This is a genomic window from Sphingobium aquiterrae (assembly GCF_037154135.1).
In the GTDB taxonomy this organism is placed as follows: Bacteria; Pseudomonadota; Alphaproteobacteria; order Sphingomonadales; family Sphingomonadaceae; genus Sphingobium; species Sphingobium aquiterrae.
Genome location: NZ_JBANFL010000004.1, coordinates 168441 through 223628, shown reverse-complemented (window position 1 = coordinate 223628; position 55188 = coordinate 168441). Strand labels below are relative to the sequence as shown.

The 55188-nt window shown below is 66.2% G+C and carries 56 protein-coding genes and 2 tRNA genes (2 of these 58 running past the window's edge); 24 read left to right on the top strand and 34 right to left on the bottom strand.

Annotation, left to right across the window (positions count from 1 at the left end):
- The 4 genes from WFP78_RS06355 to groES form a co-directional block, all read right to left on the bottom strand.
- A protein-coding gene (locus WFP78_RS06355; RefSeq protein WP_336959848.1) for a M3 family oligoendopeptidase crosses the window boundary here: on the bottom strand, nt 1–655 show its 5' end (the start). It extends 1199 nt beyond the left edge of the window; only the first 655 of its 1854 coding nucleotides appear in the window; its start codon is at nt 653–655; the stop codon falls past the left edge of the window.
- A 107-nt stretch (nt 656–762) separates the two neighbouring features.
- Nucleotides 763–1902, bottom strand: a complete 1140-nt coding sequence (locus WFP78_RS06350; RefSeq protein WP_336959845.1) for an acyltransferase family protein — start codon at nt 1900–1902, stop codon at nt 763–765.
- Between the two features lie 239 nt (nt 1903–2141).
- A complete protein-coding gene (groL, locus tag WFP78_RS06345) occupies nt 2142–3785 on the bottom strand; it encodes a chaperonin GroEL (RefSeq protein ID WP_336959842.1) in 1644 nt (547 codons plus the stop codon).
- Between the two features lie 83 nt (nt 3786–3868).
- Nucleotides 3869–4156 (bottom strand): co-chaperone GroES, encoded by a 288-nt coding sequence (gene groES, locus WFP78_RS06340; protein ID WP_336959840.1) that lies wholly within the window; start codon nt 4154–4156, stop codon nt 3869–3871.
- A gap of 426 nt (nt 4157–4582) precedes the next feature.
- On the opposite strand from groES, the gene sppA reads away from it, so the two are divergent.
- Together sppA and WFP78_RS06330 are read left to right on the top strand one after the other, a co-directional pair.
- Nucleotides 4583–6478 carry a signal peptide peptidase SppA gene (sppA, locus tag WFP78_RS06335; RefSeq protein ID WP_336959838.1) on the top strand — a complete coding sequence of 632 codons (1896 nt, stop codon included), beginning with the start codon at nt 4583–4585 and terminating at the stop codon, nt 6476–6478.
- A gap of 14 nt (nt 6479–6492) precedes the next feature.
- Nucleotides 6493–6984, top strand: a complete 492-nt coding sequence (locus tag WFP78_RS06330) for a GNAT family N-acetyltransferase (RefSeq protein ID WP_336959835.1) — start codon at nt 6493–6495, stop codon at nt 6982–6984.
- Between the two features lie 13 nt (nt 6985–6997).
- Here WFP78_RS06330 and WFP78_RS06325 read toward each other — a convergent pair whose 3' ends face one another.
- The 12 genes from WFP78_RS06325 to WFP78_RS06270 form a co-directional block, all read right to left on the bottom strand.
- Nucleotides 6998–7129: a hypothetical protein gene (locus WFP78_RS06325; protein ID WP_336959834.1), complete on the bottom strand. Its 132-nt coding sequence runs from the start codon at nt 7127–7129 to the stop codon at nt 6998–7000.
- 71 nt (nt 7130–7200) lie between these two features.
- Entirely contained in the window at nt 7201–7881 is a 681-nt protein-coding gene (locus WFP78_RS06320; protein ID WP_336959831.1) for a trimeric intracellular cation channel family protein, read from the bottom strand.
- 305 nt (nt 7882–8186) lie between these two features.
- Complete coding sequence (locus WFP78_RS06315; protein ID WP_336959828.1) at nt 8187–8486, bottom strand: putative quinol monooxygenase; 300 nt, start codon at nt 8484–8486, stop codon at nt 8187–8189.
- A 382-nt stretch (nt 8487–8868) separates the two neighbouring features.
- Complete coding sequence (gene lpdA, locus WFP78_RS06310; protein ID WP_336959825.1) at nt 8869–10269, bottom strand: dihydrolipoyl dehydrogenase; 1401 nt, start codon at nt 10267–10269, stop codon at nt 8869–8871.
- 49 nt (nt 10270–10318) lie between these two features.
- The gene (locus WFP78_RS06305; RefSeq protein ID WP_336959822.1) at nt 10319–10585 is read right to left on the bottom strand and encodes a GIY-YIG nuclease family protein; all 267 of its coding nucleotides are present in this window, start codon (nt 10583–10585) and stop codon (nt 10319–10321) included.
- A 74-nt stretch (nt 10586–10659) separates the two neighbouring features.
- Nucleotides 10660–11910, bottom strand: coding sequence for a 2-oxoglutarate dehydrogenase complex dihydrolipoyllysine-residue succinyltransferase (gene odhB / locus WFP78_RS06300; protein WP_336959820.1), 1251 nt, complete (start codon nt 11908–11910; stop codon nt 10660–10662).
- A gap of 9 nt (nt 11911–11919) precedes the next feature.
- Entirely contained in the window at nt 11920–14721 is a 2802-nt protein-coding gene (locus tag WFP78_RS06295) for a 2-oxoglutarate dehydrogenase E1 component (RefSeq protein ID WP_336959817.1), read from the bottom strand.
- Nucleotides 14722–14802: 81 nt separating this feature from the next.
- Nucleotides 14803–15687: a succinate--CoA ligase subunit alpha gene (gene sucD, locus WFP78_RS06290; protein ID WP_336959815.1), complete on the bottom strand. Its 885-nt coding sequence runs from the start codon at nt 15685–15687 to the stop codon at nt 14803–14805.
- A gap of 92 nt (nt 15688–15779) precedes the next feature.
- Complete coding sequence (gene mdh, locus WFP78_RS06285) at nt 15780–16742, bottom strand: malate dehydrogenase (protein ID WP_336959814.1); 963 nt, start codon at nt 16740–16742, stop codon at nt 15780–15782.
- Nucleotides 16743–17058: 316 nt separating this feature from the next.
- The gene (gene zapE, locus WFP78_RS06280) at nt 17059–18171 is read right to left on the bottom strand and encodes a cell division protein ZapE (protein WP_336959812.1); all 1113 of its coding nucleotides are present in this window, start codon (nt 18169–18171) and stop codon (nt 17059–17061) included.
- Nucleotides 18168–18596, bottom strand: coding sequence for a PaaI family thioesterase (locus tag WFP78_RS06275; protein WP_336959810.1), 429 nt, complete (start codon nt 18594–18596; stop codon nt 18168–18170). Before WFP78_RS06275 ends, zapE begins: the two co-directional genes overlap by 4 nt.
- A gap of 47 nt (nt 18597–18643) precedes the next feature.
- Nucleotides 18644–19432, bottom strand: coding sequence for a succinate dehydrogenase iron-sulfur subunit (locus WFP78_RS06270; protein ID WP_336959808.1), 789 nt, complete (start codon nt 19430–19432; stop codon nt 18644–18646).
- A gap of 196 nt (nt 19433–19628) precedes the next feature.
- Between WFP78_RS06270 and WFP78_RS06265 the strand changes: the two genes are divergently transcribed.
- The 5 genes from WFP78_RS06265 (at nt 19629) to WFP78_RS06245 (ending at nt 24753) form a co-directional block, all read left to right on the top strand.
- Complete coding sequence (locus tag WFP78_RS06265) at nt 19629–20717, top strand: glycosyl transferase (protein ID WP_336959807.1); 1089 nt, start codon at nt 19629–19631, stop codon at nt 20715–20717.
- A complete protein-coding gene (locus tag WFP78_RS06260; RefSeq protein WP_419722924.1) occupies nt 20717–21829 on the top strand; it encodes a CDP-alcohol phosphatidyltransferase family protein in 1113 nt (370 codons plus the stop codon). Before WFP78_RS06265 ends, WFP78_RS06260 begins: the two co-directional genes overlap by 1 nt.
- Nucleotides 21826–22281: an HIT family protein gene (locus WFP78_RS06255; RefSeq protein WP_336959804.1), complete on the top strand. Its 456-nt coding sequence runs from the start codon at nt 21826–21828 to the stop codon at nt 22279–22281. The genes WFP78_RS06260 and WFP78_RS06255 overlap by 4 nt, the downstream gene beginning before the upstream one ends.
- A 359-nt stretch (nt 22282–22640) precedes the next feature.
- Nucleotides 22641–23303, top strand: a complete 663-nt coding sequence (locus WFP78_RS06250) for a hypothetical protein (RefSeq protein WP_336959802.1) — start codon at nt 22641–22643, stop codon at nt 23301–23303.
- A gap of 490 nt (nt 23304–23793) precedes the next feature.
- Nucleotides 23794–24753, top strand: a complete 960-nt coding sequence (locus WFP78_RS06245; RefSeq protein ID WP_336959800.1) for a transglutaminase-like cysteine peptidase — start codon at nt 23794–23796, stop codon at nt 24751–24753.
- A gap of 70 nt (nt 24754–24823) precedes the next feature.
- Here the strand turns inward: WFP78_RS06245 and WFP78_RS06240 are convergent, their stop codons facing one another.
- Nucleotides 24824–25588, bottom strand: coding sequence for a phosphocholine cytidylyltransferase family protein (locus WFP78_RS06240; RefSeq protein ID WP_336959798.1), 765 nt, complete (start codon nt 25586–25588; stop codon nt 24824–24826).
- A 91-nt stretch (nt 25589–25679) separates the two neighbouring features.
- Here WFP78_RS06240 and WFP78_RS06235 point away from each other — a divergent pair, with 91 nt between their 5' ends.
- The gene (locus WFP78_RS06235) at nt 25680–27068 is read left to right on the top strand and encodes a lipopolysaccharide biosynthesis protein (RefSeq protein ID WP_336959797.1); all 1389 of its coding nucleotides are present in this window, start codon (nt 25680–25682) and stop codon (nt 27066–27068) included.
- Here the strand turns inward: WFP78_RS06235 and WFP78_RS06230 are convergent.
- The gene (locus WFP78_RS06230) at nt 27057–27893 is read right to left on the bottom strand and encodes an NTP transferase domain-containing protein (RefSeq protein ID WP_336959795.1); all 837 of its coding nucleotides are present in this window, start codon (nt 27891–27893) and stop codon (nt 27057–27059) included. The two genes, WFP78_RS06235 and WFP78_RS06230, sit on opposite strands and share 12 nt — an antisense overlap.
- A gap of 140 nt (nt 27894–28033) precedes the next feature.
- Between WFP78_RS06230 and WFP78_RS06225 the strand changes: the two genes are divergently transcribed.
- The 3 genes from WFP78_RS06225 to WFP78_RS06215 are packed head-to-tail and all read left to right on the top strand — an operon-like array spanning nt 28034 to nt 30599.
- Complete coding sequence (locus WFP78_RS06225; protein ID WP_336959792.1) at nt 28034–28876, top strand: diacylglycerol/lipid kinase family protein; 843 nt, start codon at nt 28034–28036, stop codon at nt 28874–28876.
- Nucleotides 28873–29277, top strand: a complete 405-nt coding sequence (locus tag WFP78_RS06220; RefSeq protein WP_336959790.1) for a hypothetical protein — start codon at nt 28873–28875, stop codon at nt 29275–29277. The genes WFP78_RS06225 and WFP78_RS06220 overlap by 4 nt, the downstream gene beginning before the upstream one ends.
- A gap of 32 nt (nt 29278–29309) precedes the next feature.
- The gene (locus tag WFP78_RS06215) at nt 29310–30599 is read left to right on the top strand and encodes a dipeptidase (RefSeq protein WP_336959789.1); all 1290 of its coding nucleotides are present in this window, start codon (nt 29310–29312) and stop codon (nt 30597–30599) included.
- A 21-nt stretch (nt 30600–30620) separates the two neighbouring features.
- On the opposite strand, the gene WFP78_RS06210 is transcribed toward WFP78_RS06215, so the two are convergent.
- The 6 genes from WFP78_RS06210 to WFP78_RS06185 all read right to left on the bottom strand — a co-directional run bounded on the left by WFP78_RS06210 (nt 30621) and on the right by WFP78_RS06185 (nt 35173).
- Complete coding sequence (locus tag WFP78_RS06210) at nt 30621–31856, bottom strand: MFS transporter (protein WP_336959787.1); 1236 nt, start codon at nt 31854–31856, stop codon at nt 30621–30623.
- Between the two features lie 515 nt (nt 31857–32371).
- Nucleotides 32372–32551, bottom strand: a complete 180-nt coding sequence (locus tag WFP78_RS06205) for a hypothetical protein (RefSeq protein ID WP_336959785.1) — start codon at nt 32549–32551, stop codon at nt 32372–32374.
- Between the two features lie 85 nt (nt 32552–32636).
- Nucleotides 32637–33161, bottom strand: coding sequence for a 30S ribosomal protein S9 (rpsI, locus tag WFP78_RS06200; RefSeq protein ID WP_336959784.1), 525 nt, complete (start codon nt 33159–33161; stop codon nt 32637–32639).
- Entirely contained in the window at nt 33161–33640 is a 480-nt protein-coding gene (rplM, locus tag WFP78_RS06195) for a 50S ribosomal protein L13 (RefSeq protein WP_336959782.1), read from the bottom strand. The genes rpsI and rplM overlap by 1 nt, the downstream gene beginning before the upstream one ends.
- Before the next feature lie 133 nt (nt 33641–33773).
- Nucleotides 33774–34112, bottom strand: a complete 339-nt coding sequence (cutA, locus tag WFP78_RS06190) for a divalent-cation tolerance protein CutA (protein ID WP_336959780.1) — start codon at nt 34110–34112, stop codon at nt 33774–33776.
- The gene (locus tag WFP78_RS06185; RefSeq protein WP_336959778.1) at nt 34109–35173 is read right to left on the bottom strand and encodes a COX15/CtaA family protein; all 1065 of its coding nucleotides are present in this window, start codon (nt 35171–35173) and stop codon (nt 34109–34111) included. Before WFP78_RS06185 ends, cutA begins: the two co-directional genes overlap by 4 nt.
- A gap of 134 nt (nt 35174–35307) precedes the next feature.
- On the opposite strand from WFP78_RS06185, the gene WFP78_RS06180 reads away from it, so the two are divergent.
- Entirely contained in the window at nt 35308–35709 is a 402-nt protein-coding gene (locus WFP78_RS06180; protein ID WP_419722923.1) for a MerC domain-containing protein, read from the top strand.
- Nucleotides 35710–35876: 167 nt separating this feature from the next.
- On the opposite strand, the gene WFP78_RS06175 is transcribed toward WFP78_RS06180, so the two are convergent.
- The 3 genes from WFP78_RS06175 to WFP78_RS06165 form a co-directional block, all read right to left on the bottom strand.
- Nucleotides 35877–36263, bottom strand: a complete 387-nt coding sequence (locus WFP78_RS06175) for a DUF4168 domain-containing protein (protein ID WP_336959777.1) — start codon at nt 36261–36263, stop codon at nt 35877–35879.
- Nucleotides 36264–36522: 259 nt separating this feature from the next.
- Nucleotides 36523–36598, bottom strand: a tRNA-Ala gene (locus tag WFP78_RS06170).
- Between the two features lie 131 nt (nt 36599–36729).
- Complete coding sequence (locus WFP78_RS06165) at nt 36730–37068, bottom strand: TIGR02300 family protein (protein WP_336959775.1); 339 nt, start codon at nt 37066–37068, stop codon at nt 36730–36732.
- 147 nt (nt 37069–37215) lie between these two features.
- Here WFP78_RS06165 and aroA point away from each other — a divergent pair, with 147 nt between their 5' ends.
- From aroA to WFP78_RS06135, 6 genes are all read left to right on the top strand, one after another.
- Nucleotides 37216–38571: a 3-phosphoshikimate 1-carboxyvinyltransferase gene (gene aroA, locus WFP78_RS06160; RefSeq protein ID WP_336959773.1), complete on the top strand. Its 1356-nt coding sequence runs from the start codon at nt 37216–37218 to the stop codon at nt 38569–38571.
- Entirely contained in the window at nt 38568–39197 is a 630-nt protein-coding gene (gene cmk, locus WFP78_RS06155; protein WP_336959772.1) for a (d)CMP kinase, read from the top strand. The genes aroA and cmk overlap by 4 nt, the downstream gene beginning before the upstream one ends.
- 223 nt (nt 39198–39420) lie before the next feature.
- Nucleotides 39421–41130 carry a 30S ribosomal protein S1 gene (gene rpsA, locus WFP78_RS06150; RefSeq protein ID WP_336959770.1) on the top strand — a complete coding sequence of 570 codons (1710 nt, stop codon included), beginning with the start codon at nt 39421–39423 and terminating at the stop codon, nt 41128–41130.
- Nucleotides 41131–41357: 227 nt separating this feature from the next.
- Nucleotides 41358–41639: an integration host factor subunit beta gene (ihfB, locus tag WFP78_RS06145; RefSeq protein WP_336959768.1), complete on the top strand. Its 282-nt coding sequence runs from the start codon at nt 41358–41360 to the stop codon at nt 41637–41639.
- A gap of 239 nt (nt 41640–41878) precedes the next feature.
- Nucleotides 41879–41964 (top strand) — tRNA-Leu (locus WFP78_RS06140).
- 178 nt (nt 41965–42142) lie between these two features.
- Entirely contained in the window at nt 42143–42646 is a 504-nt protein-coding gene (locus WFP78_RS06135; RefSeq protein WP_336959767.1) for a hypothetical protein, read from the top strand.
- Between the two features lie 984 nt (nt 42647–43630).
- Here WFP78_RS06135 and WFP78_RS06130 read toward each other — a convergent pair.
- A complete protein-coding gene (locus WFP78_RS06130) occupies nt 43631–44059 on the bottom strand; it encodes a cupin domain-containing protein (RefSeq protein WP_336959765.1) in 429 nt (142 codons plus the stop codon).
- A 216-nt stretch (nt 44060–44275) separates the two neighbouring features.
- Between WFP78_RS06130 and WFP78_RS06125 the strand changes: the two genes are divergently transcribed.
- On the top strand, nt 44276–44578 hold the full coding sequence (locus tag WFP78_RS06125; RefSeq protein WP_336959764.1) for a glycine zipper 2TM domain-containing protein: 303 nt from the start codon (nt 44276–44278) through the stop codon (nt 44576–44578).
- A gap of 285 nt (nt 44579–44863) precedes the next feature.
- Here WFP78_RS06125 and WFP78_RS06120 read toward each other — a convergent pair whose 3' ends face one another.
- Nucleotides 44864–45163: a hypothetical protein gene (locus tag WFP78_RS06120; RefSeq protein ID WP_336959957.1), complete on the bottom strand. Its 300-nt coding sequence runs from the start codon at nt 45161–45163 to the stop codon at nt 44864–44866.
- A 167-nt stretch (nt 45164–45330) separates the two neighbouring features.
- Entirely contained in the window at nt 45331–45738 is a 408-nt protein-coding gene (locus WFP78_RS06115) for an EVE domain-containing protein (protein ID WP_336959762.1), read from the bottom strand.
- A gap of 202 nt (nt 45739–45940) precedes the next feature.
- On the opposite strand from WFP78_RS06115, the gene WFP78_RS06110 reads away from it, so the two are divergent.
- A complete protein-coding gene (locus tag WFP78_RS06110) occupies nt 45941–46888 on the top strand; it encodes an isopenicillin N synthase family dioxygenase (RefSeq protein WP_336959760.1) in 948 nt (315 codons plus the stop codon).
- A 55-nt stretch (nt 46889–46943) separates the two neighbouring features.
- Here the strand turns inward: WFP78_RS06110 and WFP78_RS06105 are convergent, their stop codons facing one another.
- The gene (locus tag WFP78_RS06105; RefSeq protein ID WP_336959758.1) at nt 46944–47327 is read right to left on the bottom strand and encodes a dihydroneopterin aldolase; all 384 of its coding nucleotides are present in this window, start codon (nt 47325–47327) and stop codon (nt 46944–46946) included.
- A gap of 159 nt (nt 47328–47486) precedes the next feature.
- On the opposite strand from WFP78_RS06105, the gene WFP78_RS06100 reads away from it, so the two are divergent.
- The 4 genes from WFP78_RS06100 to WFP78_RS06085 all read left to right on the top strand — a co-directional run bounded on the left by WFP78_RS06100 (nt 47487) and on the right by WFP78_RS06085 (nt 50544).
- A complete protein-coding gene (locus WFP78_RS06100; RefSeq protein ID WP_336959757.1) occupies nt 47487–48005 on the top strand; it encodes a GNAT family N-acetyltransferase in 519 nt (172 codons plus the stop codon).
- Between the two features lie 166 nt (nt 48006–48171).
- Nucleotides 48172–48762, top strand: coding sequence for a DUF1285 domain-containing protein (locus WFP78_RS06095; RefSeq protein ID WP_336959755.1), 591 nt, complete (start codon nt 48172–48174; stop codon nt 48760–48762).
- On the top strand, nt 48759–49355 hold the full coding sequence (locus WFP78_RS06090; protein WP_336959753.1) for a CoA pyrophosphatase: 597 nt from the start codon (nt 48759–48761) through the stop codon (nt 49353–49355). The genes WFP78_RS06095 and WFP78_RS06090 overlap by 4 nt, the downstream gene beginning before the upstream one ends.
- Complete coding sequence (locus WFP78_RS06085; protein WP_336959752.1) at nt 49342–50544, top strand: CCA tRNA nucleotidyltransferase; 1203 nt, start codon at nt 49342–49344, stop codon at nt 50542–50544. Before WFP78_RS06090 ends, WFP78_RS06085 begins: the two co-directional genes overlap by 14 nt.
- On the opposite strand, the gene WFP78_RS06080 is transcribed toward WFP78_RS06085, so the two are convergent.
- The 3 genes from WFP78_RS06080 to WFP78_RS06070 all read right to left on the bottom strand — a co-directional run.
- Complete coding sequence (locus tag WFP78_RS06080) at nt 50508–52214, bottom strand: putative bifunctional diguanylate cyclase/phosphodiesterase (RefSeq protein ID WP_336959750.1); 1707 nt, start codon at nt 52212–52214, stop codon at nt 50508–50510. The genes WFP78_RS06085 and WFP78_RS06080 overlap by 37 nt on opposite strands.
- A 115-nt stretch (nt 52215–52329) precedes the next feature.
- A complete protein-coding gene (parC, locus tag WFP78_RS06075) occupies nt 52330–54630 on the bottom strand; it encodes a DNA topoisomerase IV subunit A (protein ID WP_336959748.1) in 2301 nt (766 codons plus the stop codon).
- Between the two features lie 61 nt (nt 54631–54691).
- Nucleotides 54692–55188: the 3' portion of a LysR substrate-binding domain-containing protein gene (locus WFP78_RS06070; protein ID WP_336959747.1), read on the bottom strand. It continues 424 nt past the right edge of the window; the window shows 497 of its 921 coding nt (coding positions 425–921); its start codon lies off the right edge, out of view — the gene reads right to left on this strand; it ends in the stop codon at nt 54692–54694.

Genomic DNA, 55188 nt, shown 5'->3' with positions numbered 1-55188 from the left:
GGTCGTCCAGCGTCGCCTGCTTGCCGGTGGAGAGCGTGACGGTAGGCCAGGGCATGTCCGAACTGTTGAGCTGGTCGCGAATCTCGCGCGGGCCGGACAGCGTGGCCGATGCGGCGGCGAGCAGCGCCTCGCCATCGGGGCTCAGCACATGGTCCGCCTGCCGCAAGGTGTCGTCCAGCTGGAAGCGGAAGCGGGCAAGGCCGGGATCGCTGGCGATGAAGCCGTCGATCTTCGCCTTGCCGACCGTCAGGATTTCCGGCGCCTGCCACGATGTCGCCTCGCCATAGGCGGTCAGCAGGTCGTTCACCTGCGCGAATTTCTCGCCATTGGCGGAAACACGCAGATCCTCGTCCTTTTTCAGGAAGGCATAGGTGAAGATGCGGTAGCATTCGCGGCCCATGTCCGACATGGCGGTGAGCGCCGTGCGCAGCTGTGCCGCGCCCTGGCCCAGCGTGCCCTTGAACCTGGCGAGATCGGGCACCGCCACCAGCGCCTTCCTGCGCGCCGCGTCCCACGCCGCATCATTGGGGTAGATGTCCGCAAGGTCCCACTGCGCCCCCGCCGCCCCCTGCGCCAGCGCGCCGGCGGGCAGACTCGCGGCGAGCCCCGCGGCAAGCGAGACGGCAATGGTTTCACGGCGGGACAGGTCGGTCATGCATCAGCTTTCGTCATTTTCACCTGTCTTAATCCTGCAATACGGCTGAACGCATTGCAAGCGGCGGCGATCCGCCCGACGGCTGAAAAGAGGTGGCGCACGAAGGGTCAGCGCGGCTCGACGGCCAGGAGGCGACGTCTCTGGCGCGGCGGCGCACTGCCCAGCCGGCCACCGCTGAGCAACGCTGCTGCGCGCGGCCAGAAACGGGCAAGCGCCGCGCCCAACGTCATGCTCGCCCCCAGCACCAGCAGCGGCTGCGCGAGCAGGAACAGCGGATAGGCGGGCGCGCCGAGCGGCCCGGTGAAACCACCGATCACCGGCCCCAGCAGCCAGATGAGGATCAGGTGGCTGCAGAAGAGGAAGAAGGCATAGCGTTCGACACTGCGCAGGCTCTCCGCAGCCCCGCTACCGGCCAGCGCCCATGCGGTGCGCCAGAAGGCAAGCGCGGCGGCGAGGCGGATCATCAGGTCGAAGGCGGCCATGGCATGGGGATGAAGGCCCGGCGCGGCGACGGCCGGCAGCGACAGCACGACCTTGAACGGCAGGAGCAGCAGGAAGGGCGCCACCGCCCCGGCATAGGGCAACGCCGCCGCCCGCTCCGCCCAGCCGCCGCGCCGGGCCAGCATGCCCAGCGCGAAGAAGGTGAGGATGGCCGGGCGCAGCAGCAACGGCTGCCCCCATTCCGCCACCGAGCAGATGGCGGCGCCGATGCCGATAATCGCCAGCGCCCGGCCCGGCAGGCGCACCAGCAGCGGCGCGGCGAGCATGCACAGGAACAGGTCGCGCAGGAACGGCATCTGCACGTTGATGTCGGGATTGCGGGTGAGCAGCAGCACTTCCTGCGCCGTCCATTCCAGCGACGCCGGCATCGGCGCCTTGAGGTGGAAAAGCAGCGCCGCGCCGCAGACCAGCAGGATCGCGACGATGTTCCACGCCACCATCGGCAGCAGGATGGTGCGCGCCTTCACCGCCACATGCGCCCGCCAGTGCCGCGTGCGCGCCGATCCCGCCACCAGCCAGCCGGAGACGATGCCCAGCAGCGGCACCGCGCTTTTGCCCAGCCCCTCCATCAGCACCCAGCGCAAGCCCTCCTGCCAGCTTGCCATCGCCGCCAGTTCCTCGCCGGTGCGCCCCGTCCAGGCATGGACGTAGACGACGCCGAGAATGCAGAGGACACGTGCGATCGCGATGCTGTGGGACAGGCGCGTATCCGGCCCGCGCGCGGCAGAAGCAGCTTTGGGAATCAAGCAGAGAAATCCTGGCCAGAACATCTTCACGTCGGATGGCATCGCCGGACGACCGGGAAAATGCGGAAAACAAACAAGCAGACCCGGCGCCGGTTTTGCTTCCCCTGAGCGAAACCGGCGCCAGCCTGCAGGGTATAAGACGCGGGCATTGCCCTGCGTTCCGCAGCCTGTCGACAAAAAAGGCCGGGGGATCGCTCCCCCGGCCCTCTTGTCCGGTAATCCGGTCTGTTCGACTGAACTTAGAAGTCCATGCCGCCCATGCCGCCCATGCCGCCGGGCATGCCGGCCGGTGCCGACTTGTCCTCGGGCAGCTCGGAGATGGCAGCCTCGGTCGTGATCAGCAGGCCGGCCACCGAAGCGGCGTCCTGCAGAGCCGCACGAACGACCTTGGTCGGGTCGATCACGCCGGCCTCGACCAGGTTCTCATAGGTGTCGGTCGCCGCGTTGAAGCCCTTGGTCTCGTCATTCTCGCGCAGCAGGTTGCCGGCGACAACGGCGCCATCGACGCCCGCATTCTGGGCGATCTGGCGCAGCGGCGCTTCGATGGCCTTGCGGATGATGTCGATGCCGCGGGTCTGGTCGTCATTCGAACCCTTCAGGCCGTCCAGGGCCTTGGTGGCGTACAGCAGGGCCGTGCCGCCGCCGGGAACGATGCCTTCTTCAACGGCCGCACGGGTCGCGTGCAGCGCGTCGTCGACGCGGTCCTTGCGCTCCTTGACTTCGACTTCCGAAGCACCGCCGACCTTGATGACGGCAACGCCGCCAGCAAGCTTGGCAAGACGCTCCTGCAGCTTCTCGCGATCATAGTCCGAGGTGGTGTTCTCGACCTGTGCGCGAATCTGCTCGGTGCGGCCCTTGATCGCTTCGGCATCACCGGCGCCATCGACGATGGTGGTGTTGTCCTTGTCGATGGTGACGCGCTTGGCGGTGCCGAGCATGCCCAGGGTCACGTTCTCCAGCTTGATGCCCAGGTCTTCCGAGATCACTTCGCCCTTGGTCAGGACGGCGATGTCTTCCAGCATCGCCTTGCGACGATCGCCGAAGCCCGGAGCCTTGACGGCTGCAACCTTCAGGCCGCCACGCAGCTTGTTGACGACCAGGGTCGCCAGCGCTTCGCCTTCGATATCCTCGGCGATGATGAGGAGCGGACGGCCGCTCTGCACCACGGCTTCGAGGATCGGCAGGATCGCCTGCAGGTTCGAAAGCTTCTTCTCGTGAATCAGGATATAGGGGTCGCTGAGTTCAACGGCCATCTTTTCCGGATTGGTGATGAAGTAGGGCGACAGGTAGCCACGGTCGAACTGCATGCCTTCCACAACGTCCAGCTCGAATTCGAGGCCCTTGGCTTCCTCGACGGTGATCACGCCTTCCTTGCCGACGCGCTCCATCGCTTCGGCGATCTTCTCGCCCACGACGGTGTCGCCATTGGCGGAGATGATGCCGACCTGGGCGATTTCCTTGGTGCCGGCGACCGGCTTGGAACGCGCCTTGAGGTCTTCGACAACCCTGGTCACGGCAAGGTCGATGCCGCGCTTGAGGTCCATCGGGTTCATGCCGGCGGCAACCGACTTCATGCCTTCGCGGACGATCGCCTGCGCCAGTACGGTCGCGGTGGTCGTGCCGTCACCGGCGATGTCGTTGGTCTTCGAGGCCACTTCGCGCACCATCTGGGCGCCCATGTTCTCGAACTTGTCCTTCAGCTCGATTTCCTTGGCGACCGACACACCGTCCTTGGTGATGCGGGGCGCGCCGAAGCTCTTGTCGATGACGACGTTGCGGCCCTTGGGGCCAAGCGTCACCTTGACCGCGTCGGCCAGGATGTCGACGCCGCGCAGAATGCGCTCACGAGCGTCGCGCGAGAATTTGACGTCCTTCGCTGCCATGATCTTTTACCTCTACTTTCTGAGTAAACTGGAGAAACTGGAAGAAACCGCCCGGCTGTGGCCTGTGGAAACAGGCCGGGAAATCAGCCGACGATGCCCAGAATGTCGCTTTCCTTCATGATGATCAGGTCTTCACCATCGACCTTCACTTCGGTGCCGGACCATTTGCCGAACAGGATGCGGTCGCCGGCCTTGACGTCCAGCGGCGTCACCTTGCCGTCTTCGGCCTTCGCGCCGGTGCCGACGGAGACGACTTCGCCTTCCTGCGGCTTTTCCTTGGCGGTGTCGGGGATGATGATGCCGCCGGCGGTCTTCGCCTCGGCTTCTACGCGGCGGACCAGAACGCGGTCATGCAACGGACGGAATGCCATAAATTTGCCTTTCCCTACGATTAGTGGGAGGGCAGCGCCCCGGTTGCGTCTCTGCAAGGAACAGGGCGACTCGCCCCTCCCCCAAAACGCGACCAATCGACTCCCCGCTCCCACGGAACCTGTGTTTGTTAGCACTCCCCAGGAGGGAGTGCCAGCGGCGTTGATATGGGGGAAGCAAATGCCCGGTCAAGGGCGTTTGCCAAGAAAAATGTTTCGCTGCGGTCATGGCATGCGACAAAGCAGGGGCATGCACCCGCGCGCGGTCAGGCGCGCAGGTTGAGGGCGCGCAGGCACGGGAGGAAGGCATCGGGGGCAGGCGCATATGGGATTGCAGGCGGCCGTCCATTGCGGGCGGCGGTCCGATGCACTAGCTCAGGGGGCATCGGCCGGGCCCCTGCCCGCGCGCCGCTGACGGAGGTTCGGGCCTTGGCATTTGTGAAGAGCATGTGGCGCATCCTGGTCGCGGTGAAGGACGGGCTGGTGCTGTTGTTCCTGCTGCTGTTCTTCGGCGCGCTCTATGCCGCGCTCTCCTTCACGCCGCGCCCGGTCAACAGCGTCTCCACCGGCGCGCTGCTGCTGCGGCTGGACGGCACCATTGTCGAGCAGCCGCATGAAATCGACGGCCTGAGCGCGCTGAGCGGCCGCCGGCAGATGCGCGAATATCGCCTGCGCGACGTCGTCACCGCCATCGAGGCGGGCGCCACGGACAGCAAGGTGAAGGCGATCGTGCTGGATCTGGACGGCTTCATGGGCGGCGGCCAGGTCGCGCTGTCGCGGGTGGGCAAGGCATTGGATTCCGCGCGGGCGGCGAAGAAGCCGGTGCTTGCCTATGCCACCTATTATAGCGACGACGCCTATCTGCTCGCCGCCCATGCCAGCGAAGTGTGGCTCAATCCGCTGGGCGGCGTCGCCCCGGTCGGCCCCGGCGGATCGCGCCTCTATTACAAGGGGTTGATGGACAAGCTGGGGATCAACGCCCATGTCTATCGCGTCGGCACTTACAAGAGCTTTGTCGAACCCTATATCCGCACCGAAAGCTCGCCCGAGGCGAAGCAGGCGGATCAGGCGCTGGCCGATGCGCTGTGGGACGACTGGAAGCAGGATGTCGCCAAGGCCCGGCCCAGGGCGAAGCTGGCCGCCTTTGTGGCCGACCCGGCAGCGATGGCGCGCGCGGCGCAGGGTGATTTGGGCAAGGCCGCGCTCGATGCCGGCATGGTGGACAAGCTGGGCGACGAACTCGCATTCAGCGCGCGCGTGGCCGCGATTGCCGGCAAGGCGAAGGACGGCACCGCCGACAGCTTCGCCACCGTCAGCTTCGACCGTTATGTGAAGGCCCGCAGGCCCGCCAATGACGGCCAGATCGGCGTCGTCACCATCGCCGGCGACATCGTGGATGGCGAAGGCGGGCCGGGCACGGCGGCGGGCGATACCATCGCGGACCTCATCTACAAGGCTCTGGCGAAGCGCGACCTGAAGGCACTGGTCGTCCGGGTCGATTCGCCGGGCGGTTCCGTCACCGCCTCCGAACGCATCCGGCAGGCGATCCTGACCGCCAGGAAACAGGGGCTGCCGGTGGTCGTCTCCATGGGCAATGTCGCGGCCAGCGGCGGCTATTGGGTCTCGACGCCGGGCGACCGCATCTTTGCCGAGCCGGACACCATCACCGGCTCCATCGGCGTGTTCGGCATCCTGCCCAGCTTCGAGGGCACGATGGCGAAGATCGGCATTTCCAGCGACGGCGTGAAGACGACGCCGCTGTCGGGCGAGCCCAATGTCTTCGGCGGCATCTCCCCCGCCTTCGACACGATGGCGCAGGGCAGCGTCGACAATATGTATCGCCGCTTCGTCGCCCTTGTCGCGCAGAGCCGCCACAAGACCCCGGCGCAGGTGGACGGCATCGCCCAGGGCCGGGTGTGGGACGGCGGCACCGCGCGCCAGAACGGCCTTGTCGACCGCTTCGGCGGGCTGGAGGACGCCATTGCCGAGGCCGCCCGCCTCGCCAAGGTCGATCCCGCCAGCGCCCGCCCCTCTTATATCGAAAAGGAGCCCGACAAGGTCGTCGCCTTCCTCGAACAGTTCTTGCAGGACGAGGAGGATATTGCCGACGGCGAGGCCCGCAATGCGCAGGCACGGGACTGGCTGGGCCGGCAGGCTTTGCTCCAGCAGATATGGGCGCTGCAGGTGGTGAGCGACGTGCGCGGCATGATCGGCGGCAGCGCGATCCGCGCCAGTTGCCTGGAGTGCCGCGGCTATGCCCCGCCCCGCCCGCTGACGCGGGAAGACCGCGGCGTGCTGGCAATGCTGATGGCAAAGCTCTGGTAGGCGGAGCTGCGGGGATGCTGGCGGTTCGCGATGCCGAGGCCGACGATCTGGAACGGATCGCCGCGATCTATGCGCATCATGTGCTGCACGGGACGGCGACCTTCGACACCGAACCGCCGGACATCGCGGCGTGGCGGGACAAGCGTGACACGATCAGGGGCAAGGGCTGGCCCTTCCTTGTCGCCGTCGAAGGCGGGCAGGTGGTCGGCTATGCCTATGCGACCCAGTTCCGGGATCGCACCGCCTATGCCCATAGCTGCGAGGACAGCATCTATATCGATGCCGCGCGGCTGGGCCGGGGCGTGGGCGGCACCCTGCTGGGCGCATTGATGGACACTGCGCGACAATCCGGTTTCCGGCAGATGATCGCGGTGATCGGCGGGGCGGAACCGGGCTCCATCGCGCTCCACGCGAAATGCGGGTTCGATCAGGTCGGCCGGCTGCGCGATGTCGGCCGCAAGTTCGGGCGGCTGCTCGACACAGTCTATATGCAGCGCGCGCTCTGACGGGCCCGGTGGATCAGACCCTCGATAGCATCTGACCAAGCAGCAAGGCGACGCCGGACAAGGCAATCGCGCCACCAAGGGACAGTTGGAGGGGGTTGGTGAAGTACCGGATCGACACGGCGATGCTGTTTTCAATCTTGCTCATGAGAATGATATGCAACAATGCACACTCATTGTCTCACGCAGTTTTCCGTTCACGCTCATGCGGCGGAGCGATCAATCGCGCCCCTTTGCCTCGCCTTCCTCCATGCGATAGCCCGGCAGGCCGATGCCGCGCGTGATCGCAAAGGCCCGCAGCGCAAAGCCCGCCAGCGCCGCGATCACCGATGCCGGCGCCAGCGCGACACCGGCCCAGGCCAGCAACACGAACAGCCCCGAAGACAGCGCCGCCACCGTCACATAAAGCTCCGGCCGCAGCAGGATGGAAGGCTCTCCGGCCAGCAGGTCGCGGATGATGCCGCCGACGCAGCCCGTCACCACCCCCATCATCCCGGCAACGAAGGGATGGATGCCGAAGGACAGCGCCTTGGCCGCGCCGAAGACGGCAAAGGCGGTTAGGCCGATGGCGTCCAGCCAGTCCAGCGCATGCACGCTCCACAGCCGCTGCGGCGTCACCCACACGACCAGCGCCGCCGCCAGGCACACCATCGCCGGCAAGGGATCGCTCACCCAAAAGACGGGCGCGCCGATGAGCAGGTCGCGCACCGTCCCCCCGCCCACGCCCGTGATCAGCGCGAAAAAGGCGAAGGTGACGATCGTCTGCCCCAGCCGCGCCGCCGCCAATGCGCCCGAGGCGGCGAAGACGAAGGTGCCCACCAGCCCCAGAAACTCCAGCGCCGCGCCGGCATGCGGCACGATGGCGGCCGTAGCGGCGATGGCGGGAGAGGCGGCAGTCATGATCGTGCGTCCGGGCCTTTTGCAGGGAAATGCGCGGCCCGATTTAGGCCATGAATGGGCAGGATCGCAATGGAGGCGGGCGAGAGATGGCATGCACCGCCTGTTCCGGCGCCCCGACAGGCCGCCAGGATGCATCCGCGTCAGGACCGACGGTCATTCCGTTCCACCGGTGCCGAGGCGGGCGATCTTCGCGCAGCCCGGCCTGTTTTCAGGATGCGGGCGCCCGGAGCAGCGGCATCGAAACAAGCCCCATGCCCGTTTCAACGCGTTGCGGGGCTGATGAGCGATCGGTCCTGACCCTGGGATCAGTCGGCGACATCGACCGGCTGGCTCGCGATGATCGTCGGCGGCGCGGCGGCGATGTCGCGCAGGGCCATGCCCAATGCCTTGAAATGATCCGAGGCCATGTGCTGCTGCACAGCCGCGTCGTCGACATAAAGTTCGTTGAAGACGAACCGGCGCGCGCCATCGGGTTCCTGCCACAGGTCATAATAGAGCACGCCCGGTTCGGCGCGGGAGGCGGCGACGCAGATACGCGCGGCGGCGACGAATGCGTCCTCCTGCCCCGGTTTCACGGCAATGAACGCAACGACCTTGACCGGCATGGCTCTCTCCTCTGTGCTGCGCCCGTCCTGCCCGATTTCGCGAGGACGGACAAGCATGGCACGCCTGCCCAGGGCGGATTTGGGCATCGCTTTTCTCGCCTCCGGGTGCAGGCGACACAGGACGGCTGGCATGGCGACGATGCCCTCATCTCGGGGTGTGGTGAGCAGCATCCGCGCTTCACGCCCGCGGATCGGCCGGCAGCGCGCCGACAGCATGTGCCTAGCCCATCCGCATCGGGGCACAACGCCCAAGGCAAGGTCGGCTTGCCCCCGCAGCCCCTCCAGCGCGCGCCGGGGCGCCCAAAAACAAAGAAGGCGGCCGCACCAGCGACCGCCTCCCCTGCTGTTCGTCATCTCCGCGCGGTCGTGCCGCGCGTCGCGATTACATGTGGATGGGCTTGCCCGTCACCGCCATCGCCGCTTCCTTGATCGCTTCATTGTGCGTCGGATGCGCGTGGCAGGTATAGGCGATGTCCTCGCTGGAGGCGCCGAATTCCATCGCCTGCGCGGCCTGCGCGATCATGGTGCCGGCGGGACCGGCGACGATCCACACACCCAGCACCTTGTCGCTCTTGGCGTCGGCGATGATCTTCACGAAGCCGTCCGTGTCCTTGATCGCCTTGGCGCGGCTGTTCGCCATCATCGGGAACTTGCCGACCTTCACCTCGCCCTTTTCCTTCGCCGCTTCCTCGGTCAGGCCGACGCCGGCGATCTCGGGATGGGTGTAGACGACGGACGGGATCACGTCATGGTTCACGATGCCGGTGAGGCCGGCGATATTCTCGGCGACCGCGACGCCCTCATCCTCGGCCTTGTGAGCGAGCATCGGGCCGGGGATCACGTCGCCGATCGCCCAGACGCCGGCGACCTTCGTGCCGAACTCATGATCGGTCTCGATCTGGCCGCGATTGTTCAGCTCCAGGCCGATCTTGTCGAGGCCAAGGCCGTCGGTGTTCGGCTTGCGGCCGATGGCGACCAGCACCACGTCCGCCTCGATGCTTTCGGCAGCGCCGCCGGCGGCTGGCTCGACCGAAACGGTCGCCTTCTTGCCCTTTACCGCAACGCCCGTGACCTTGGTGGAGGTCTTGATGTCGAAGCCCTGCTTCTTGAACAGCTTGGCCGCTTCCTTGCGGACTTCGCCGTCCATGCCGGGCAGGATCTGGTCGAGATACTCGACCACCGTCACCTTGGCGCCCAGACGGCGCCAGACCGAGCCAAGCTCCAGCCCGATCACGCCGCCGCCGATGACGACCATATGGTCGGGCACCTTGGGCAGAGCAAGCGCGCCGGTGGAATCGACCACGATGCCCTTGTCATTGTCGACCTCGACACCCGGCAGCGGGGTGACGGAAGAGCCGGTGGCGATGACGATGTTCTTCGCCGTCGTCTTCGTGCCGGCCACCTCGACCGTGTGGGCGTCGACAAAGCTGGCGAGGCCCTTGATCCACGTCACCTTGTTCTTCTTGAACAGGAATTCGATGCCGCCGGTCAGGCCCTTCACCGCATCGTCCTTGTCGGCAAGCATGGCGGGCAGGTCCAATTCCACCTTGCCCAGCTTCACGCCATGCTTGGCGAGCGCGCCGGAATGGGCTTCCTCGAACAGTTCGGACGCGTTCAGCAGCGCCTTGGACGGGATGCAGCCCACATTGAGGCAGGTGCCGCCCAGCGTCTCGCGGCTCTCGACGCAGGCGGTCTTCAGGCCAAGCTGCGCGGCCCGGATCGCGGCGACATAACCGCCGGGGCCCGCGCCGATCACCAGGACATCGTAATCATAGTCAGCCATATATCACCTCTTGCGATGTGCTCCTGCGCACGCAGGAGCCCAGGGCGGCTCAGAAAAGGTCTTCGAACAGATCAGCCCACCGGGGATTGTCACATTCGATCAGATCGATCTTCCAGGCCCGTTTCCATTTTTTCATCTGCAACTCACGATGCCGTGCCTGTTGCAGATCGTCATGTTGTTCAAACCAAACCAGTCGTGTGCAACCATGATCCCTTGTGAACCCCGCCACCAGACCATTGCGATGCTGATGGACCCGCGCCGGGAGATCGCTGGTCACTCCAAGATAGAGCGTGCCGTTGCGCCTGCTTGCCATCAAATAGACATAGCCGGCTTTCGTGACACGTCTCCACCCTGGGCTCCTGCTTTCGCAAGAGCACGACGTCTCCCAGGTTACAGGTCGATCAGCAGACGGGTCGGGTCCTCGATCGCGTTCTTCACCGCGACAAGGAAGGTCACTGCCTCGCGGCCGTCAATAAGGCGATGGTCGTAGCTCAATGCCAGATACATCATCGGGCGGATGACAATCTGGCCATTGCGCACGACCGGACGGTCTTCGATGCGGTGCAGGCCGAGCACGCCGGACTGGGGCGGGTTGATGATCGGGGTCGACATCAGCGATCCGAAGACGCCGCCGTTGGAGATCGTGAAGGTGCCGCCCTTCATGTCGTCCATGGTCATCGTGCCTTCCTTCGCCTTCCGGCCGAAGTCGCCGATGGTCTTTTCGATCTGCGCCACGCTCATGCTCTCGGCATTGCGGATGACGGGAACGACAAGGCCGTTGGGCGCGGACACCGCGACCGAGATGTCGGCGAAATTGTTGTACACAATCTCGTCGCCCTCGATCTGGCCGTTCACCGCCGGCACGTCCCTGAGCGCCATGCACACGGCCTTGGTGAAGAAGCCCATGAAGCCCAGGCGGACGCCATGCTTCTTCTCGAACAGGTCCTTGTACTTCGCGCGCGCCGCGATGACTTCCGTCATGTCGACATCGTTGAAGGTGGTGAGCAGCGCGGCGGTTTCCTGCGCGCTCTTCAGGCGCTTGGCGACCGTCTGGCGCAGGCGGGTCATCTTCACCCGTTCCTGGCCGCGGCCGGGGCCGGCGGGCGCGGCCGCAACCGGCGCGGCGGCAGCGGCGGGCGCCGATGCGGTCGCGGTGCCGGCGGCAACGGCGGCCATCACATCGTCCTTGGTCAGGCGGCCGTCCTTGCCGGTGCCCTTGATCTTGCTGGGGTCGAGACCATGCTCCAGCACCAGCCGGCGCACGGCGGGCGACAGCGTCAGATTGCCGTCTTCGTCGGAAGCCGGCGCCGGGGCGGCAGCGGCGGGCGCAGGCGCGGCGGCCTCCGCCTTGGCGGCCGGGGCAGCAACAGCAGCGGGCGCAGCCGAGGGGGCCGCGGCAGCGCCGCCCGCCTCGATCACCGCGATGACGGCGCCGACATTGACGGTGTCGCCTTCCTTGACGAGTTGCTGGCCCAGCACGCCGGCAACCGGCGAGGGCACGTCCACGGCGACCTTGTCGGTCTCCAGGCTGCAGATGGGCTCATCGACAGCGACCGCCTCGCCCGGCTTCTTCAGCCATTGTCCAACGGTTGCTTCGGTAACGGATTCGCCCAGTACGGGCACTTTGACTTCGGTTGCCATGATGCTTTCTCAGCCCTTCTTCTGGCGTCGGATTTCTTCACGAACGCTGTGTCCCAGCGCGTCGGCGACGAGCGCGCCCTGTTCGGCGATGTGGCGCTTGGCAAGGCCGGTGGCCGGCGATGCCGATGCCTTGCGGCCGGCATAGCGGGCCCGCATCGGCGCGCGCCCGGCATCCGCCAGCGCTTCCTCGATATAGGGCTCCACAAAGAACCATGCGCCGTTGTTGCGCGGTTCTTCCTGGCACCACACCACTTCCTCAAGGTTCGTCATCCGCTTCAGGCGGATGGCGAGCGCTTCGGTGGGGAAGGGATAGAGCTGCTCGACACGCACGATCTGGGTGTTCTTGTCCCCCGCCGCGTCGCGCGCCTCGATCAGGTCATAGGCGACCTTGCCCGAACAGAGCACCAGGCGCTTCGTCTCCGTGTCGGGCGCCGGATTGGTATCCGACAGCAGCCGCATGAAGTGCGTTTCGCCCTGGAAGTCCTCCGCCTTGCTGACGGCCGCCTTGTGGCGCAGCAGCGACTTGGGGGTCATCATGATCAGCGGCTTGCGGAAGCTGCGGAGCATCTGACGGCGCAGGATGTGGAAATAATTGGCCGGCGTCGTGCAGTTGGCAACCTGGATATTGCCCTCTGCGCACAGTTGCAGATAACGTTCCAGACGCGCCGAGCTATGCTCCGGCCCCTGCCCTTCATAGCCATGCGGCAGCAGGCAGACGAGGCCGTTGGCCCGCAGCCACTTGCTCTCCGACGAAGCGATATACTGGTCGAAGATGATCTGCGCGCCGTTGGAGAAATCGCCGAACTGCGCTTCCCACATCACCAGGCTCTTGGGGTCGGCCAGCGCATAGCCATATTCGAAGCCGAGCACGCCATATTCCGACAGCGGGCTGTCCAGCACCTCGAACCGGCCATGGCGGACGGTCGACAGCGGGATATATTTGCTCTCGCTGTCCTGATCCACCCAGACCGAGTGACGCTGGCTGAAGGTGCCGCGCCCCGAATCCTGGCCCGACAGGCGCACGCCATAGCCTTCCGACAGCAGCGCGCCAAAGGCCAGGGCCTCGCCGGTCGCCCAGTCGAAACTGGCGCCGGAGCGGAACATCTCCGCCTTCGCGTCCAGGATGCGCTTGAGCGTCTTGTGGACGTTGACGCCCTCGGGCACGGTGGTCAGCGTCTTGCCCAGGCTGTCGAACAGCTTGGACGTGATCGCGGTCTCCACATTCTGGCGCGAGGTTTCGGCATCGGCCGGTTTGTGCAGGCCCGACCAGCGACCGGCGAACCAGTCCGCCTTGTTGGCCTTGTAGCTCTTGGCCGCCTCGAATTCCGCTTCCAGATGATTGACGAATTCGCCGGTCACGCCGTTTACGAAATCGTCGTCGACCACCCCTTCCGCCTTGAGGCGCGCGGAGTAGACGTCGCTCACCGGCGGATGCTGGCGAATCTTCGCGTACATCAGCGGCTGCGTGAAGCTGGGCTCGTCGCCCTCGTTATGGCCGAAGCGGCGATAGCACCACATGTCGATCACGATGTCGCGGTGGAAGGTCTGGCGATATTCGATCGCCAGCTTGCACGCGAAGGTCACGGCTTCGGGATCGTCGCCATTGACGTGCAGGATCGGCGCCTGGACGCCCTTCGCCACGTCGCTGGGATAGGGCGAGGACCGGGCGAACTGCGGCGAGGTGGTGAAGCCCACCTGGTTGTTCACGACGAAGTGGATGCAGCCGCCGGTATTGTAGCCGCGGATGCCCGAGAAGCCGAAGCATTCCCACACGATGCCCTGGCCGGCAAAGGCCGCGTCGCCATGGATGAGCACCGGCAGCACCGATTCATGCTTTTCAAGGTCGTCGCGGAACACCTGTTGCGCGCGCACCTTGCCCAGCACCACGGGATCGACCGTTTCAAGATGCGAGGGGTTGGGCACGAGCGACATATGCACCTTGATGCCGTCGAACTCGCGGTCGGTGCTGGTGCCCAGATGATATTTGACGTCGCCCGAACCGCCGACATCCTCGGGGTTGGCGGTGCCGCCCGAAAATTCGTGGAAGATGACGCGGAAGCCCTTGGCCAGCACGTTCGCCAGCACGTTCAGGCGGCCGCGATGCGCCATGCCGAACACGATCTCGCGCACACCCTGCGCGCCGCCATATTTGATGACCGCTTCGAGCGCGGGGATCATGGATTCGCCGCCGTCGAGGCCGAAGCGCTTGGTGCCGACATATTTGCGGCCCAGGAACTTCTCATACTGCTCGGCCTGGATGACCTTGGACAGGATCGCCTTCTTGCCTTCCGGCGTAAAGATGATCTCCTTGTCCTTGCCTTCCATCCGGTCCTGCAGGAAGCGGCGCTCCTCCACATCGGCGATGTGCATATATTCCAGGCCGACATTGCCGCAATAATTGGCGCGCAGGATGCCGACCAGTTCGCGCACAGTGGCATATTGCAGGCCGAGCGCGCCGCCCAGATAGACCTTGCGGTCCAGCGCGGCGCCGGAGAAGCCGTGATATTCCGGCGTCAGGTCGGCCGGCAGCTCGCGCTGCGTCAGGCCCAGCGGGTCGAGATTGGCGGCCAGATGCCCGCGCACGCGATAGGTGCGGATCAGCATCATCGCCCGGATGGAATCGTCGGCGGCCTGCGCCACTTCGGCTTCGGACACCGCCGCGCCGGTTTTCTTGGCAGCCGCCTTGATTGCCACCTGCATCTGGGTGGGGTCAAGCGCGCCGGTCAGGTCGTCGGTGTCGGTCGGCGGCCAGTTGCTCCGTTCCCAGCTGGGACCTTGTTCGACTTCGAAATCCTGATTCTCGTAACCCATGTCATCATCCATCCGTGCCGCCTGCAGTCGGCGGGCCGGGAAAGCGCGGCCGGGGTGCAGCCCGGCCGCGTCGTGGCTCGATCAGCCCTTCAATACGTCCAGCAGCGTCGTGCCCAGTTCGGACGGGCTCGCCGCAACCTTGATCCCGGCCGCTTCCATGGCCGCGATCTTGCTCTCCGCGTCGCCCTTGCCGCCCGACACGATCGCGCCGGCATGGCCCATGCGACGGCCCGGAGGCGCCGTGCGGCCCGCGATGAAGCCGGCCATCGGCTTCTTGCGGCCCTTCTTGGCCTCGTCGATCAGGAACTGCGCAGCCTGCTCTTCGGCGTCGCCGCCGATCTCGCCGATCATGATGATCGACTCGGTCTCGGGATCGCCCAAGAACAGTTCCAGCACGTCGATGAAGTTGGTGCCGTTCACCGGATCGCCGCCGATGCCGACGGCGGTCGTCTGGCCAAGGCCGGCGTTGCTGGTCTGGAACACCGCTTCATAGGTGAGCGTGCCCGAGCGCGAGACCACGCCGACGCTGCCCTTCTTGAAGATGCTGCCGGGCATGATGCCGATCTTGCATTCGTTCGGGGTCAGGACACCGGGGCAGTTCGGACCGATCAGGCGCGACTTGGAGCCGGAAAGCGCGCGCTTCACCTTCACCATGTCGAGCACCGGAATGCCCTCCGTGATGCAGACGATCAGCGGGATTTCCGCGTCGATCGCTTCCAGGATCGAGTCGGCCGCGAATGGCGGCGGCACATAGATGACCGAAGCGTCGGCGCCGGTCTTCGTCTTGGCTTCCAGCACGGTGTCATACATGGGCAGGCCGATATGCGACGTGCCGCCCTTGCCGGGCGTGACGCCCGCGACCATCTGCGTTCCATAGGCAAGCGCCTGCTCGGTATGGAAGGTGCCGGTGGCCCCGGTCATGCCCTGGGTAATGACCTTCGTATTCTTGTTGATAAGAATGGACATGCGCGCCCCTTCATGCAGTTGCGTGGCATTTCAGTCTATCGACCCGTCCCAGGGCTGCTCACATTCCCTGGGACGACCCGGTGCAGCTCTTGTCAGGCGAGCGAGGGATCGATGCCCTTGCACGCGACCAGCAGTTCCTTCACGGCGTCGACCGACACCTGAAGGTTCGCCTTGGCCTCGTCGCCCAGCGCGATCTCGATGACTTCCTCGACACCGCCGGCGCCGATCACCACCGGCACGCCGACATACAGGCCGTCAACGCCATATTTGCCCTCGACATAGGCGGCGCAGGGCAGCACGCGCTTCTTGTCGCCCAGATAGGCTTCGGCCATCGCGATGCCGCTGGTGGCGGGCGCGTAGAAGGCCGAGCCGGTCTTGAGCAGGGCGACGATCTCGCCGCCACCCGCACGGGTGCGGGCGACGATCGCGTCGATACGCTCCTTGGTGGAGCGGCCCATGGCGATCAGGTCGGGGATGGGGATGCCGGCGACGGTCGAATATTCGACCACGGGCACCATGGTGTCGCCATGGCCGCCGAGCACGAAGCTGGTCACTTCCTTCACCGACACCTTGAACTCTTCGGCCAGGAAGTGGCTGAAGCGCGCGGAGTCGAGCACGCCCGCCATGCCGACGACCTTGTTGTGCGGCAGGCCGGAAAATTCGCGCAGCGCCCACACCATCGCGTCGAGCGGGTTGGTGATGCAGATGACGAAGGCATCGGGGGCATTGTTCTTGATGCCCTCGCCCACGGCCTTCATGACCTTCAGGTTGATGCCGAGCAGGTCGTCGCGGCTCATGCCGGGCTTGCGGGCGACGCCGGCGGTGACGATGATGACGTCCGCGCCCGCGATGTCGGCATAATCGTTGGAGCCGATGATCTTGGCGTCGAAGCCTTCGACCGGGCCGCATTGCGACAGGTCCAGCGCCTTGCCCTGGGGCACACCCTCCACGACGTCGAACAGGACGATGTCGCCAAGGCCCTTGAGTGCCGCGAGGTGGGCAAGCGTGCCGCCAATATTACCCGCGCCGATGAGCGCGATCTTCTTACGGGCCATTTTCCGTCGATCCTCCAACCTGTGACGTGGAATTGGGCAACCGCTTAGGCCCATTAGCCGATGGATTCAACCGCGCAGGCCACCCATCGGCAAATTATCTTTGCAATTCATTCGCAATTGCATTAATGGCGCTTTCAACGCTGTTTTAGCACTCGCAGTCCCTCGCGAGTCCCTACCCCGACAGCGCTTCCTGCGTCGGGTGCCGAACGCCTCCTCGGGCGGCACCCTACGCTCTTTTCCTGATCCGATGTTCTTTCGCGCCGCAAAGTGGCATGGCGATGACGGTCATTTCATCGCCGCAGCGCCGGTGCGTGCGTTATTTGGGCCCGTGGCCCTGGGCGAGATAGTCGTCCGACTGCATCTCCATCAGCCGCGAGACCGTCCGCTCGAATTCGAACGCGCCGTCCCCCGTCGGATATAGCCGGGTGGGCTCGGCATCGGCGGACGCCAGCAGCTTCACCTTATATTCGTAGAGCGAGTCGATCAGCGTCACGAACCGCGCCGCCTCATTGCGGTTTTCGGGCCCCAGCACCGGAATGCCCACGATGATGACGCTGTGATAGCGCCGCGCGATGGCGAGATAGTCGGGCGCGCCCCGCGCCTCCGCGCACAGGCGCTTGAAGGAAAAGACCGCAACGCCCTTCAGGCTCTTGGGCACATGCAGCGTGCGCCCGCCCTGCACCGGCAGTTCCTCGGAGGGCACATGGGCGCGATCTTCCGGCGGATAATCGGTCAGGCGGAAAAAGGCCTGGGACAGCGCCACCGTGGCCTCGGGGCCGTTGGGGACATGCCACAGCTTCGATCCGCCCAGCCGGTCCAGCCGGTAATCGGTCGGGCCATCCAGCGTCATCACGTCCAGCCGGTCCTCGATCAGCGCGATGAACGGCAGGAAGAGCTGGCGGTTGAGGCCGTTTTTGTAGAGTTCCGACGGCGCCCGGTTGGACGTGGTGACAATCGTCACGCGCGAAGCGAGCAGGCCGGTGAACAGGCGCGACATGATCGCCGCGTCGGCCATGTTGTTGACGACCATCTCGTCAAAGCAGAACAGCCGCGCTTCCTCCACCAGGCTCGCGACCACGGGCGGGATGGGATCGCCGCTTTCGGACTTGCGCGCCTCCGCCAGGCGGGCATGCACGTCGAGCATGAATTCGTGGAAATGCGCACGCTTCTTGCGCTGGACCTTCACCGTGTCGAAGAACAGGTCCATCAGCATCGACTTGCCGCGCCCGACGCCGCCCCACATATAGAGGCCGCGCGGCGGCTCCGGCGTCTTGCGCAGCATCTTCCAGAGCGTGCTACCGCGCGGCGGCGCCGCCTCCAGTTCGCGCTGCAACTGATCGAGACGCATGGCGCCGGCTTCCTGATCCGGGTCGGCGCGCAGTTCCCCCGCGGCGACCAATTCACGGTAGCGGTCGAGAACATGTGTCATCGCGCTTCGGGCGCCTTGCGCAGGGTGGCGGTGGAGGCCGCGACGGGCACATCGCCCTGCATCAGCGTCATCCGCAGGAACAGCAGCCGCCCGGTCTCCGCCAGCAGCTCGACATCCGCCCGCAGCACCTGACCGGCCTTGCCCGCAGCGAGATATTGCATGGAGAGGTCGACCGTCACCGCGCCGACCTGCGCCGGGCGCCCGATCGCCGCCATCGCGGAAAAATAGGCATGGTCGGCAAAGGCCGCCAAGAACCCGCCATGCAGCGACCCGAGCCGGTTGCAATGATCGGGCCGGGGCTCCATCTCCACCCAGGCCCGGCGCTCGCCCTCCGGGCGCGCATAGATCGGCTCAAGCACCGTCAGGAACGTCCCGCTTGCCGGCTCGATCCATTCAAGCCAGCCGGCACGCGGCCCATCGGACACGCGCCGGACGATCGTGGCTTCCGCGCTCGATTCCGCCCGCACCGTCGTCAGAGCTGCCGCTCGACCAGCATCTTCTTGGTTTCGCCGATCGCCTTGGCGGGGCTCAGCCCCTTGGGGCAGACGTTCGCGCAGTTCATGATGGTGTGGCAGCGATACAGGCGGAAGGGATCTTCCAGCTCGTCCAGACGCTCGCCGGTATATTCGTCGCGGCTGTCCGCCAGCCAGCGATAGGCCTGCAGCAGGATGGCGGGGCCAAGGAACTTGTCGCTGTTCCACCAGTAGCTGGGGCAGCTGGTCGAGCAGCAGGCGCACAGGATGCACTCATACAGGCCGTCCAGCTTCTCGCGGTCCTCGGGGCTCTGCAGGCGCTCCTTGCCCGAGGGCGGCGGCGACACGGTTTGCAGCCAGGGCTTGATGGAATTATACTGCGCATAGAAATGCGTGAAGTCGGGCACGAGGTCCTTGATCACGTCCATGTGCGGCAGCGGCGTGATGCGGATGTCCTTGCTGCCGCATTCCTCGATCGCCGTGGTGCAGGCGAGGCCGTTCTTGCCGTTCATGTTCATCGCGCAGGACCCGCAGATGCCCTCGCGGCAGGAGCGGCGGAAGGTGAGGCTGGGATCGGCCTCGTTCTTCATCTTGATCAGTGCGTCGAGCACCATCGGCCCGCAATCGTCCAAGTCGATCTCGAACGTGTCGTAGCGCGGGTTCTGGCCCGAGTCGGGATCGTAGCGATAGACCTTGAAGCTCTTGACGTTGCCGGCGCCTTCAGGCGCCTTGTGGGTCACGCCCTTGCCGCTGATCTTGCTGTTCTTTGGCAACGCAAATTCGGCCATCGCTCTTCACGCCTCTCGGAGGATTTGTACAGATGGCAGCCCGCATAACAAAAAATGCGCAAAGGTCCAGCGCATACGCAGCATAACTGAAGCATAAGGACGGCCCTTGCACTTTACGGCCCCCGCGCGCACATGCGGGCGGGGGCCGCAGTTGCGAAAGCCTCGCAAATCCACGCCGGCCGGAGTTCAGCCGCCCTTGGTCCGTATCGCCTTTCTTGCCATTGCCGAGGCGCAGCAGCTCTATCACTGGCTGCCCGCCGCGCTCGCCCTGTCGCGGATGCCGGGGGTGGAGGTTTCCATGCTCTCCCCTTCCCCGCTGATGCACGACCTGGTGGCGCGCTACGACCCCGAAGGCCGGTTGAAGCATGTGCAGCTGCGGCGTGCCGGCTTCATGCCCGATTCCCTGTTCCGCCAACCCTCCCGCCTGGCCACGCTGCTGCTCAACGCGCGGACCATCGCGCGGTTCGGCACCATCGTGACGACGGAAATCTCCAGCGCGGCCCTGCGCCGGCTGCCGGGCTTCCGCAGCCGGCTGATCCTCATCAAACATGGCGCGGGAGACAGGGCGGGCGGATACAAGGCGCGCCATTCGGCCTTCGACCTGACGCTGGTCGCGGGCGAGAAGGATCGCAAGCGGATGATCGCCAGGGGACTGTGTACGCCCGAAAATTGCATGGTCGGCGGCTATGCCAAGTTCGAGCTGATGGCAGAGCGCCAGCGCTTCTTCGCCAATGACGATCCGGTCGTCCTCTACAACCCGCATTTCGACAAGGCGCTGTCGTCCTGGGTGACACACGGGCCGCAGATGCTGGCGGCGATCGAGCGGCTGGAGGGCTGGAACGTCATCGTCGCCCCCCATACCAAGCTCGCCGGCCGCGTGCCCGCGATCCGCAGCGATGCCCCCCATGTGCGAGTCGACATGGGCAGCCGCCATGCCATCGACATGAGCTATACGGTGAGCGCCGACGTCTATCTGGGCGACGCCAGCAGCCAGGTCTATGAGTTCCTGCTGACGCCCCGCCCCTGCATTTTCCTCAACCTCGACCATGTCGACTGGGCGGGCGACGAGGCCTTTGCCCATTGGCGCCTGGGGCAGGTGATCGAGTCGGCGGACGATCTCCAGGCCGCGCTCGACCGCGCGCAGGCCTTGCAACCCGCCTTCCAAGATGCTCAGGAGGCCGCCATGCGCCATTCCATCGACACCGCCCCCATTCCCGCCTCCCGTCGCCAGGCCGACGCCATCCTTGCCTTTGCCAAGGGCTCCCCCGCAGGAGGCCGCGCCTGATGCAGGACGTAGCGACCACCCTTGGCCCCATCCGCCTGATCGGCAGCAACGATACGCCGATCTGGGGCATGCCCAATGCCGAGCGCGCGCGGCGCATGGCCGAAGGCGCGGCCAAGGGCGGCGACCGCCTGGCCGACGGCCATGCGCTGGTCTTCAACCTTGCCTATGTGTTCGATCCGCTGCTGCTGCGGCTGGCCATTGCCGAGCCGGGCACGCTGTTCACGCTGGGGACGACACCCATCGTCGGCCAGTTGCCGGTCGACGCCGATCCGCTTGCAGCCACCGCTATGGGGGCCGCCGCCGCCAACATCATCGACCTGTCCGATGGACGGAAGCTCTACAACAAGCAGCTGCGCAAGCTGGAACAGCCCTTCGTCAGCGCGCTGACCCCCGCGACGCGCAAGGCGATCGAGCGGCAGAGCTATTTCGGCGCCTATAAGGGCGTGACCGACCTGCTGACCAAATATCTCTGGCCCGAACTGGCGCTGATCCTGACGCGCGGCGCGGCACAGTTGCGGATGACGCCGAACATGGTCTCCATGATCGGCATCACGCTGTGCCTGCTTGCGACCTTCCTGTTCGCGCAGGGGCTCTACTGGACGGGCATGCTCGCCGGCTTCATCTTCATGGTGCTGGATACGGTGGACGGCAAGCTCGCCCGCTGCACCATCACCGCGTCCAGATGGGGCAATGTGATCGACCATGGCGTCGACCTCGTCCACCCGCCCTTCTGGTGGTATTTCTGGGGCGTGGGCCTGGCCGCCCATGGCCTTGCGCTCCCGACCCAGGATTTCGTGCTGGTAATGGCGGCGGTGATCGTCGGCTATGTGCTGCAGCGGCTGATCGAGGGCATGTTCATCAAGGATTTCGGCATGGACATCCATGTCTGGCAGCGGTTCGACACATGGTTCCGCCTGATCACCGCGCGGCGGAACCCGAACATGGTGATCCTGTTCGTGGCGATGCTGTTCGCGCGGCCCGATATCGGCCTGCTGGCGCTGGCGTGGTGGACGGTGATCTCGCTGGTCGTCCATGCGGTGCGGCTGGCGCAGGCCTATGCGGCGCGGCGGCACGGCGTAGCGATCGCGAGCTGGCTGGAGCAGCCGGCATGAGCGGGACGCCCGCCAACGCCACCGCCAACGCCACCATGGCGAAGTTCGGCCATCCCGCCACGCTCCTGCGGGACTACGATCATTGGGTCGTGCTGCTGCGCCCGGCCCAGCCGGTGCTGGGCGCGCTGGTGCTGGCGGCGAAGGGCGAGGCGACGGCCTTCGGCGACCTGCCCGCGGGCGCCCATGCGGAACTGGCGACCGTCACCCGCGACATCGAACGGGCGCTGAAGGCCGCGGTCGGCTATGACCGGATCAACTATCTGATGCTGATGATGGTGGACCCGCATGTCCACTTCCACATCCTGCCCCGCTATGAAGGCGAACGGGAGGCGGCCGGCATCGCCGTGACCGATGCGGGATGGCCGGGCCAGCCCAATCTGGGCCAGGCGGTGAGGCTGGACGAGGCGCAGATCGACAGGCTGCGCGCATGGATCGCCCCCCATTTCGCCTGACGCCGGCAAGGGGCGGGAAGGCGTGATCGCGGGGGCATGACAGCGGCTTGCGTGCTGGCTTTGGGCACGTGGCCGGCCCGGACAGGCGCAGCTCCGTTCAAAATGGTGCAAGCTGGGCGGCGCCATCGCCCTTTTCGCAGGGCCCGGCATCATGTCGGCGTTGACATGGGCCCGGGCGACGATAGCTATTGCTGGGCGTTCAGGCATCGGTCGCTGCGAGAACCAGTGCTGTCACCGGGCGTTCCGGTTGCCGGACCCAGCAGGAGCCCCGCGTGCCGATCACCATGGCCATTTTCCGCCTGATCCTGTTCCGTTCGATATGTCTTTGGCCGATATTTTTTCGCCCGGCAGCGGCCTGCATGGCCGCAACGATCGCCCTGGCCCCGGCCGCCGCCATGGCGGACACACCCCGCGAACTGCTGACCGCCGCCGCCTTCCAGGCCGCCGACAAGGCCAGGGCGCTGGCGTTGATCGGGCAGGCGCTCGCCGCGGCCGACCGGATATTGGCCAGCCGCCCCGGCGACCGGGAGGCGACATTGCAGCGCGGCGTCGCCATCGGCTATCGCGCGAAGCTGACGCTCAGCCGGTCGGACGCCCGCGCGTCGCTGGGGATCTTCGAAGGGTTGGCGGCGCGCGACCCGCGCGATGCCGAAGCGCAGATGGTGATCGCCGGCTGGCACCTCGACGCCATCGACCAGCTGGGCGGCTTCATGGCCCGCACGATGCTGGGCGCGAAGGCGCGGGTCGGTGAAACGGCGATGGCCCGCGCCGTCGCCCTGGGCAACCAGCGCGCCTTCTATCCGGGGCTGGCGGCGATGATGCAGATCAGGCTGAACAGCAGCGATATCGGCGGCGCGCGCAAATGGGCGGAAGCCGCCGCCCTCGCCCCGGCGCCCACGCCGCTGGACGTGGCGATGAAGCGCGGCGCCATCGCCATCCTGCCCGCCCTGCGCGCCAATAACGGCAAGGCCGCCGCCGCGCTGGCGCGAAAGCTGCTGCCCTTCGGGAAACTGACGGACTAGGACGGATCGACATCCAGAAAAGGGCAGGTTGGTTACAGCCAGGAACATCGTCATGCTGAACGTGTTTCAGCATCCATTCCTCCACATGCGTGATGGCTTCAGGAGGCGCGATAGATCCTGAAACACGTTCAAGATGACGAATTGGAATAAACACAGTTCAATTATTCAAGAGAGTTGAATGTCGATCCATCCTAGGGCGCTTCCCAGGCGGTCGGGATCGTTCGCCGGTCAAGGCGTCGCGGTCGACTGGGAACATGGCCGAAGCCTCCAGGAAATATGCGTTCAATTCACATGCGACACAGGCCCCGACCACGCCTGACCCGCATGGCGCGACACCAGCCAAGTCCATGAATTCACGGCGTGACTTGCCCAATCGCAGATGATATCAAGGCAGGCTCAGGAGAGTTATCGGCCGTTGTCTGGAGCAAATGCTCATTCCGGCTACCGGCATTGCGCATGCGCTGGCGCTGTTCAGGCAAGGAGAGGACCGATGTCCGTCGGACTTGCGGAAATGGATGGCTGCATTGCCGCGCATTTCTCTGCCCGCACCCAGCGTCGATACAGGGCCCGGAGCATCACCGGTCGCGCGCGATATCGCTGCGCAACCGATGTCGTCATCCCGGCCATGCCGCCGCCCTCCCATACTGGACATGGCTTCGGCGCGCGCCGTCATCCCGGCCAGTCCCGGATAGAACAGGGCTGGGCCGGACAAGACTGGGCCAGACAGGGCCGGGCGACATGCATCGGCCTGTGTGCGTCACGCCTGGCGAAGGACGGGATATGGGCGCCCGAAGCGGCGAGCAGGGCGATGCCGGCCCCCATGCTGCGGGGGGAGGGAATATCCGCGCCGCGCGGGCAATTGCGGCTGATGCTCCTGGCCATATTGTCGATCGGCGGGGCGCAGGCCGGGGCCATTTCCGAACAGATCCCACCCGGTGAGGCCGCCGATCCGCCGGTCGGCTTCATCGAGATGTGCCGCCGCGTGCCGGGGCTGTGCGCGCAAGGCGCGCCCGCTGCCCCGGCAACGCTGCAGACCCCCGGCCATGCATTGATGACGGAAAGCGCGCTGTGGGAGATGGCGCAACAGGTCAATCGGCAGGTGAACCGCCATGTCCGCAGAGCCATGGACGGGCATCACCGGAATGAGACCGATCATTGGCAGCGGCCTCCGGCACGCCATGATCCATCCGGCGATTGCGAGGATATCGCCATCGAAAAGCGGATGCAATTGCTTGCGGCCGGCATGCCCGCCCGTCGCATGTTCTATGCCATCGTCTACAAATCCAATCTTGGATTGCACACGGTGCTGGTCGTGCGTTTCGAACATGGCGACTTTGTTCTGGACAGCATAACGCCCTGGATACTCCATTGGCGCAAGACCAGATATACGTGGATTCGCCAGCAATCCCCGGCCGACCCCATGCGCTGGGCGCGCGTGCCGAACCATTGATTCCCGCATCGGGGGGCATGGATGCAAAGGCAGGCGTGGGCCGTCCCGCCAGCCGCCGCCCCTCGCCCGCTTATGTGCTGTAGCGCCCCTCGGCCACCCAGCGGGCGGTCAGCGCGTTGGCGGCGTCCACATCCTGCGGGAAATCGACTTCCTGCCAGTCCAGCCCCTCGATGGAGACGGTGCCGACGCGGTTGCCCTTGGCGATGATGTCGATGGCGCGCAGATACCAGCGCTCCACGCCCTCGGGCGTGCGCATCATCTGGTCGATCTGGTTGCGGAAGATCGCCGGGCCTTCGCCGGTGAAGGCCAGCATGCCGATCGATTCGGCGTTGGTGTCATGCGGCAGCAGGCGCTTGCCGATGGCGTGCAGGCGGCCGGTCTCGTCCCGGTTCACCTTCATGTCGTCATCATCATAATCGCCGCTCTTCACGTCGACGGTGACGGTGATCGCGTCCTTCGCGCCCGCAATCAGCCTTGCGACGATCTCGTCCGAAACGATGGTGTCGCCGTTCAGGATGATGAAGTCGCTGTCCATCTCCTCCCTTGCGATCCAGCAGGTGCCGAGATTGTCGGCGACCTGGAAGAAGGGGTTGAACAGCGTCCTGATCCGCGCGCCGGTCTCGCGATAGAGCTGCAGCGCATGGTCCTCCACCCGCTCGGTGCGGAAGCCGGTGACGACGACGATGTCGGTGACACCATTGGCGACCAGCGCGGCGACCTGCCAGCTGATGAGGGTGCGCCCGTTGAAATCGATCATGCATTTGGGCACGTCGCGAGTCAGCGGCAGCAGGCGGGAGCCTTGCCCAGCGGAAAGGATGATGGCTTTGTTCAACATGGGCAGCGCCTTAGCCGACAATGCGCGCCCACGCAAAATGCCTTGGCGGCGATCCTCGACAATAATGGGTCCGCACCCTAGATACGCGGCCATGGCCGGCGACCCTCAGCCCCCTTCTCCCGCCGGCGGCGCGCCGGAACCGCTACGGGCCGATGCGGCGGGCACGGCTGCGCCCGGGGGCGCATCCGGGACCGAGGCGAACGCCGCCTTCTCCCGCATCCTGCGCAACACCGGCTGGCTGCTGGGCGGCAAAGGCATTGGCGGCGTGCTCAGCCTCTTCTACCTCGCCATCGTCACCCGCACGCTGGGCGTCGCGGATTTCGGCCGGTTCGCGCTGATCCTGTCGACGGCGCAGGCGATCAACACCTTCGTCAGCTTCGAAAGCTGGCAGATCGTCGTGCGCTATGGCCAGACGCATCTGCTGGGGAAGGATGAGAATGCGCTCAACCGGCTGATCCGCTTCTGCATCCTCATCGATCTGGGCGGCGCCCTGCTCGGCTGCATCATCGCCGCCGGGGTCGCGCTGTTCCTGGGGCCGCATTTCGGCTGGTCGCCCGATATCGCGCGCAGCGCCTTCATCTTCTGCGCGGTGATGCTGATCACCATCCGGTCGACGCCGACGGGCATATTGCGCCTGTTCGACCGATTCGATGCGGGCGCGATCGCCGAAACGATGATCCCGCTGGGGCGCATGGTCGGCGCGCTGGCGGTGCTGTTTATCGGGCCGTCCATCGCCGCCTTCCTCATCGCCTGGGGCGCGGCGGAGCTGGCCTGCGCCGCGACTTACTGGACGCTGGCGATGCGCGCCGGGCGCGGGCGGATCGGGTCGTGGCGGGGCGGCAGCGTGCGCAGCGCGCGGGGCGAGAATCCGGGCCTGATGGGGTTCCTGACCGCCACCAACCTCACCACCACCATGTCGGCGGGCGCGCGGCAGGCGGCGGTGCTGGTGGTCGGCCTGTTCGCCGGGCCGATGGGCGCGGGCTATTATCGCCTGGCTAACCAGCTGAGCCAGTCGATGACGAAGATTTCGGGCCAGCTGTCGCGCAGCATCTTCGTGGAGCTGGCGCGGGTGAGTGCCGGCGAGGATCGCGGCCAGCTGCGCGCCGTGTTCCGCCGGACCAACCGGCTGGCGCTGATCGGCGGGGCGACGACGGTGCTGCTGATCGTGCTGGTGGGCAAGCCGATCATCGGGCTGATGTCCGGCCCCGCATTTCTGGGCGCCTATCCGCTGTTGCTGCTGCTGGGCATCGGCGCCTCCATCGACCTGATCGGGGTCAGCTTCACGCCGCTGCTGATGGCGACGGGGCGTGCCTCCGCATCGCTGCGGATCACCATCGTCAGTTCGCTGCTGCTGCTCGGCCTGCTGACGGTGCTGATGCCGCGTTACGGCACTATCGGCGCGGCCTGGGCCAGTTGCATCGCCGCCAGCGTCGGCTTTGCGCTGATGCTGTGGGCCAGCCGGCGCGCGTTAAAATCTTGACGCGAGGATCGTTTCGATCAGGGCGATGTCGTCGGGCTTGTCGGCGTCGATGCAGGCTTCGGCCTGCGCCATCGCGACCAGACGCGCGTCGAGGCCAAGGCGGCGCCCCGCCCGCCTGACCCCGCCCGCCAGCGTGTAGAGCCGCAGCAGCGCGCCCAGCAACAGCAGCGGCCCGAAGGCGGCGATCACCCGCCAGCCCTTCTTGCGGTCCTGCTCCACCGTGCGCCACAGCGCGAGCGCCGTCCGCACCCGGTCGCTGCCCAGCCAGAACAGGTTGGCGCCCGACCACCAGCCGTCGCGGAATTTGAGCCAGGTCCGCCGCGACTGCGGATAATGCGCCAGCAGCACGCGGCGCTCCACCAGCCCGACGGCAAGGTCCGCGCCCTGGGCCGTCGCGATGAACTGATCCAGCATGGCGGCGTTGAGCAGCACATGATCGGCGGTCGTCACCAGAAGAGGCAGCGGCATCTGCCCGCCGTCCAGCAGATCGAGCAGCGACTGGGAGATGCCCGATCCGCTCTGGGCAAAGCTGATAGCGGGATGCCGGGTCAGCCAGCGCGTGCCTTCATCCGCCGCGAACAGATCGGCCTGCTGCGTCAGGATGACGAGGCGGCCGATGGCGGGATGGGCGAGCAATGCGCGCGCGGGCCGGTCGATCATCGGCAGGCCGCCGACGCGCGCCAGCGGCTTGACGGGGACGCCCGCGGCATCGGCGATCGGATCGCGCCCCGGCCGGCTGCCCGCCAGCAGGATCGCCGTGAGGCCGGCTACGGGGCCAGCGGCGGGAGTTGCAGGGGATGGCGCTGCGCTGTCTGTCGGACCCATGGCGCCGCGATAGCCAAGTGGCGCGCGGGGAGAAACCGATTTCTGCCACGCGCCCCAACGCCGACCCCTGCCAAGATTGCCTTGGCGCCGGGAAAGGGGCAAGACATGGCCATGCCTCCCCGCACCGGATCGCGCCCCGCATGAGCGGCACCTGGCTGATCGTCAACAGCGCCAGCGGCAGCTTCGCCCCCGCGCGGGTGGAGGCGATCGTCGCGGCCTTTGCCGCGGGCGGCCGCCCGGTGACGCGGACGATCCGCCTGCCCGAGGAGCCCTTGCCCGACGCGGCGGCGGCGCATGCGGGCGCGCCGGAGCTGATCGCGATCTTCACCGGCGACGGCACGGTGAGCGCCGCCGTGGACCGGCTCGGCCCGGACGAGGGCGCCTGGAACGGGCCGCTGCTGATCCTTCCGGGCGGCACGATGAACCTGCTGGCCCGCAAGCTCCATGGCGACGGAGAGGCGGAAGCCATCGTCGCCGCCGCGCTCGGCGGACCGTTCAAGACCGTGCGGATGATGCAGGCGCGCGGTTGCGGGCAGCAATCGCTGGTCGGCATCATCGCCGGCCCCACGACCGCCTGGGGTGCGGTGCGCGAAGACCTGCGCAACACCGATCTTGCGGCGCTGGCCAAATCCGTGCCTCAGGCGCTGGACAAGACGCTGAACGGCGATCCGATGACGGTCGCGGGCGTGGACGGCCACTATCAGGCGATCTTCGTCGAGCCGCAGCAGGACATGCTGGAAGCGACGGGGATCAAGGCCGCCAATTTCGGCGAATTGCTGCAACATGGCTTTGCCTGGCTGAACCGCGACTTCCTGGGCGGCCCGACCGAGCCGCTGCTGCGCGCGCGGCAAGTCACCATCGGCGGGGAGGATGTGATCGGCCTGCTGGTGGATGGCGAGCGGGCATCGGCGCGGGGCCCATGCACCTTCACCCTCGTCCCCTGCCCGCTCGCCTTCGTCACCACGGCGGGAGAAGCGGCATGATGGGCGTATTGCTGCTGGCGGCGGCACAGGTCGCCACGACTCAAACAGGGAGACCCGGCGGCGCGCAGAGCCCGCCCGCGGTCGAGGCGCCCGCTGCCGCATCGGTCGCGGGGCATTATTATCTGCAGGGCGTGATGGAGACCGGATCGGAAATGCTGCTGAAGCCGGACGGCCATTTCCAATGGTATCTCGTCTATGGGGCGCTCGACCTGTTCGCGGAAGGCCGCTGGACGCTGGCGGACGACAAGGTCGTGCTGACGTCCACGCCCAGCAAGGACGCGCCGGAGCCGCCCTTTGCCAGCGCCGCCTTCACCCTGAGCGAGGGCCGGCTGATCCCGCCCGACGGGCGCGGCGCCTATGTCCGCGCGGAGGAAGAGGAAAAGCCCGCGCCCGCCGATTGACAGGAAGGGCATGACCGTTACGCTCGCGATCCATGATCCGCACCCTCATCCCCGCCATCGCCCTCCTTTCCCTCGCTTCCGTCTCGGTCTCCTCCCGCCCCGCCTCCGCCCAGGGCGATCCCTATGCGGCGCGCGTGGCCAGGATATTGGCGCAGACCCCGCTGATCGACGGCCATAATGACTGGCCGGAGGCGCTGGTCGACCATGCCGGCGACGCGCGCTGGACGACGACGCTCACCACACTCGACCCGAAGGATTACCACACCGACATCACCCGCCTGCGCGCCGGCCATATGGGCGGGCAGTTCTGGTCCGTCTATGTCTCGGCCACCATGCCCGAACTGGATCAGGTGAAGGCGACGCTGGAACAGATCGCGCTCGTGAAGCAGATCGTCGCGCGCTACCCCGCCGACTTCCAGCTGGCGACCACGGCGGCGCAGGTGCGCGCGGCGCACAAGGCGGGGCGCATCGCCTCCATGATGGGCGTGGAGGGCGGCGGCCAGATCGACGGCAGCTTTGCCGTGCTGCGCAGCTACAAGGATCTGGGCGCGGGCTATCTGACGCTGACCCATAGCAAGACCATCGCCTGGGCCGACAGCGCGACCGACAATCCCCAGCATGACGGGCTGACGAAATTCGGCGAGGCGGTGGTGCATGAGCTGAACCGGCTGGGCATGCTGGTCGATCTCAGCCATGTGAGCGAGGCGACGATGCTGGACGCGCTGGGCGCCAGCCGGGCGCCGGTGATCTTCTCCCACTCCAGCGCGCGGGCGCTGTGCGATACATCGCGCAATGTCTCCGACGCGGTGCTGGCGAAGCTCGCGGCCAATGGCGGCATCGTGATGGTGAACTTCGCCCCGCAATATGTCTCGGAAGCGCGGCGGGTGTGGGGCGCGAACCGCAGCGCGGAGCAGGCCCGCTATAACGCGCCGCCCTTCGGCGGGCTCTATATCGGCGATCCGGCAAAGGCGAAGGCCGCGCTGGAGGCATGGGAAAAGGCCAATCCCAGGCCCGTCGTCACCCTCGCCATGGTCGCCGACCATATCGACCATATCGCGAAGATGGCGGGTGTCGACCATGTCGGCCTGGGCGGCGATTATGACGGGATCGGCGAACTGCCCACGGGGCTGGAGGGCGGCGTCAACAGCTACCCCGCGCTGCTCGCCGAACTGATGAAGCGCGGCTGGAGCGACACGGACATCGCGAAGGTCGCCGGCGGCAACATCCTGCGCGTCATGGAACAGGCGGAAAAGGTGGCGGCGTCGATGAAAGGCGAGCCCGCCGCAACGGCCACGGTCGCCGCGCTGGACGGCACGAAATAAAGGAAGTTCGCTCCCAGTGCCTCAGGCGCAGGCCAGCCTTTCCTCATCGTAGCGCCCGCGCTGGTCGATCATCGCGACGGCCCAGACGGCAAGGCCGCCCAGCGCCAGCGCGCAGCCGACCAGGCCCGTCGACGGCAGGCCATAGCCGCCCGCAACCGCCAGCCCCGCCAGCCATGGCCCCAGCGCATTGGCGGTGTTGAACGCGCTATGATTGAGCGCGGCGGCGAGCGCCTGCGCGTCCCCCGCCACGTCCATCAGCCGGGTCTGCAGCGGCGTGCCGAGCCCGCCGCCCAGGCCGATGGCGAGCACGATCAGCATCATCGACCACAGATGCCCGGTCGCCAGCGGATAGAGCGCCAGCATCGCCGCGCTCCAGATCAGCATCCCGGCCACCGCCCACATCTGCCAGCGATCCGCCGCCCAGGCCGCGCCCAGATTGCCGATCGTCATGCCGAAGCCGAAGACGACCAGCACCACCGGCACCATGGCGGGCGCGGCGCCCGTCACCTGCATCAGCGTGGAGGCAAGATAGGTGTAGACCGCGAACATGCCGCCAAAGCCGATGGCGCCGATGCCCAGCGTCAGCCACACCTGCCGGCGGCCGAGCGCGCCCAGTTCCCGCAGCGGGCTGGCATTCGGATCGGGCGTGTCGCGCGGGGCATAGAGCCATACCAGCGCCACCGCCGTCATCGCCAGCAGCGCGACGATGCCGAACCCCCAGCGCCAGCCGATCCACTGGCCCAGCGCATTGGCCGCGGGCACGCCGATGATCGTCGCGACGGTAAGGCCGGTCATCACATAGGACACCGACTGCGCGCGCTTGCCCGGCGGGACGAGCGACGCCGCAACCAGCGCGGCGATGCCGAAATAGGCGCCGTGCGGCAGGCCGCTCAGAAAGCGGAAGAACAGCATCCAGTGATAGCTCGGCGAAAATGCCGTCAGCCCGTTGGCCACGGCAAAAAGCGCCATCAGCCCCAGCAACAGCGACCGGCGGGAGAGCCGCGCGGACAGCACCGCGATCACCGGCGCGCCCACGACCACGCCCAGCGCATAGGCGCTGATGACATGGCCGGCGGTCGGCTCGTCGATCGCAAGCCCCTTCGCGAAGAAGGGCAGCAGGCTCATCGCCGCAAATTCGGTGGTGCCGATGGCAAAGGCGCCCGTCGCCAGCGCGAGCAGGACGAGGCCGACGGGCACATGCCGGTCAAGCGTGGAAGCCTCCACCGGCGCGGAGGCACCGGAGGGCGAAACAGGCATGGAATGTTGCATTGCAACAAGCATGTGTCGCCAATGGCTTACAGATGCAAGACCCGCGCGGGTGCAAAAGCTGCATTCGGGTGGACGCGGGATGCATCGGGCATGTGGGCGTGGAGCGCTGCGCGAAAAAGGGGGAACCGGTTTTAGCGGCGTTGAACGGCGTTCCCGCAAAATCTATGCGATGACAAAAGCTGGAGCGCGCGGCCTGCACCAGATGGAACGCGGCACACTCCCAATGCTGGAATGGCGGGCAGGCGGAAGCGGCGGGGGACGGGCCCGGAGGTCCGCGCGTTCAATCCAACTCGCCCCCCGATCAAGACCTGGGGCGTCGGCAACCGCGCGCATCCGGCAAAGCATTGCCTCACTCCGCCCCGAGCCTATCGCGCCACGGGAGGCACGGCCTGCTCGCCGCAAAAGCCCGCATCGTTGCAAAGGGAAAGGACCATCGCCGCGCGCTTTCTCCACAAGGGCATGCCCCCGGATATCGGCGCCTCCCGCGCTTGCGAGCCTTTTCCTCAGCGCAATTTGGCGATCTTGATGCCGTCCAGCCGGGCGCGATCCTTGACCGATTCCTCGCTGCGGGTCAGTGCCTTGGCGATCGCCTTCAGCGCCATGCCCTTCTTCACCAGCATATGCAGCTTTTGCAGCTCATCGCTGGTCCAGGGCTGCTTGTGCCGTTCGAACCGTTCCGCCATCGCTCAAACCTTCCCAAAACAGGGCCAAAAAAGAAAAAGGGCGGCCCGAAGACCGCCCCATTCCATATTCGCAATCGTCCCGAAATCAGCGCTTCGAGAACTGGAAGCTCTTGCGGGCCTTCGCGCGGCCGTACTTCTTGCGCTCCACGGTGCGGCTGTCGCGGGTCAGGAAACCCTCTGCCTTCACCGTGCTGCGCAGGGCAGGCTCGTACTTGGTCAGCGCCTGGGCGATGCCATGCTTCACGGCGCCGGCCTGACCCGACAGACCGCCGCCCTTGACGGTGGCGATCACGTCATACTGACCATTGCGGTCGGTGACGCCGAAGGGCTGGTTGATGACGAGGCGCAGCGTGGGGCGTGCGAAATAGATTTCCTGATCGCGGCCGTTGACCGTGATCTTGCCGGTGCCGGGCTTCACCCACACGCGGGCAACGGCATCCTTGCGGCGGCCGGTCGCATAGGCGCGGCCGAGGCTGTCGATTTCCTGCTGGCGCAGCGGCATGGTGGGCGCGGCCGGTGCGATGGGTGCATCGACGGCAACAGGTGCGTCGACCGTGGCGCCGGCAGCGATGTCGGCGAGGTCGGACAGGGACTGGCGGTTATCGGACATTATGCACCCACCTTGTTCTTGCGGTTGCGCGACGCGAGGTCGAGCACTTCGGGGTTCTGGGCTTCATGGGCATGCTCGGTGCCGGCGAAGATGCGCAGGTTGCGCATCTGCTGGCGGCCAAGCGGACCGCGCGGGATCATGCGCTCGATCGCCTTTTCCAGAACGCGCTCCGGGAAGCGGCCTTCCAGCACCTTGGCAGGCGTGGTTTCCTTGATGCCGCCGGCATAGCCGGTGTGCTTGTAATAGATCTTGTCGGTCAGCTTCTTGCCGGTGAACTTCACCTTCGCCGCATTGATGACGATGACATTGTCACCGCAATCGATGTGGGGGGTGAAGCTCGGCTTGTGCTTGCCGCGCAGGATGTTGGCGATGATGGACGCAGCACGGCCGACAACCAGCCCTTCCGCATCGATCAGCAGCCACTTCTTGTCGACCGTCGCCGGGGTCGCCGGCTTCGTGGTCTTCATCAGCGCCTTCATGGGGCGATACTCCACTTCAAAATGATATCGGGACCGACAGCCCGAAGGCACGCCGGAAGATGCGCGCTAATGACGACGAATCGCCTGGAAGTCAAGAGAATGCGCGGCTTTGCTGACGGGTATCTGAATACCGTCAACCGGATCGGGCCGCCGTCACCTGTGCCAGGGCCCAGGCGAGATAGGGCGGATGCACGGCATCGACCGCCCATGAGAGGATCGCCGGGACGTCATAATCATGCCCCGCCGCCAACCGCGCCATCAGCGCGTCGCGCGCGGATGCGCTCGTCTTGAACAGCACGGCTATTTCGGCCGCCTGCTCCACCGCCCCTTCCCAGCGATAGGTCGACTGGCAGGGCGCGAGGCGATTGGCGCAGGCGGCAAGGCCGCTTTCCACCGCATCGCGGGCGGCATCGTCGGCAGCGTCTTCGCTCCCGTAGAGCGCATAGACGATGACGAGATCGCCGCCGTTCACCGCCGGCGGCCGACGGCGTGCGCGCCCCAGGCGGTGGAGGCCACCACCAGCGCGCCGACCGCCTGGTGCAGCACCGCCAGCGGCAGCGCGATGCCGCTCATCACCGTGGCAATGCCCAGCGCCACCTGTGTTCCCACCGCCGCGTTGATGGCGATGGAGGCGCCGCGCACGCCCTTGCCCTTCGCCCGGCGGGCCAGCAGGATCAGCACCGCCGCCGTCACCCACGCCCACCAGCGATGGATGAAGTGGACGAGGAACGGATCGCTGCTCACTGTCGCCCAGAGCGCGCCGAGCCCGGAGCCGAGCCACTGCACGCCTTGCGGGAAGACATGGTCGTTCATCAGCGGCCAGTCGCTCGCGACATAGCCTGCATCCAACCCGGCGGTGAAGGCGCCGAAGAGCAGCTGCACCAGCAGCACCAGCGCGGCGAGCACGGCAAATCCGGTCAGGCGCGACGGTTTGGCGGAGGGATTGCGGGCCAGCAGGAAGAGGTCGAGCGCGGTCCACACCAGCCCCGCGATGATGAACAGCGCGGTCAGCAGGTGGACGGCAAGCCGATAATGGCTGACGTCGGTGCGCACCGACAGGCCGGACACCACCATCCACCAGCCGATCGCGCCCTGAAGCCCGCCCAGCGCAAACAGGGCGAGCAGGCGCGGGCCATAGCCGGCGGGAATCGCGCGACGCCATGCGAACCAGAGCAGCGGCGCGGCAAAGGCAAGGCCGATCAACCGCCCCAGCAGCCGGTGCGCCCATTCCCAGAAGAAGATGAACTGGAAGGCGGAAAGGCTCATGCCCCGGTTGATTTCCCGATATTCGGGGATCTGCTGATATTTGCGGAAAGCGTCCATCCACTGGCCATGGGTCAGCGGCGGCAGCGCGCCCGTCACCGGCTTCCATTCGGTGATCGACAGCCCCGATTCGGTCAGCCGCGTGATCCCGCCGACCACCAGCATGAGGAACACGAGCGCGGCCACGACAAGCAGCCAGCGCGCAATCGCCAGCGGCCGGGCCTTGTAACTGCCGGCAAAGGCCGACGACGATGCGGAAGTAACAGCCATGACCGCGCTATTGCGCCTGTCCCCGGGCAGTTTCAAGCGGGATCGCGCGGCCATGCGGGCACACGCGCAAGCGGCGTCCAGCCCATCGCAAAAAGTGCGGATGATATATTGTATCTTTGCAAAACAGCGCCTACATGTCTGCCAGCATGGAGACGACCACCCCCAATTTCCTGAAGGATGCGCTGGCGCGCGGGCTGTTCGATCGGCTGGCGGTCGGGCTGTCCGGCTTGTGCGTCGCGCACTGCATCGCCACCGCCGCGCTGCTGGGCCTGATGGCATCGGCCGGCGGACTGCTGGGCAATCCCCTGTTCCATGAAGCCGGCCTGATGCTGGCTATCGTGCTGGGGGCCGTTGCGCTTGGCCATGGCATTTTCAGCCATGGTTTCATGATGCCCGCCGCGATCGGATCGCTGGGCCTTGGCGTGATGGCAGGCGCGCTCTCGCTGCCCCATGGGTCGGAAGAAAGCCTCTATACGATCTTCGGTGTCGCCCTGCTGGCGCTGGGCCACGACCTCAATCGCCGGGCCGGGCACTGAACGGCGCTTTCCCCCAAGCCCCTTTTCCCTGCATCTTTTCCATCAGACAAATCCCGCCACCCGAAATCCGCCACCCCGGCAGGGCCGGCATGGCGGACGGATGGCAGGATCGGCACAATCGCGCTCCGGCCTCTCCATGCCGGAGCCAAGATCGCTTTATTGGCCCGTTACTGGCCCGGTGCAGCCGGGGCTGCGGGCGCGGCAGCGGCCGGCGGTGCGGCAGCGGCGGAAATCTTCTGCTGCAGGCTCGGGTCGGACTGTGCCGCCGTCGCGATCTCGTTGAAGCGATTCGGATCGAGGCCGCTCGCCTGCACCGCCGCCAGCATCTTGGGCTGCTTGTCCGCCGCGGTGATCGCCGCGTCGTCCTGGATCTTGTTGATCTCGATGGCAGCCGCAGCGAATTTCTTCAGTTCGTCCTCGGTGTAGTTTCCGGCGGCCGGTGCAGGCGCAGCCGCTGCCGGAGCGGGCGAAGACGGCGCGGCCGTCTGGGCGAGCGCGGGCGAAACCGAGGCGACAGCCAGCGTCGAAAGAACAATCTTGAACGAATTGAGCAACATGCTTCTCCTTGCCTTGAAAAGGCGCACGCTGGTGGCTGAACGGACACAATCAAGAAAATTTCGATGGCGCGTGCCATAGCGGCGGCCATCGGTCGCGCGCCCTCGCCCCGCCGCGAATCGGCCCCTGTCGATCGCCTGGGTAACGATCGGGTAACACCCCCTGGAGACCGGGGGAGAGAATCGATACGGACGCGGCGCGGATGCCGCCGGCCGCCACGATACGATCATAGAGAAGCGAGGAGGGGGGGGGGGAGGATGGTGGAGCCTAGCGGGATCGAACCGCTGACCTCCTGCATGCCATGCAGGCGCTCTCCCAGCTGAGCTAAGGCCCCGAAACCATCATATGCACCCACTGGGAAGGGGGTGCGGTCCGGTGGCGAACCATGGGGTGGTTCGCTTTGGAGGCGCTGCCTTTAGTCGAGCAGCGCCTCGCAATGCAAGAGCTTAATTCGCGCTCTCGATTTTAATTGTCGTCGTCGCCGTCATCGGCGCCCGCGTCGACGCCCAGGTCGTCGTCGCCGCCAAGATCGACGTCGTTGTCGGGCGAATCGCCGTCCTCATCGACATCCAGATCGATGTCGAGATCGTCGTCCACAGCCTCGATCGCGCCGTCGGCGGTCTCGACCACCTTCTTGGGCGCCACTTCCTCATAAGGCAGCGGCTGCTTGGACTTCAGAACCGGCTCGGGTTCCCACGGATTGCTGCAGTTGATGCAGACCACCGGCGAGTCCTTGCCCAGATCGTAGAACCGCGTGCCGCACTTCGGGCAGGTCCGCTTCGTGCCCCATTCAGGCTTCACCATGTGCCGCCTCTGTCCTTCTAAACATCATCAAGAAAAGCGCGGTCCAGCCGGGCTGGCCACGCAAAACGAGCCGCGCCTTGCCATAGCGGAACCGCGCTGTCAAAAGCCGCCTGCATTTTTCCCCCCGCAGCATTCCCGGAACATCCCATGTCAAGCCACGCTTCCCCCCTGCCCCAGCGCTTTGCCGCCGCGCCACCGCTTGCCGGCACGGTGCAGGTGCCGGGCGACAAGAGCATTTCCCACAGATCGCTGATGCTGTCCGCCCTGGCCGTGGGCGAAAGCCGGATCGAGGGGCTGCTGGAGGGCGAGGATGTGCTGGCGACGGCGGCCGCCCTTCGCGCCATGGGCGCCGACATCCAACGCGACGACGGCGTGTGGCATGTGCATGGCGTGGGCGTCGGCGGCCTGATGCAGCCCGAAACGGCGCTCGACATGGGCAATAGCGGCACCTCCACCCGGCTGCTCATGGGCCTGCTCGCCAGCCACGACCTGACGGCGACGTTCACCGGCGATGCCTCCTTGAGCAGGCGCCCGATGGGCCGGGTGATCGATCCGCTGTCCACCATGGGCGCGGAATTCACGTCCAGCCCCGGCGGCCGCCTGCCGCTCACCATGCGCGGCATCAGCCCGGCGGTGGCGATCGAATATCGGCTGCCGGTGGCGTCCGCACAGGTGAAGTCGGCGATCCTGCTCGCCGCGCTCAACACGCCGGGCATCACCCGCGTCATCGAGCCGGTGCCGACCCGCGACCATAGCGAGCGGATGCTGCGCGGCTTCGGCGCCGACCTGACCGTTGCGGTGCAGCCGGACGGCGCCCGTATCATTGCGCTGAAGGGCGAGGCGGAGCTCAAGCCCCAGCATATCGTCGTGCCGGGCGATCCCTCCTCCGCCGCCTTCCCGATGGTCGCGGCGCTGCTGGTGCCCGGCTCGCACATCGTCATAGAGAATGTCGGGCTCAATCCGACTCGCGCCGGGCTGGTCGAACTGCTCAGGTCCATGGGCGGCCAGATCGAGATCTTGAACCCGCGCGACGTCGGCGGCGAACCCGTCGGCGACCTTGCCGTCACCGCATCCGCCCTGCACGGCGTCGAGCCCGACCCGGCCAATGTTCCCTCCATGGTCGATGAGTTTCCCGTGGCCTTCGTCGCCGCCGCGCTGGCAGAAGGACGCAGCATATTCCGCGGCCTTGAGGAATTGCGCGTCAAGGAATCGGATCGGATCGCCACCATGGCCGACGGCCTGCGCGCGATCGGCGCCGCGGTGGAAGAGCTGGAGGACGGGTTGATCATCACCGGCACAGGCGGCAAGCCGCTGAAAGGCGGCGGACCGATCGCGACGAAGCTGGATCACCGCATCGCCATGAGCTTCGCGGTCGCCGGCCTCGTCTCCCGCGACGGCGTGGAGGTGGACGACATGCGCCCGGTCGCCACCAGCTTCCCCGGCTTTGTCGACCTGCTCGGCAGCCTTGGCGCCTTTGCGGATGCGGCCGGGGCCGGCGCATGATCATCGCGGTGGACGGCCCGGCGGGCGCGGGCAAGGGCACGATCGCGCGCGCGCTCTCGGCCCATTATGGCATTCCCTATCTGGATACCGGCCTGCTCTATCGCGCGGTCGGCGTGGCGGTGGACCGCTCCGGCGGCAATCCCGACAATGGCGATGACGCGCTGGCGGCCTGCAGCTTCGATGACGCGCTGCTGGCCGACCCGGCCCTGCGCGACGAGGCATCGGGGGCACTGGCGTCGCGCGTGTCGATCCACCCGGCGGTGCGCGCAGCCCTGCTCAAGCGCCAGCGGGATTTCGCCGCGCAGCCGGGCGGCGCCGTGCTCGACGGGCGCGACATCGGCACCATCATCGCGCCCGATGCCGATGCCAAGCTGTTCGTCACCGCCAGCGTCAACGCCCGCGCCTGGCGCCGCATGGCGGAGATGCAGGCGCGCGGCATAGAGGCGGACGCCCATGCCATCGCGGTCGATATCGAGGCGCGCGACGAACGCGACATGAACCGCCCCAATGCCCCCCTGCGGCAGGCCGACGGCGCGGACTTGCTAGATACCAGCAATTTGACTATAGACGCCGCCGTTCAGCAGGCGATTGCGCTTGTGGACGCACAGGTGGCAGGTCGCGGTTGATGCGGCCCAGGGCGGCGCTTCGGATTTTCGGAGCGCCCTTTTCGCTTTTCCGCCAATGCGTCCATTTTGGCGCAGGATTCTGATGGATGCCCGTCTGGCATACGGCCATGCGGGCGCTTTGGCCACGGCCCTGGTCGTCCCTCGGGACATCCATCAGGGCCGCGTTTGAAAAGACCGCCGGAGACAACCGGCTGGCCAGCAACGATGTGAAGGAACTCTAACCATGGCCTCTACGGCATTTCCCTCGCGCGACGATTTCGCCGCGCTTCTCAACGAATCCCTCGGTGGCGAGGACGGCGGCTTTGAAGGCCGCGTCGTCAAGGGCACCGTAACCGCAATCGAAAACGACCTGGCCGTCATCGACGTGGGCCTCAAGAGCGAAGGCCGCGTGCCGCTGCGCGAATTCGCGATGCCCGGCCAGAAGGCCGACATCAAGGTCGGCGACGAAGTCGAAGTCTATGTCGACCGCGTCGAGAACGCCCATGGCGATGCCATGCTCAGCCGCGACCGCGCCCGCCGCGAAGCCGCCTGGGACAAGCTGGAAAGCGAATTCTCCGAGAACGCCCGCGTCGAAGGCGTCATCTTCGGCCGCGTCAAGGGTGGCTTCACCGTCGACCTCGACGGCGCCGTGGCCTTCCTGCCCGGCTCGCAGGTCGATATCCGCCCCGTGCGCGACGTCACCCCGCTGATGGACATCCCCCAGCCCTTCCAGATCCTGAAGATGGATCGTCGCCGCGGCAACATCGTCGTGTCGCGCCGCGCCATCCTGGAAGAGACGCGCGCCGAACAGCGCAGCGGCCTCATCCAGACGCTGGCCGAAGGCCAGGTCATCGAGGGCGTGGTCAAGAACATCACCGATTATGGCGCGTTCGTTGATCTGGGCGGCATCGACGGCCTGCTGCACGTCACCGACCTCAGCTACAAGCGCATCAACCACCCCAACGAGATGATCAACATCGGCGACACCGTTCGCGTGCAGATCATCCGCATCAACCGCGACACGCAGCGTATCTCGCTGGGCATGAAGCAGCTTGAGAGCGATCCGTGGGAAGGCGCATCGGCCAAATATCCGGTGGGTGCGAAGCTTTCGGGCCGCGTCACCAACATCACCGAATATGGTGCGTTCGTCGAGCTGGAGCCGGGCATCGAGGGCCTCGTCCATGTTTCCGAAATGTCCTGGACCAAGAAGAACGTCCACCCCGGCAAGATCGTTTCGACCAGCCAGGAAGTCGAAGTCCTGGTTCTGGAAGTCGACGAAGAGAAGCGTCGCATCTCGCTGGGCCTCAAGCAGGCGCAGTCGAACCCCTGGGATGCCTTTGCCGAGCGTCACCCGGTCGGCTCCGTGGTCGAAGGCGAAGTCAAGAACGCGACCGAATTCGGTCTGTTCATCGGCCTCGACGGCGACGTGGACGGCATGGTGCATATGTCGGACATCGCATGGGGCATCTCCGGCGAGGACGCGCTGGCCCTGCATCGCAAGGGCGAGATGGTCCAGGCCGTGGTGCTCGACATCGACACCGACAAGGAGCGCATCAGCCTTGGCATGAAGCAGCTTGAAAAGGGTGCGCCGGGCGCCGGCTCCACCTCTGCCGCTTCGGGCCTCAACAAGAACGCCACCGTCACCGTCACCGTGCTGGAAGTGCGCGACGGCGGCCTGGAGGTTCAGGCTGGCGACGATGGCGCCACCGGCTTCATCAAGCGCAGCGACCTTGGCCGCGACCGCGACGAACAGCGCCCCGACCGCTTCCAGGTCGGCCAGAAGTTCGACGCGCTGGTCATCGGTTTCGACCGTGCGAAGAAGCCCAACTTCTCCGTCAAGGCGCTGCAGATCGCCGAAGAGAAGCAGGCGGTTGCGCAGTACGGTTCGTCCGACAGCGGCGCATCGCTGGGCGACATCCTGGGCGAAGCGCTGAAGGCCAAGAGCGACAGCTAAGCCATTGAAGACGCCCTTGCCCGGGCGGATATATACCAAAAGCAATAGCCCGTCGGATCGCCATGATCCGGCGGGCTATTTCTTTGGCCGGGCTGGCCGGATCAGCGCAGGGCGACTGTGTGCCATTGCTACACAAGTAGCAATTATACGGAATTGTCCCTGTATTTACATTTCACTAAGCATGTCTAACAAGCATCAATAAAGAGATAGTAGGAATCGGGGGCGCAATGATTCGTTCGGAACTGGTCCAGAAGCTGGCCGAAGAAAATCAGGGACTTACACTTCAAGAAATCGAACGGATCGTAGATCTCTTCTTTCGCGAAATTATAGAACGGCTGGCCGACGGCGGCCGGGTCGAGTTGCGCGGCTTTGGCGCATTCTCCACCCGCTCACGCGATGCCCGGACCGGACGTAATCCGCGCACGGGAGAGACGGTTCCGGTCGACGCCAAGCGCGTCCCCTATTTCAAGCCGGGCAAGGAAATGCGTGATCGCCTGAACACGAAATAGAGCCGCCATTTTAACATATCTCTTCCCGGGCACCCCTTGCCCGACGGTTCTGACGCTACGGAAAGCTGAACCGAAATAGAGCATGTCCGGTGCAATCCCATCGGAACGATCATGCCCCCGCGCCGGCCGGCAATGCCGGACATCGCCGTCGCAGCCGCCGCCGGCACCACCATCCCGCTTGACGCCCGCCATGACGCGCGGCACGGAACGCAACGATCCAGCCGGATATGGCGGGATGTGCGGACGTGGTGAAATGGTAGACGCGGCGGACTTAAAATCCGCTTCCAGCAATGGAGTGCGGGTTCAAGTCCCGCCGTCCGCACCAGCTTTTCAAGGGGCTCATACAGCCTCGCCCAGGGAACGCCGGGCAGTCCATGGGCGCAGCCGATCAGGCGGACGATAGGCTCGCATGCTTCTGCGGACCGGGGCCTGTGGCCAGCGGCGGATCAATCGGGTACAGAAAATCATTCGCCCTGCAGGCTGCAACATAAAGGATGCCGTGGATGAATCCCGCCCTCCCCCGACTGGTCGCGACATCGCCCCTGGCCATCATCGCGGCGCTGGCCCTGACGGCCTGTTCCGGTTCCGGCCAACCGGCGGCCAACAACAGCGTGGCCGTGACCAACATGACCGGCAATGACATGGCGAACGTCACCGCGATCGCCGAAGACAGCGACGCCCTTACCCCCGCCAGCGAGGCGGAAGGCAATGCCAGCCTGGTTTCGGACAGCTGGATGGGCCGATGGACGGGCCCCGAAGGCCTGTTCCTCGATATCCGCGCCGCCGATGACGGCACGCCGGGCCATTATGCGCTGACCATTCAGGACACGCTGGATCGCAAGGCGGACTATGCCGGCATGGCGGATGGCAAGGGCATCGGCTTCACCCGCGATGGCAAGGCATTCAGCATCCGGCCGGGTAGCGGCGCCGACACCGGCTTCAAATATCTGGCGGACAAGAAGGATTGCCTGATCGTGCAGAAGGGCAAGGAAGGTTATTGCCGCTAGGACCATCGACATTCAGTTCAGGTGGCGCCGGAGTAGCAGACGACCGCAGGGCCAAGCCGTGATTTTCGAGTATCGGAGCACGGAAATTGAAACGAGGCATGTGAATCGTTTCAACGCTTTACGGGTCTGAACAAGCCGAAGGACGATGCGTGCCGGAGCCTGTTCCAGATCATCGAACGGCTCGGCACATGCATCAGGCCAAAAACACTGGGCGGCCGATCCGAAGCGATCGGATCGCAAGGCGCACGCTCCTTGTTCCTTGTTTTCCGCCAACTGCATTCATCCGGCGGCGCGACACATGCTTTAAGACCAATTTACATTCAGCCCGTGCAGACCCGTAAAGCGTTGAAACGATTCACATGCCCTGTTTCAAATCCTGCGCGCCGATGCGTGAGCATCTCGCTTTGTAGCGGTCATGTGGGACTCCGCCTCCATCGCTCATGGAGCGCGCCGCGCGGATAAAATGGCGTCCAGCAAAATGGGGACCGGCATCGCTGCCAGTCCCCACTTCCGCCGTCGCCGCCGGCACATCCGCGAACGGATGGCAAGGCGAGGCATCGGCGTGCCGCGGTCCTTCATCTGGAACAGTGTCTGCAACCCTGTTCCGTTCAGGCACCGCCGGAGGGTCGACCGCGAACGGCCATGGCCTCCATGCTCCAATCCACAGCAGCCCCTGCAATGCGCCTTCACGCCGCCGGCATGCCATTTCCATCGAGCCCTGCCGGATGAACCCCGTGCCACCGCCTTTCGGCGGCGCCACATGCCCGTTCACCGGCAGACCGTCAGGCGTGGCAATCGGGTTCCCCCTTGTGCCGGGTCGGGATTTCTCCTGGCGCCCTTGCCTTTCGATATGCCGATGCTCTCACCATCGGCGAGTCGCGCAAAATGGAATCATGGCTTCCACGGCAGCCGGACCGCATGAAATCTGTGGATGAATGTGGATAAGTCGGGCGGCGCCCCGGATTCCGGCGGTCAGGCGCCCGGTCAGTTGCCCGGTGCCCAGCCCGGCGGCGCCAATGTGAAGCCGGCAAAATCGAAGCCCGGCGTCACCGTGCAACTGACCAGCGCCCAGCCCGCATCCGCCTGTGCCGCCTGCCAGTGATCGGCCGGGACCAGACCCTGCGGCGATTGCCCCGCCATGATGTCGCCGCCCAGCACATGCGCGGCGACCGGCCCGCCGTCACCCGGCGCGGTCAGCAGCCGCAAGGGATGGCCGGCATGCCAGAACCAGATCTCCGTCGCATCCACGCGGTGCCAGTGCGACCGTTGCCCCTGTTCCAACAGGAACAGGATCGCCGTGCCCGGCGAACGGGCGCCTGCGGCGGCATCGGCCCGCCAGGTTTCACGATACCAGCCGCCTTCGGGATGGGGCGACAGGCCCAGCCGGTCGATCAATGCGCGTGCCTCATCCATCTATTCCCCCTTCTGTCCTCGCATGGGCGCGGCATGGCTGGCCCGGACAGGCCGCGCACCACGCCAACGCAACGCATGCATCAGATTATTTCACATTTATTTCAACATTTTATGCCGTTGTCACAGGTTCATGCAACTTCGTCCATGGTCGGCAGGTTCAATGCCCGTGGTCAAGGACAGGCCAGGATATCGGCCATATACAAGAAGGAGCAAATCATGCGTACCCTCATGCTTTCGCTGGCGGCGGCTGCCGTCGCCATCCCCGCGACATTCGCGATGCCCGGCGACCAGGCCGAGGCGCGCCGCAACTATCAGTACAAGGAATGGCGCGGTCGGGACGGCCGCACCTATTGCCGCAAGTCGGACGGCACCACCGGCCTGATCGTCGGCGGCGTGGGCGGCGCCCTTGTCGGCCGGGCGGTCGACACCCGCGGCGATCGCGCCACCGGCACCATCCTGGGCGCGGCCGCAGGGGCGTTGATCGGCAAGGAAGTCGACAGCAAGCGTCGCTGCCGCTGAGCCCACCGGCCCGCCGGCCATGGGGTGACATCGCCCCATGGCCCCGGCGCGGCCACCCGTCGCCACGCAATGACCCATCGGATCGCGCCGTGGCGCAAGGTGCCGCCAGAAGCCGAATGAAAAAGGGGCGGCCTGGATATGCCAGGCCGCCCCAAAATATGTGATCCTGAGGATCAGTCGCCCCAAGAGCATTTCCCAGTCAGGTGGCGTCACCTGACGGCGCGGAAAATGCGTCCATCAAAAGCATGGAGCGGTTGATCCGATACCATCGGATCGCAAACCGCCTTAGCGGGCAACCACCTCTGCACCCGCAGCAGCGCCGCGTGCCGAGTCAACGTCGAAGGCAACCTGCTGGCCGCCGGAAACGCCGTTCACCTTGCCGCCGCGGACGACCAGCGAGAAAGCGGCACCGCCGGGGTAGCGATTGCCGGAAATCCGGCTCGCGCCCTTTTCTTCCTTCACCTGGTAAATATAGGTGTAGCCTTCGTGGACGAAGCGCTCCTTGGGCGCGTCACCGGCGATGGCGGGAACGGCGGCGAGAAGGGCAGCAGCCGGTGCGGCGACAAAAACAATCTTGGACAGCATTCGCATGAGTTATCTCCTTGTGAATGCCGATCAAACACCTCGGTATGTTTTGTTCTATTTCTGTTAATGCCCTTATATGTTGCATTGCAGCACGCCAGCAATCGCAAAGGGCGTCAAGACGATTGCGTGGCGCGCAATCACATCCCAACCAGACTGCTAGAGAATCCTCAAAGCCCGGCCAGCTTGAGGATATGGCGGAATTGCGGCTCGGTGACGGGCGAAACCGAGAGGCGCGACTGGCGGATCATCGCCATTTCCGCCAACGCCGGATCGGCCTTGATCGTCTTCAACGTTACGGCATCGGGCAGTTTCTTATGCGGCGCAACATGCACGGCGATCCACTTGCCGGTCTCGTCGGTGCTGTCGGGCGCGGCCTCCCGCACGATCTCCATGATGCCGACCGCCTCCAGCCCGATATTGCTGTGGTAGAACAGCGCCAGATCGCCTTTCTTCATCGTCTTCATGTTCAGCTGGGCGGCATGGTTGCGCACGCCGTCCCACTCCGCCTCGCCCTTTTCGACCAGATCGTCCCAGGAAAAGACGTCGGGTTCCGACTTCATCAGCCAATAGTGCATGCGGGCGGGCTCCTGCTTCGTCGATGGGAAAGATGGCTCCCCATGCAACGCCGGGCGATGCGGGATCAAGCCCGCTCTGCATCGGGCGCTCCTGTCATGGGCCCGGTCGTGGCGCCTATCGTGGCTCTTGTCGTGGCTCTATCGTGACAGGGCGGCTTGGCACCGCTAGACTGCGGCATTGCCCTTTGTGGAGTTGAAATCCGTGTCCCAGACCGTTCTCGATGCCGTTCCCGTCCTCTCGATGGCCGGCGAGAGCAGGCAGGCCTTTGCGCAGAAGTTCGGCGGCTCCTTCCACCGCTTCGGCTTCGCGATGGTGAAGGATCACGGCATGGACATGGCGCTGATCGACGATGCCTGGGCCAGGGCCAAGGCGTTCTTCGCCCTGCCCGAGGATGTGAAGCGCCGCTACATCGTGGCGGGCGGCGGCGGCCAGCGCGGCTACACCGCCTATGGGACGGAGATCGCCAAGGGCGCGAGCGAGAACGACCTCAAGGAATTCTGGCATGTCGGCCGCGACCTGGCGCCGGGCGATCCGCTGGCGGAGACCATGCCGCCCAATATCTGGCCGGACGAGATTGCGGGTTTCCGCGACACCTTCACCCGCCTCTTCGTGGAGTTCGACCGGGTCGGCGCGCGGCTGCTGTCGGCGATCGCGCTGTATCTGGGGCTGGACGAACATTGGTTCGACGATCCGATCCGCGACGGCAACAGCATCATCCGCGCGCTGCACTATCCGCCGGTGTCCCCGCAAGCCCCCGGCATCCGCGCCGGCGCGCATGAGGACATCAACCTCATCACCCTGTTGCTGGGCGCGGAGGAAGGCGGGCTGGAGCTGCTGGATCGCGACGGCAACTGGCTGCCCGTGGTGCCGCCGCCCGGCGCGCTGGCCATCAATGTCGGCGACATGCTGCAGCGGCTGACCAACCATGTGCTGCCCTCGACCAGCCACCGCGTGGTCAACCCGCCGCCCGAGCGGCGCGGCTATTCGCGTTATTCCATGCCCTTTTTCCTGCACCTGCGCCCCGATTTCATGATCGAGGCGCTGCCGCAATGCGTGACCGCGGAAAACCCGCTGCGCGAGCCGCCGATCAGCGCGCATGACTATCTGCACGAGCGGCTGGTGGAGATCGGGCTGATCAAGAAGGGGTGAGGCCTCTCGCGCTACGATCCTTTCCGCCGGGTCGCCCGACGGGATATCGCCTGTCCTATTTCCGCCGCCGGCCCATGGTGATGCCGATCGATTCGCCGCGTTCGGTGAGCGCCAGCTTCACGATCTTCACCTCGACATGGCGGACCATCTCGTCCTGCAGGAAGACAGTTTCGATGATATGGTCCGCGACCGCTTCGATCAGGGTGAAATGCCGGTCCTTCGGGATCGCATCCGTCGCCGCATGCTTGAGGTCCATATAGTTTTTGGACCGCGACAGCGGCGTGTCCGGCGCATAATGATCGGCCATCTTCAGCCGCGCGCGCACGGAAATCCGCAACGGTTGCGGCAGGTGCGTTTCCTCGGAATAGATGCCGGTCAGAATGTCGACGTCCAGATCGTCGACTTCCAGGATCAGATAGTCCTCTTGGGGCAGGGTCATTAAAATTGCGCTTCCCTTGGCACGCGCACCCATGGCCGCCATGGGGCGGCCACAGGGGGCCGCTGTCGCGAAATTGCCGTTTTTCCTTTTCATTTATCGGCGAGGCGGTAATAGGCCGCCGCTTCGGGCGCTCATGCCCCTTTGCGGATGGAACGGCAAGTGACGAATATCCTCCCCCTGGCGTCGCAGACGGACGAGGCCGTCGAGCAGTTGCTCGACGCGGCGTTCGGCGCGGACCGACGGGGCCGGACCGCCTATGTCATCCGCCAGGGCATGGCCTGGCTGCCCGAGCTTTCCTATGCCGCGCTGGACGATGCCGGAAAGCTGGTCGGCACGCTGCAAAGCTGGCCCGTGGCCTTGCATGGCACCGATGGATCGTCCGCGCCACTCGTCATGGTCGGCCCGGTCGCGGTGATGCCCGATGCGCAGCGCGGCGGCTATGGCCGGGCGATGATGGACGCGGTGGTGCGCGACGCCCGCACCCAGCGCAGCGCGCCGCTGATGATGGTCGGCGACCCGGAATATTATGGCCGCTTCTGGGGCTTTTCCGCCGATGCGACGGGCCGGTGGGACGCGCCCGGACCGTTCGAGCATCGCCGCCTGCTGGCGCTGGAGACCGGCGGCGGCGCGATCCCGGTGCAAGGCATGCTGGGGCCGCGACAGACGGTCTCGGCCTAACACCCTCCGCCAGGCGGGCCTGCGAAACCTTGGAACGAGGCATGTGACTCGTATCCATTCCTGTGCCACGATGCTCGGGAAGCCCCTTCCCGGCCCCGCCTGAGCGGAATGGGGGACAGCCCGAATAGCCCTTTGCTTTGGGCGGGCGTCGTCCTATCTCCCCCGGATGCCGATGGACCCGCCGCCCGACCTGGAAACGCTTTCGCTCGCGGATATCGCGCGGCTGGCGCAGGAAAAGCGCCTGCCGCCGGTGGAGCAATGGAACCCCACCCATTGCGGCGACAGCGAGATGCGCATCGCCCGCGACGGCACATGGTTCCACCAGGGATCGCCCATCGGCCGCGCGGCGATGGTGCGGCTGTTCTCCACCATCCTGCGCCGCGAGCCCGATGGCGGCTATGTGCTGGTGACGCCCGTCGAAAAGCTCGCCATCGCGGTGGAGGATGCGCCCTTCGTCGCTGTCGAGGTGAAGAGCGAGGGCGAGGGCGCGGCTCGCCGCCTCGCCTTCCGGCTCAACACCGGCGATATCGCGCCGGTGGGGCCGGACCATCCGCTGACGGTGCGCGCGACCGACACCGGGCCGCACCCCTATATACTGGTGCGCGGCGGGCTGGAGGCGCTGGTCGCGCGCAGCGTCTATTATGAACTGGTCAACATCGCGCTTGAGGAAGAGGGCGAACGGATCGGCCTGTGGAGCGACGGCGCCTTCTTCCCGCTCGATCTGCCGGCGGGTGGACCGGCGGACGGGCCGGCATGAGGCTGGCGGACCGGCTGCGCGCGGACCTTGCCACCGGCCATGCGCGCGATATCGGCCCCCTGTTGCACGACCCGCGGATCGCGGGCGACATCCTGCTCGCCCCCGCCGCCGTGCTGGTGGCGATCACCGACCGGCCCGAGCCCGGCCTCATCCTGACGCAACGATCGGCCAGGCTGCGCAAGCATCCCGGCCAGGTCGCCTTTCCCGGCGGGCGGGTGGACGAGGGCGATGCCGACGAAGCGGCGGCTGCGCTGCGTGAGGCGCATGAGGAAATCGGCCTGCCGCCCGACCGGGTGGAACTGATCGGCCTGTCGGATCGCTATCACACCTTCACCGGCTTCGACATCGTGCCGGTGCTGGGTGTCGTCCCGCCGGACCTGCCGCTGACCCCGCAGGAAACGGAGGTCGAGAGCTGGTTCGAACTGCCGCTCGCCTTTGCGCTGAACCCGGCCAACCGACGCTGCCAGCAGACGGAATTCATGGGGAAACCGCATCATTATTATGAAATCCGGTGGCAGGATCGGCGGATCTGGGGGATCACCGCCGCCATCCTCGCCAATCTTTCCCGCAGGCTCGGCCATGATCCTTCCTGACGCGCCATGGCGGCACAAGCCGGGGCTGGACCGGCTGCTGGCCGCGCTCGGCCCGGATGCGGCGCGCTTCGTGGGCGGGGCGGTGCGCGACGGGCTGCTGGGCGAGCCGGTCAAGGATGTCGACATCGCCACCGTCCACGCCCCCGATGCGGTGATGGCGCGCCTGCGCGACGTGCCGGGCATCAAGCTGGTGCCGACCGGCATCGACCATGGCACCATCACCGCCGTGATCGAGGGCTGGCCGGTCGAGATCACGACCCTGCGCCGGGATGTCTCCACCGACGGGCGGCGGGCGACGGTCGCCTTCTCCGCCGACTGGCGCGAGGATGCGGCGCGGCGCGACTTCACCTTCAACGCGCTCTATGCCGATCCGGCGGACGGCACGATCACCGACTATTTCGGCGGCGTGGCGGACCTGGCGGCGCGGCGCGTGCGCTTTATCGGCGCCGCAGCCGACCGCATTGCCGAGGACCATCTGCGCATCCTGCGCTTCTTCCGCTTCCATGCCCGTTTCGGCCGGGGCGAACCCGATGCGGAGGGCTATGCCGCCTGCGTCGCCGCCGCCAACAGCCTGATGGCCCTCTCCCGCGAGCGGGTGGCCGACGAACTGCTGAAGCTGCTGGCCGTTGCCGACCCCACGCCTACCATGCGGTTGATGGTCGCGGACGGCATCCTGGCGCCGGTCCTGCCGGAGATCGAAGCTGACGGCGTGGAGCGCCTTGGCGCGCTGGTGGCGCGGGAGCGGGAAGCGGGCGTCCCGGCGTCGGCGCTCCGCCGCCTGTGCGCCCTGCTGCCGCAGGAAGCCGCGACCGGCGAAGCGGTGGCCGCGCGCCTCAAGCTGTCGAACAAGGCGCGCAGACGCATGGCGGTGGCGCTCACCCCTTCCCCGACGCATCGCGATGCCGGCGAACTGGCCTATCGGCTGGGCGCGGAAGGCGCGATCGACCGGCTGCTGCTCGGCGAGGACGGATCGCCGGCGGACGCCGCCGCGCTGGCCGGATGGGAAAAGCCGTCCTTGCCGATCGGCGGCGGCACGCTGGTGGCGCGCGGGCTTCCGGCTGGCCCGGACGTCGCCCATGTGCTGCGCATGATCGAGGAAGAGTGGATCGCCGAGCGTTTTCCCGATGCGGCGCGGGTCGATGCGATCGCCGATCAGATCGTTTCGAAATTCCAGCGCGCGCGCCAATAGTCGAAGGCGGCCGCAGCCATCATCGGCACCGAATAATAATAGCCCTGCCCCTGCCAGCAGCCCATGCGGTCGAGCCCGTCGGCCAGCTCGCGGGTTTCGATGCCCTCGGCCGTCACCCGCAGCCCCAGCGATTCGGCCAGCGAGAGGATCGCCTTGACGATGGCCGTCTTGTCGCGATCCCTCAACATGCCCGTCACCAGGCTCCGGTCGATCTTCAGCACGTCGATCGGCAGGCTCTGCAGGCTGGCAAGGTTGGAATAGCCCGTGCCGAAATCGTCCATGGCGATCGAAGCGTCCATCGCCTTGAGCGCGGAGAGCACCTGCCGCGCCTTGTCCGGATCGGCAATGATCGCGCTTTCGGTCAGTTCCATGGTCAGCCGCTTGCCGTCGATGCCGCTGTAGCGCAGCGCCTCTTCCAGCACGCTCGGCACATCGTCGCGCGCCATCTGGATCGCCGACAGGTTGACGCTGACGCGGATCGGCAGCGGATCGCCATTCATCCTGTCCCATTTGGCCAGCGTCTGGGCCGCCTCATGCATCGCCCAGCGGCCCAGCGGCACGATCAGCCCGGATTCCTCGGCCGCCGGGATGAACTCCGCCGGGGAGACGGCGCCCAGTTCCGGGTCGTTCCACCGCGCCAGCGCCTCGAACCCCGCAACCTCGCCCGAGCGGAGGTGGACGATGGGCTGAAAGGCCAGTTCCAGCCCGCCATTGGCCAGCGCGTCGCGCAGCCGGCTTTCCAGGGTGAAGCGACGATGCGCCTCCTTCAGCACGCCGGTCCGGTAGATTTCCAGCTTGCCGGACCGCTTGGCGAACTTCACCGCCGCCTGCGCCTGGCGCACGATGTCGTCCGGATCATCCTCCCGGCTGCTGGAGAGCGCGCAGCCGATGGCGCAATCGACGCTGATCTGCAGGTTGGAGAGGCGCACGGGGGACGACAGCGTGTCGTTGATCCGCTGCACGATATGGAGGGCATCGGAAAGGCCGTTATGCAGCCGGGCGAAGATGGCGAATTCATTGCCGCCGATCCGCGCGAGCACATCCCCCTGCCGCAGCGACGACTTCAGGCGCTTGGCGACGGTGATGATCAGTTCGTCGCCGGCCAGCGCGCCCAGCGATTCATTGACCCGGCTGAACCGGGCAAGATCGATGCACAGGATGGCAAAGCCGCTGCCCTCCGGCCAGGGGGCGTGCGCCAGCCGGTCGTCGATCTCTTCGCCGAAGCCCGCGCGATTGGGCAGGGCCGTCAGGCTGTCCGTCAGCAATTCGCGGCGGAAATTCCGCTCGATCATCCGCTCGCCGGTGCGGTCGATGACGGTCAGCAGAAAGCGCGATTCGCCCTGTTGCTCCTGGTCGAGTCGGCCAAGCGTGCAGGAATAATATTCCGGGCCCAGCATGCCGTCTTCGCGCACTTCGAAATGCGCCAAGCCATTGCCGGAGACCATGCAGGAGAAGATGCGATCGCGCCAGTCGGCCTGGAAACGGCGGCGGCGGTCATCGTTGTTGTTGATATAAACCGAGAGTTTCTGCGTGAAAGCCGGGTTGGCCGACAGAATGCAGAAATCCTTGCCCGCCAGCGACAGGATCGCGGCGGGATGAGGCAGGGCCTCCAGCCAGTCGACGGCGCCAGAGCAATCGCTCACCGGCTCCGGCGCGGGCGCGCAGGCCATGTCTTCCCCTGTCCAGACTCGTGCGGGCACGGATTCCATATGCTCCGCCTAGCCCAAAGAGTGTAAAATTCTGTAAATGGATCAAGTCGGTAGGGCATGATGCCAAACCGATATGTCAACCGAAGCGATTGTCCCTGGGAAAGCCGCTCGGTGGCATTCTGCCCGCTGCGCCGCGCGCCACGCGCCAGGGCGTCATATCCGTTTCGGTGCGAATGCGCCCGCTTTCTCCCCCCATCGCCCAGCTGAGGCCATTGGCGAGCGGGAAGGCGATCATGTCGGACAGGCCGCCATCCCGATAGCGCTGCAACTGCACGCCCTGGCCACGGGTCATTTCCGGCAGCTCGCTGAGGCGGAACACCAGCAGCTTGCGGTTCTCACCGATCACGGCGACGCTGTCCGCATCCTCGGCAATCGCATGGACGATCTTCAGCTTCGCGCCGGTGCGCACATTCACCACCTGCCTGCCCTTGCGGGTTTCGGCGATGATCTCCTCCATCGGCGCGATGAAGCCGCGCCCGTCGGAAGCGCCCAGCAGCAGCTTGCCACCGGCCCGGGCGGCATGCAGCGCCACGATCTCCACATCATTTTCCAGGTCGATCATCAACCGCACCGGCTCGCCGAAACCGCGCCCGCCCGGCAGCTTGTCCGCGCCCAGCGTGTGGAAGCGGCCATTGGCGCTGGCCACCAGCAGCTTGTCCGTCGTGTACATGCGGATGGGGCCGATGGCCGGATGCGGGCCATCGCCTTCCTTATATTTAACGCCGGCGACGGTGGCATCGTCGACATGCCCCTTCATCGCCCTGATCCAGCCGCGCTGGGAGATGATGACGGTGACGGGCTCGCGCTCGATCATCGCCTCCAGCGGGATTTCGCGCGCGGGCGCGGCTTCCTCGATCAGGGTGCGGCGCCTGCCGAGCGGGGTCTCCGGCCCATAGCGCTTGCGCAGGTCGGCCAGGTCGCGCTTCAGCCGCGTGCGCTGGCGCGCCGGGCTTTCGACCAGCTTTTCCAGCTCCTCGCGCTCCTTGACCAGCTCGCCATGTTCGCGGCGCAGTTCCATCTCCTCCAGCTTGCGCAAGCTGCGCAGCCGCATGTTGAGGATGGCTTCGGCCTGGCGGTCGGTGAGCTGGAACTCGGCCATCATCACCTCCTTGGGCTCATCCTCGGTGCGGATGATCTCGATCACCCGGTCGAGGTTGAGATAGGCGATGATATAGCCGTCGAGCAGCTCCAGTCGGGCGGCGATCTTGTCCAGCCGGTGCTGGGCGCGGCGCACCAGCACGTCGATCTGGTGCGCGAGCCATTCGACCAGCACCTGCCGCAGGCCCATGACGCGCGGCGTATGGGTGGCGTCCAGCACGTTGAGGTTAAGGCCGAAGCGCGTCTCGAGGTCGGTCAGGCGGAACAGGCTGTCCATCAATATCTGCGGATCGACGGTGCGGGCGCGCGGCTCCAGCACGATGCGAATCTCCGCATCGCTCTCGTCCCGCACATCGGCCAGGATCGGCAGCTTCTTGTCGTTGATGAGCGCCGCGATCTGCTCGATCAGCTTGGACTTCTGCACCTGATAGGGGATTTGCGTGACGATCAGCACCCAGGTGCCGCGCCCTTCATCCTCCTTGTGCCAGCGCGCGCGGGTGCGCAGCGATCCGCGCCCGGTGGCATAGGCTTCGGAAATCGCAGCCTGGCTGTCCACCAGCACGCCGCCGGTCGGGAAGTCGGGGCCCGTGACGACCTGCATCAGCGCGGCATGATCGGTTTCCGGCTGGTCGATCAGCAGGGTCGCGGCGTCGATCAGCTCGGCGACATTGTGCGGCGGGATGCTGGTCGCCATGCCGACCGCGATGCCGCTCGCGCCGTTTGCCAGCAGGTTGGGGAACAGGCCGGGGAAGACCTCCGGCTCTTCATCCTCGCCATTATAGGTCGGGCGGAAATCGACCGTGCCTTCGTCCAGCCCGGCCATCAGGTCGCTGGCCGCCTGCGTCAGCCGCGCCTCGGTATAGCGCATGGCCGCCGCGTTATCGCCGTCGATATTGCCGAAATTGCCCTGCCCGTCGACCAAAGGCATGCGCAGCGAGAAGTCCTGCGCCAGGCGGACCATCGCGTCATAGACCGACGTATCGCCATGCGGGTGATATTTGCCGATCACGTCGCCGACCACGCGCGCGCATTTCTTGTACGACGTGGTGTTGCGCGCCGGATTGGCGATCAGCACATCCGGGCTCGCCCCCGCCGGCTCCATCCGCAGCAGTCGCATCGCCCAGAGCAGACGGCGATGCACGGGCTTCAGCCCATCGCGCAGGTCGGGCAGCGACCGGGCGGTGATGGTGGACAGGGCATAGACGAGATAGCGTTCGGACAGCGCGGCGTCGAAAGGATGGTCCTTGATGCTGTCGAACGGGTCGCGGAAATCGGTCATCGCCGCCGGGATAGCAGGGCGATCGCGACTTGGCGAGGGGTGCGCTGGTCAATCGCGCAGCTCAATCCCTCGGCAGGAAAATCCCCTGCGGGTCGCTGGCATGAGCGGCGGCGAATTCCGCGACGATCCAGTCGCGAAAGGCCTTCACCTTGGGCGTGTTGCGGGCGTGCGCGGGGGAGACGACCCAATAGCTCACCCCTTCCCGCACGAAGGAGGGGACCGCCTCCACCAGCAGCCCCGCCTCGATCTCCTGCCGCCACAGATACATGTTGAGGATGGCGATGCCCTGCCCGGCGAGCGCGGCGCGCCCCTCCAGCACCTGGCTGTCGAGCGCGATGGTGCTGCCCTGCTCCCCGTCATTTTCCAGGCCCATGGCCGCGAACCATTCATGCCACCACATGTCGTTGGGCGTCAGGCGCGGCATCGCGCGCAGGGCACGGGCATCGGCGATGGGGCCGTGCCTTGCGAGATAAGCAGGCGTGCAGAGCGGCGCGAGGCGGTTATGGGTGAGCAGCCGCCCATCCAGCCCCGGCCAGTCCCCCTTGCCGCCGCGCACCG

What these genes read in the sequence shown, in the direction of transcription:
- WFP78_RS06250 (WP_336959802.1), top strand. Translation starts at nt 22,641, where the DNA reads ATGGCCGCAACGATCGCCCTGGCCCCGGCCGCCGCCATGGCGGACACA.
- rpsI (WP_336959784.1), bottom strand. Translation starts at nt 33,161, where the DNA reads ATGTCCGATAACCGCCAGTCCCTGTCCGACCTCGCCGACATCGCTGCC.
- WFP78_RS06095 (WP_336959755.1), top strand. Translation starts at nt 48,172, where the DNA reads ATGCCGATGGACCCGCCGCCCGACCTGGAAACGCTTTCGCTCGCGGAT.
- WFP78_RS06080 (WP_336959750.1), bottom strand. Translation starts at nt 52,214, where the DNA reads ATGGCCTGCGCGCCCGCGCCGGAGCCGGTGAGCGATTGCTCTGGCGCC.
- odhB (WP_336959820.1), bottom strand. Translation starts at nt 11,910, where the DNA reads ATGGCAACCGAAGTCAAAGTGCCCGTACTGGGCGAATCCGTTACCGAA.
- WFP78_RS06185 (WP_336959778.1), bottom strand. Translation starts at nt 35,173, where the DNA reads ATGGCTGTTACTTCCGCATCGTCGTCGGCCTTTGCCGGCAGTTACAAG.
- WFP78_RS06255 (WP_336959804.1), top strand. Translation starts at nt 21,826, where the DNA reads ATGAGCGGGACGCCCGCCAACGCCACCGCCAACGCCACCATGGCGAAG.
- WFP78_RS06225 (WP_336959792.1), top strand. Translation starts at nt 28,034, where the DNA reads ATGAGCGGCACCTGGCTGATCGTCAACAGCGCCAGCGGCAGCTTCGCC.
- WFP78_RS06295 (WP_336959817.1), bottom strand. Translation starts at nt 14,721, where the DNA reads ATGGGTTACGAGAATCAGGATTTCGAAGTCGAACAAGGTCCCAGCTGG.
- WFP78_RS06215 (WP_336959789.1), top strand. Translation starts at nt 29,310, where the DNA reads ATGATCCGCACCCTCATCCCCGCCATCGCCCTCCTTTCCCTCGCTTCC.
- WFP78_RS06245 (WP_336959800.1), top strand. Translation starts at nt 23,794, where the DNA reads ATGTCCGTCGGACTTGCGGAAATGGATGGCTGCATTGCCGCGCATTTC.
- zapE (WP_336959812.1), bottom strand. Translation starts at nt 18,171, where the DNA reads ATGACACATGTTCTCGACCGCTACCGTGAATTGGTCGCCGCGGGGGAA.
- aroA (WP_336959773.1), top strand. Translation starts at nt 37,216, where the DNA reads ATGTCAAGCCACGCTTCCCCCCTGCCCCAGCGCTTTGCCGCCGCGCCA.
- rplM (WP_336959782.1), bottom strand. Translation starts at nt 33,640, where the DNA reads ATGAAGGCGCTGATGAAGACCACGAAGCCGGCGACCCCGGCGACGGTC.
- WFP78_RS06270 (WP_336959808.1), bottom strand. Translation starts at nt 19,432, where the DNA reads ATGGCCGAATTTGCGTTGCCAAAGAACAGCAAGATCAGCGGCAAGGGC.
- WFP78_RS06240 (WP_336959798.1), bottom strand. Translation starts at nt 25,588, where the DNA reads ATGTTGAACAAAGCCATCATCCTTTCCGCTGGGCAAGGCTCCCGCCTG.
- WFP78_RS06125 (WP_336959764.1), top strand. Translation starts at nt 44,276, where the DNA reads ATGCGTACCCTCATGCTTTCGCTGGCGGCGGCTGCCGTCGCCATCCCC.
- WFP78_RS06325 (WP_336959834.1), bottom strand. Translation starts at nt 7,129, where the DNA reads ATGAGCAAGATTGAAAACAGCATCGCCGTGTCGATCCGGTACTTCACC.
- rpsA (WP_336959770.1), top strand. Translation starts at nt 39,421, where the DNA reads ATGGCCTCTACGGCATTTCCCTCGCGCGACGATTTCGCCGCGCTTCTC.
- WFP78_RS06220 (WP_336959790.1), top strand. Translation starts at nt 28,873, where the DNA reads ATGATGGGCGTATTGCTGCTGGCGGCGGCACAGGTCGCCACGACTCAA.
- WFP78_RS06330 (WP_336959835.1), top strand. Translation starts at nt 6,493, where the DNA reads ATGCTGGCGGTTCGCGATGCCGAGGCCGACGATCTGGAACGGATCGCC.
- lpdA (WP_336959825.1), bottom strand. Translation starts at nt 10,269, where the DNA reads ATGGCTGACTATGATTACGATGTCCTGGTGATCGGCGCGGGCCCCGGC.
- cmk (WP_336959772.1), top strand. Translation starts at nt 38,568, where the DNA reads ATGATCATCGCGGTGGACGGCCCGGCGGGCGCGGGCAAGGGCACGATC.
- WFP78_RS06235 (WP_336959797.1), top strand. Translation starts at nt 25,680, where the DNA reads ATGGCCGGCGACCCTCAGCCCCCTTCTCCCGCCGGCGGCGCGCCGGAA.
- WFP78_RS06090 (WP_336959753.1), top strand. Translation starts at nt 48,759, where the DNA reads ATGAGGCTGGCGGACCGGCTGCGCGCGGACCTTGCCACCGGCCATGCG.
- WFP78_RS06165 (WP_336959775.1), bottom strand. Translation starts at nt 37,068, where the DNA reads ATGGTGAAGCCTGAATGGGGCACGAAGCGGACCTGCCCGAAGTGCGGC.
- sucD (WP_336959815.1), bottom strand. Translation starts at nt 15,687, where the DNA reads ATGTCCATTCTTATCAACAAGAATACGAAGGTCATTACCCAGGGCATG.
- WFP78_RS06205 (WP_336959785.1), bottom strand. Translation starts at nt 32,551, where the DNA reads ATGGCGGAACGGTTCGAACGGCACAAGCAGCCCTGGACCAGCGATGAG.
- WFP78_RS06105 (WP_336959758.1), bottom strand. Translation starts at nt 47,327, where the DNA reads ATGACCCTGCCCCAAGAGGACTATCTGATCCTGGAAGTCGACGATCTG.
- WFP78_RS06135 (WP_336959767.1), top strand. Translation starts at nt 42,143, where the DNA reads ATGAATCCCGCCCTCCCCCGACTGGTCGCGACATCGCCCCTGGCCATC.
- WFP78_RS06230 (WP_336959795.1), bottom strand. Translation starts at nt 27,893, where the DNA reads ATGGGTCCGACAGACAGCGCAGCGCCATCCCCTGCAACTCCCGCCGCT.
- WFP78_RS06180 (WP_419722923.1), top strand. Translation starts at nt 35,308, where the DNA reads ATGTCTGCCAGCATGGAGACGACCACCCCCAATTTCCTGAAGGATGCG.
- WFP78_RS06085 (WP_336959752.1), top strand. Translation starts at nt 49,342, where the DNA reads ATGATCCTTCCTGACGCGCCATGGCGGCACAAGCCGGGGCTGGACCGG.
- WFP78_RS06320 (WP_336959831.1), bottom strand. Translation starts at nt 7,881, where the DNA reads ATGACTGCCGCCTCTCCCGCCATCGCCGCTACGGCCGCCATCGTGCCG.
- WFP78_RS06120 (WP_336959957.1), bottom strand. Translation starts at nt 45,163, where the DNA reads ATGCTGTCCAAGATTGTTTTTGTCGCCGCACCGGCTGCTGCCCTTCTC.
- groES (WP_336959840.1), bottom strand. Translation starts at nt 4,156, where the DNA reads ATGGCATTCCGTCCGTTGCATGACCGCGTTCTGGTCCGCCGCGTAGAA.
- WFP78_RS06210 (WP_336959787.1), bottom strand. Translation starts at nt 31,856, where the DNA reads ATGCCTGTTTCGCCCTCCGGTGCCTCCGCGCCGGTGGAGGCTTCCACG.
- mdh (WP_336959814.1), bottom strand. Translation starts at nt 16,742, where the DNA reads ATGGCCCGTAAGAAGATCGCGCTCATCGGCGCGGGTAATATTGGCGGC.
- WFP78_RS06260 (WP_419722924.1), top strand. Translation starts at nt 20,717, where the DNA reads ATGCAGGACGTAGCGACCACCCTTGGCCCCATCCGCCTGATCGGCAGC.
- parC (WP_336959748.1), bottom strand. Translation starts at nt 54,630, where the DNA reads ATGACCGATTTCCGCGACCCGTTCGACAGCATCAAGGACCATCCTTTC.
- WFP78_RS06115 (WP_336959762.1), bottom strand. Translation starts at nt 45,738, where the DNA reads ATGCACTATTGGCTGATGAAGTCGGAACCCGACGTCTTTTCCTGGGAC.
- groL (WP_336959842.1), bottom strand. Translation starts at nt 3,785, where the DNA reads ATGGCAGCGAAGGACGTCAAATTCTCGCGCGACGCTCGTGAGCGCATT.
- WFP78_RS06130 (WP_336959765.1), bottom strand. Translation starts at nt 44,059, where the DNA reads ATGGATGAGGCACGCGCATTGATCGACCGGCTGGGCCTGTCGCCCCAT.
- WFP78_RS06315 (WP_336959828.1), bottom strand. Translation starts at nt 8,486, where the DNA reads ATGCCGGTCAAGGTCGTTGCGTTCATTGCCGTGAAACCGGGGCAGGAG.
- ihfB (WP_336959768.1), top strand. Translation starts at nt 41,358, where the DNA reads ATGATTCGTTCGGAACTGGTCCAGAAGCTGGCCGAAGAAAATCAGGGA.